General features: G+C 61.7%; 50 protein-coding genes (2 of these 50 only partly in view). 18 read left to right on the forward strand and 32 right to left on the reverse strand.

Features of this window, described 5'->3' with window-relative positions; genetic code table 11:
• Positions 1–63, reverse strand: partial view of a helix-turn-helix domain-containing protein gene (locus tag N8H74_RS06220; protein WP_262146605.1) — the 5' portion only. Its footprint begins 753 nt before the window's first position; 63 of the gene's 816 nt are visible here — the first part of the coding sequence; it begins with the start codon at positions 61–63; its stop codon lies beyond the left edge, outside the window.
• Between the two features lie 261 nt (positions 64–324).
• On the opposite strand from N8H74_RS06220, the gene N8H74_RS06225 reads away from it, so the two are divergent.
• Positions 325–597, forward strand: coding sequence for a DUF1652 domain-containing protein (locus N8H74_RS06225; protein ID WP_262146607.1), 273 nt, complete (start codon positions 325–327; stop codon positions 595–597).
• A gap of 58 nt (positions 598–655) precedes the next feature.
• Here N8H74_RS06225 and N8H74_RS06230 read toward each other — a convergent pair whose 3' ends face one another.
• Positions 656–3,130 (reverse strand): UvrD-helicase domain-containing protein, encoded by a 2,475-nt coding sequence (locus N8H74_RS06230; protein ID WP_262146608.1) that lies wholly within the window; start codon positions 3,128–3,130, stop codon positions 656–658.
• 276 nt (positions 3,131–3,406) lie between these two features.
• On the opposite strand from N8H74_RS06230, the gene N8H74_RS06235 reads away from it, so the two are divergent.
• On the forward strand, positions 3,407–4,102 hold the full coding sequence (locus N8H74_RS06235) for a pirin family protein (protein WP_262146609.1): 696 nt from the start codon (positions 3,407–3,409) through the stop codon (positions 4,100–4,102).
• A gap of 70 nt (positions 4,103–4,172) precedes the next feature.
• Here the strand turns inward: N8H74_RS06235 and pgm are convergent, their stop codons facing one another.
• From pgm to N8H74_RS06255, 4 genes are all read right to left on the reverse strand, one after another.
• The gene (gene pgm, locus N8H74_RS06240; RefSeq protein ID WP_262146610.1) at positions 4,173–5,819 is read right to left on the reverse strand and encodes a phosphoglucomutase (alpha-D-glucose-1,6-bisphosphate-dependent); all 1,647 of its coding nucleotides are present in this window, start codon (positions 5,817–5,819) and stop codon (positions 4,173–4,175) included.
• A 106-nt stretch (positions 5,820–5,925) separates the two neighbouring features.
• The gene (locus N8H74_RS06245) at positions 5,926–7,326 is read right to left on the reverse strand and encodes a PLP-dependent aminotransferase family protein (protein WP_262146611.1); all 1,401 of its coding nucleotides are present in this window, start codon (positions 7,324–7,326) and stop codon (positions 5,926–5,928) included.
• A 49-nt stretch (positions 7,327–7,375) separates the two neighbouring features.
• Positions 7,376–8,827, reverse strand: coding sequence for a hypothetical protein (locus N8H74_RS06250; RefSeq protein WP_262146613.1), 1,452 nt, complete (start codon positions 8,825–8,827; stop codon positions 7,376–7,378).
• 546 nt (positions 8,828–9,373) lie between these two features.
• Positions 9,374–10,396, reverse strand: coding sequence for a zinc-dependent alcohol dehydrogenase family protein (locus N8H74_RS06255; RefSeq protein WP_262146614.1), 1,023 nt, complete (start codon positions 10,394–10,396; stop codon positions 9,374–9,376).
• Between the two features lie 270 nt (positions 10,397–10,666).
• Here N8H74_RS06255 and N8H74_RS06260 point away from each other — a divergent pair, with 270 nt between their 5' ends.
• The 4 genes from N8H74_RS06260 (at position 10,667) to N8H74_RS06275 (ending at position 18,352) form a co-directional block, all read left to right on the forward strand.
• Entirely contained in the window at positions 10,667–11,581 is a 915-nt protein-coding gene (locus tag N8H74_RS06260) for a LysR family transcriptional regulator (RefSeq protein WP_225929965.1), read from the forward strand.
• Between the two features lie 90 nt (positions 11,582–11,671).
• Complete coding sequence (locus N8H74_RS06265) at positions 11,672–12,793, forward strand: hypothetical protein (RefSeq protein WP_262146617.1); 1,122 nt, start codon at positions 11,672–11,674, stop codon at positions 12,791–12,793.
• Positions 12,794–12,957: 164 nt separating this feature from the next.
• A complete protein-coding gene (locus tag N8H74_RS06270) occupies positions 12,958–14,367 on the forward strand; it encodes a hypothetical protein (RefSeq protein ID WP_262146618.1) in 1,410 nt (469 codons plus the stop codon).
• Between the two features lie 58 nt (positions 14,368–14,425).
• On the forward strand, positions 14,426–18,352 hold the full coding sequence (locus N8H74_RS06275; protein WP_262146619.1) for a patatin-like phospholipase family protein: 3,927 nt from the start codon (positions 14,426–14,428) through the stop codon (positions 18,350–18,352).
• Positions 18,353–18,358: 6 nt separating this feature from the next.
• Here the strand turns inward: N8H74_RS06275 and N8H74_RS06280 are convergent, their stop codons facing one another.
• Entirely contained in the window at positions 18,359–18,574 is a 216-nt protein-coding gene (locus N8H74_RS06280) for a DUF3079 domain-containing protein (RefSeq protein WP_262146621.1), read from the reverse strand.
• Between the two features lie 200 nt (positions 18,575–18,774).
• Between N8H74_RS06280 and N8H74_RS06285 the strand changes: the two genes are divergently transcribed.
• From N8H74_RS06285 to N8H74_RS06300, 4 genes are read left to right on the forward strand one after another with little or no spacing between them, the layout of a single operon-like run.
• A complete protein-coding gene (locus N8H74_RS06285; RefSeq protein WP_262146622.1) occupies positions 18,775–19,305 on the forward strand; it encodes an iron transporter in 531 nt (176 codons plus the stop codon).
• The gene (locus N8H74_RS06290) at positions 19,305–19,625 is read left to right on the forward strand and encodes a cupredoxin domain-containing protein (RefSeq protein WP_262146623.1); all 321 of its coding nucleotides are present in this window, start codon (positions 19,305–19,307) and stop codon (positions 19,623–19,625) included. Before N8H74_RS06285 ends, N8H74_RS06290 begins: the two co-directional genes overlap by 1 nt.
• Before the next feature lie 22 nt (positions 19,626–19,647).
• A complete protein-coding gene (locus N8H74_RS06295; protein WP_262146625.1) occupies positions 19,648–20,502 on the forward strand; it encodes an FTR1 family protein in 855 nt (284 codons plus the stop codon).
• Positions 20,490–21,848 carry a 4Fe-4S binding protein gene (locus tag N8H74_RS06300; protein WP_262146626.1) on the forward strand — a complete coding sequence of 453 codons (1,359 nt, stop codon included), beginning with the start codon at positions 20,490–20,492 and terminating at the stop codon, positions 21,846–21,848. The genes N8H74_RS06295 and N8H74_RS06300 overlap by 13 nt, the downstream gene beginning before the upstream one ends.
• A gap of 26 nt (positions 21,849–21,874) precedes the next feature.
• On the opposite strand, the gene N8H74_RS06305 is transcribed toward N8H74_RS06300, so the two are convergent.
• The 12 genes from N8H74_RS06305 to N8H74_RS06360 form a co-directional block, all read right to left on the reverse strand.
• On the reverse strand, positions 21,875–23,494 hold the full coding sequence (locus tag N8H74_RS06305) for a methyl-accepting chemotaxis protein (protein ID WP_262146627.1): 1,620 nt from the start codon (positions 23,492–23,494) through the stop codon (positions 21,875–21,877).
• Positions 23,495–23,587: 93 nt separating this feature from the next.
• Complete coding sequence (locus N8H74_RS06310) at positions 23,588–24,283, reverse strand: anaerobic ribonucleoside-triphosphate reductase activating protein (RefSeq protein ID WP_262146629.1); 696 nt, start codon at positions 24,281–24,283, stop codon at positions 23,588–23,590.
• Positions 24,280–24,447, reverse strand: a complete 168-nt coding sequence (nrdD, locus tag N8H74_RS06315) for an anaerobic ribonucleoside-triphosphate reductase (protein WP_217831236.1) — start codon at positions 24,445–24,447, stop codon at positions 24,280–24,282. The genes N8H74_RS06310 and nrdD overlap by 4 nt, the downstream gene beginning before the upstream one ends.
• Before the next feature lie 31 nt (positions 24,448–24,478).
• Positions 24,479–26,494 (reverse strand): ribonucleoside triphosphate reductase, encoded by a 2,016-nt coding sequence (locus tag N8H74_RS06320; protein ID WP_262146632.1) that lies wholly within the window; start codon positions 26,492–26,494, stop codon positions 24,479–24,481.
• Between the two features lie 148 nt (positions 26,495–26,642).
• A complete protein-coding gene (gene moaA, locus N8H74_RS06325) occupies positions 26,643–27,635 on the reverse strand; it encodes a GTP 3',8-cyclase MoaA (protein ID WP_262146633.1) in 993 nt (330 codons plus the stop codon).
• Positions 27,636–27,648: 13 nt separating this feature from the next.
• Positions 27,649–28,590 carry a peptidylprolyl isomerase gene (locus N8H74_RS06330; RefSeq protein ID WP_262146634.1) on the reverse strand — a complete coding sequence of 314 codons (942 nt, stop codon included), beginning with the start codon at positions 28,588–28,590 and terminating at the stop codon, positions 27,649–27,651.
• Between the two features lie 10 nt (positions 28,591–28,600).
• Positions 28,601–29,281 (reverse strand): respiratory nitrate reductase subunit gamma, encoded by a 681-nt coding sequence (narI, locus tag N8H74_RS06335; protein WP_217831240.1) that lies wholly within the window; start codon positions 29,279–29,281, stop codon positions 28,601–28,603.
• Complete coding sequence (gene narJ, locus N8H74_RS06340) at positions 29,274–30,029, reverse strand: nitrate reductase molybdenum cofactor assembly chaperone (protein WP_262146636.1); 756 nt, start codon at positions 30,027–30,029, stop codon at positions 29,274–29,276. Before narJ ends, narI begins: the two co-directional genes overlap by 8 nt.
• 2 nt (positions 30,030–30,031) lie before the next feature.
• Positions 30,032–31,570 (reverse strand): nitrate reductase subunit beta, encoded by a 1,539-nt coding sequence (narH, locus tag N8H74_RS06345; protein WP_262146637.1) that lies wholly within the window; start codon positions 31,568–31,570, stop codon positions 30,032–30,034.
• Between the two features lies 1 nt (position 31,571).
• Positions 31,572–35,345, reverse strand: a complete 3,774-nt coding sequence (locus tag N8H74_RS06350; protein ID WP_262146638.1) for a nitrate reductase subunit alpha — start codon at positions 35,343–35,345, stop codon at positions 31,572–31,574.
• 69 nt (positions 35,346–35,414) lie between these two features.
• The gene (locus N8H74_RS06355) at positions 35,415–36,812 is read right to left on the reverse strand and encodes a NarK family nitrate/nitrite MFS transporter (protein ID WP_217831244.1); all 1,398 of its coding nucleotides are present in this window, start codon (positions 36,810–36,812) and stop codon (positions 35,415–35,417) included.
• Entirely contained in the window at positions 36,790–38,082 is a 1,293-nt protein-coding gene (locus tag N8H74_RS06360; RefSeq protein ID WP_262146639.1) for a nitrate/nitrite transporter, read from the reverse strand. Before N8H74_RS06360 ends, N8H74_RS06355 begins: the two co-directional genes overlap by 23 nt.
• 300 nt (positions 38,083–38,382) lie before the next feature.
• Here N8H74_RS06360 and N8H74_RS06365 point away from each other — a divergent pair, with 300 nt between their 5' ends.
• From N8H74_RS06365 to N8H74_RS06375, 3 genes are all read left to right on the forward strand, one after another.
• Entirely contained in the window at positions 38,383–40,185 is a 1,803-nt protein-coding gene (locus tag N8H74_RS06365; RefSeq protein ID WP_217831246.1) for a HAMP domain-containing protein, read from the forward strand.
• Positions 40,182–40,829, forward strand: a complete 648-nt coding sequence (gene narL, locus N8H74_RS06370; RefSeq protein ID WP_217831247.1) for a two-component system response regulator NarL — start codon at positions 40,182–40,184, stop codon at positions 40,827–40,829. Before N8H74_RS06365 ends, narL begins: the two co-directional genes overlap by 4 nt.
• Before the next feature lie 86 nt (positions 40,830–40,915).
• Entirely contained in the window at positions 40,916–41,593 is a 678-nt protein-coding gene (locus N8H74_RS06375; RefSeq protein ID WP_262146640.1) for a Crp/Fnr family transcriptional regulator, read from the forward strand.
• A 27-nt stretch (positions 41,594–41,620) separates the two neighbouring features.
• Here the strand turns inward: N8H74_RS06375 and N8H74_RS06380 are convergent, their stop codons facing one another.
• Both N8H74_RS06380 and N8H74_RS06385 read right to left on the reverse strand, forming a co-directional pair.
• Positions 41,621–41,929 carry a cupredoxin domain-containing protein gene (locus N8H74_RS06380; RefSeq protein ID WP_262146641.1) on the reverse strand — a complete coding sequence of 103 codons (309 nt, stop codon included), beginning with the start codon at positions 41,927–41,929 and terminating at the stop codon, positions 41,621–41,623.
• A 14-nt stretch (positions 41,930–41,943) separates the two neighbouring features.
• On the reverse strand, positions 41,944–42,912 hold the full coding sequence (locus N8H74_RS06385) for a metallophosphoesterase (protein ID WP_262146642.1): 969 nt from the start codon (positions 42,910–42,912) through the stop codon (positions 41,944–41,946).
• A gap of 152 nt (positions 42,913–43,064) precedes the next feature.
• On the opposite strand from N8H74_RS06385, the gene N8H74_RS06390 reads away from it, so the two are divergent.
• Positions 43,065–43,577 (forward strand): sigma-70 family RNA polymerase sigma factor, encoded by a 513-nt coding sequence (locus N8H74_RS06390; protein ID WP_262146643.1) that lies wholly within the window; start codon positions 43,065–43,067, stop codon positions 43,575–43,577.
• Positions 43,570–44,313: an anti-sigma factor gene (locus N8H74_RS06395; RefSeq protein ID WP_262146644.1), complete on the forward strand. Its 744-nt coding sequence runs from the start codon at positions 43,570–43,572 to the stop codon at positions 44,311–44,313. The genes N8H74_RS06390 and N8H74_RS06395 overlap by 8 nt, the downstream gene beginning before the upstream one ends.
• Positions 44,314–44,319: 6 nt before the next feature.
• Here N8H74_RS06395 and N8H74_RS06400 read toward each other — a convergent pair whose 3' ends face one another.
• From N8H74_RS06400 to norR, 7 genes are all read right to left on the reverse strand, one after another.
• Positions 44,320–44,790: an SCP2 sterol-binding domain-containing protein gene (locus tag N8H74_RS06400; RefSeq protein ID WP_262146645.1), complete on the reverse strand. Its 471-nt coding sequence runs from the start codon at positions 44,788–44,790 to the stop codon at positions 44,320–44,322.
• Entirely contained in the window at positions 44,784–45,674 is an 891-nt protein-coding gene (locus N8H74_RS06405) for a U32 family peptidase (RefSeq protein ID WP_262146646.1), read from the reverse strand. The genes N8H74_RS06400 and N8H74_RS06405 overlap by 7 nt, the downstream gene beginning before the upstream one ends.
• Positions 45,675–45,684: 10 nt before the next feature.
• Entirely contained in the window at positions 45,685–46,680 is a 996-nt protein-coding gene (locus N8H74_RS06410) for a peptidase U32 family protein (protein ID WP_262146647.1), read from the reverse strand.
• A gap of 89 nt (positions 46,681–46,769) precedes the next feature.
• Complete coding sequence (gene glp / locus N8H74_RS06415; RefSeq protein WP_262146648.1) at positions 46,770–48,005, reverse strand: gephyrin-like molybdotransferase Glp; 1,236 nt, start codon at positions 48,003–48,005, stop codon at positions 46,770–46,772.
• Entirely contained in the window at positions 48,002–48,556 is a 555-nt protein-coding gene (gene moaB / locus N8H74_RS06420) for a molybdenum cofactor biosynthesis protein B (protein ID WP_217831257.1), read from the reverse strand. The genes glp and moaB overlap by 4 nt, the downstream gene beginning before the upstream one ends.
• Before the next feature lie 99 nt (positions 48,557–48,655).
• Positions 48,656–49,303, reverse strand: a complete 648-nt coding sequence (gene pdxH / locus N8H74_RS06425; protein WP_262146649.1) for a pyridoxamine 5'-phosphate oxidase — start codon at positions 49,301–49,303, stop codon at positions 48,656–48,658.
• A gap of 79 nt (positions 49,304–49,382) precedes the next feature.
• Positions 49,383–50,903 (reverse strand): nitric oxide reductase transcriptional regulator NorR, encoded by a 1,521-nt coding sequence (gene norR, locus N8H74_RS06430; RefSeq protein ID WP_262146650.1) that lies wholly within the window; start codon positions 50,901–50,903, stop codon positions 49,383–49,385.
• A 155-nt stretch (positions 50,904–51,058) separates the two neighbouring features.
• Here norR and ytfE point away from each other — a divergent pair, with 155 nt between their 5' ends.
• On the forward strand, positions 51,059–51,733 hold the full coding sequence (gene ytfE / locus N8H74_RS06435; RefSeq protein ID WP_262146651.1) for an iron-sulfur cluster repair protein YtfE: 675 nt from the start codon (positions 51,059–51,061) through the stop codon (positions 51,731–51,733).
• Positions 51,734–51,796: 63 nt separating this feature from the next.
• Here the strand turns inward: ytfE and N8H74_RS06440 are convergent, their stop codons facing one another.
• Both N8H74_RS06440 and N8H74_RS06445 read right to left on the reverse strand, forming a co-directional pair.
• Positions 51,797–52,234 (reverse strand): hypothetical protein, encoded by a 438-nt coding sequence (locus tag N8H74_RS06440; protein WP_262146652.1) that lies wholly within the window; start codon positions 52,232–52,234, stop codon positions 51,797–51,799.
• 20 nt (positions 52,235–52,254) lie between these two features.
• Complete coding sequence (locus tag N8H74_RS06445; RefSeq protein ID WP_262146653.1) at positions 52,255–53,445, reverse strand: NnrS family protein; 1,191 nt, start codon at positions 53,443–53,445, stop codon at positions 52,255–52,257.
• A 428-nt stretch (positions 53,446–53,873) separates the two neighbouring features.
• Between N8H74_RS06445 and N8H74_RS06450 the strand changes: the two genes are divergently transcribed.
• Together N8H74_RS06450 and N8H74_RS06455 are read left to right on the forward strand one after the other, a co-directional pair.
• Entirely contained in the window at positions 53,874–54,557 is a 684-nt protein-coding gene (locus tag N8H74_RS06450) for a Crp/Fnr family transcriptional regulator (RefSeq protein ID WP_262146654.1), read from the forward strand.
• Positions 54,554–54,754, forward strand: a complete 201-nt coding sequence (locus tag N8H74_RS06455) for a protein DnrP (RefSeq protein ID WP_262146655.1) — start codon at positions 54,554–54,556, stop codon at positions 54,752–54,754. The genes N8H74_RS06450 and N8H74_RS06455 overlap by 4 nt, the downstream gene beginning before the upstream one ends.
• 23 nt (positions 54,755–54,777) lie before the next feature.
• Here the strand turns inward: N8H74_RS06455 and N8H74_RS06460 are convergent, their stop codons facing one another.
• A complete protein-coding gene (locus N8H74_RS06460; protein ID WP_262146656.1) occupies positions 54,778–56,619 on the reverse strand; it encodes a VWA domain-containing protein in 1,842 nt (613 codons plus the stop codon).
• Positions 56,620–56,697: 78 nt separating this feature from the next.
• Positions 56,698–57,671, reverse strand: partial view of a cbb3-type cytochrome c oxidase subunit I gene (locus N8H74_RS06465; RefSeq protein ID WP_217831266.1) — the 3' portion only. It continues 448 nt past the right edge of the window; only the last 974 of its 1,422 coding nucleotides appear in the window; the start codon falls outside the window, past its right edge; its stop codon occupies positions 56,698–56,700.

Genomic DNA, 57,671 nt, shown 5'->3' on the forward strand with positions numbered 1-57,671 from the left:
ATAGCGCATGACCGTCTCGCCCGTGGCGCGGGTCTGCTGCGGGCCGTCATCATCAGCGTGCATAGAGGACTCGAAAAAAAGAACCGAGCTTGCCCAACTTCAGGCCGGCCAGCAATGACCAAGGCAGTGATAGCACTTTGACCAAAAGTCGCGTCAGCGTGACATACATCAAAAAAATCAGCGCAATCGCTAAATGAACTGAAAATTCTCACAGGATTTTCACAGGCGGATGCTACTTTTAATGGAGTCATCGGTTGAGCCAATGAAGGCTCTTCCCACCTACCTGAGCAAAAGGAAGCGCTCGATGAAGAAGGCGGGCTACACATGAATCAAGGGTCAAGCAAAGTCACGTTCCCCAATGCCTGCCAGCTGATGCGCTGGCATTTTCATCCCATGGGGTTTGAAGCGACCATGGACGCACCCGGCAGCATGATCGCGCGCCTGTTTGATCGCGCCAGTGGTGAAACCATGATTGCCATCGCCGGCATTCCCTGCGCGACGGTGATGAACGCCGCCGATGTCGAACGAATAATCGAAGCCGTAGAAGACGAACTGGAAGCTTTCATTCCTCCAGAGTCTCTTAAAAGTTACGCCTAAGCTTTTGCTTTAAAACAAAAAAGCCCGCTTGCTGCGGGCTTTTTTGTGGGCGCGGGAATCAGGCGCTTTTCTGTGGCGGACGGTGATCGACGAAAAACGCTTTGTCCTTGGCGACCCGGTCGGAGGCACGCGGCATGTTCACTGCCTGCGCGTCCTGCGGCTCGACATACCAGTAGCAATGGCTGACCGCACGGGTGATCCCGACATAGGCCAGGCGCAGGATTTCGTCCTTTTGCGCGCTGTCGTACGGCTCGCTATCGCCGGTCTTGCCCAATCCGGCCATGCGGTAAACCTGATTCTTGTAGGGCGAACTGGTCAGATGCTGGCAGTCACCGAGCAAAAACACCGCATCGGCCTGCAAGCCCTTGGCGCTGTGATAGGTCAGTTGTTTCAGGCGTCGGGACTCGTACGGCAAGCTCGAATCAACATTAACTACATGATGAATATGCTGCTCTATCAATGATTTATCGCTACTTTTTCGATAAAGCATGAGGATTGAATCACCCTTTCGATAGTGCTCGGCCAAGCGCTCGGCCAGGGCCTGATCGTCGCGTTCCAGCACATTGACCGGCTGCAGCGGCCTGTCCGCGCCGCTGGCCTTGGCCTTCTTGCCGGGAATCGCCGGCGCGGCGCGAACCACATGCTCCGCCGCATCGATGATGTGCTGGTGACTGCGGTAGTTGTCGCTGAGCATCACCCGGGTGGTGCTCGGCGAGGAAAACTCCTTGTTGAACTCCATGAAGTAACTAGGCGAACTGCCGCGCCAGCCGTAGATCGACTGCCAGTCATCCCCCACGCAGAGCAGCGACGAACGCTGAGCGCCGCGCCCGACGTGCATGGCCGGGCCACGACTGCGGATTTCCGCGAGACTGGCACGTATCCACGAAACGATTTGCGGCGAAACGTCCTGAAATTCGTCGATCATCAAGTGCGACATTGGCCTCAGCAGCTCATCGCCGAGCAGCTTGAGGTTTTCCGGCGAATGCTCGCTGAACAGCGCGAACATGCGGTTGTAAGTCATGACCGGCGGCTTCTGGTCGAGCAAATGATCTTCGAAGGCACGCCAGAACAGGCTCAGCGCCTCGAAGAAGAAACGGTCCGGATCATCCTTGGAAAAACTCATCCGGCCAACGGCATCCGGTACATCCAGCCCCAGGTTTTCGATGAAACCGGCGGCAGCGACAAAACAGTCGAGCAATGGCGCTGATGCCAGCTCGCCCTTTACCTTGTAATCGAAGCCCGGGCCGGCGCTGGCATCTCCGGCCAGACTCGCCAGAACCCGCTTTGACGATTCGTAACTATCTATCCATATCAATGGTTTACGACAGAAAGCTTGAAACAGGGTGCGCTTTACAGCCCATTCCGCGCGCACGCTTAACTTGGCGTTGGGACGGCAAACCTGCGGGTTTTCCCGAGGATCGAAACCCAGCACAACCCAGGCATCCAGACTCGGGATGTAGCCGTGGCTGTGGAAACGGGAGCCGTTGATTTCGAACACCTGACGGTTCGGCTCGATGCCCTTGATCGGCCAGGCGCCGGCGCGGAACCACAGATCCTCAATCACATCGCACAGCTCTTCGTCACGCTTGGCGGCCAGTTCGGTCACTGCCACGCGTTTCTGCACGTCCGGGTGATCGCGTTCCAGCTCCTTCAGTTGCAAGGCATGTCGCGACAGCGGCTGGATTAGCTCGCGGAAACGCTCATCCTCGGTGAACAACCGGTGGTAACAGGCGTTGAGCTGCTGGCGCTGGACATCGTTGATACGCAGATCGAACGGGTTACTGTCGACATCTTCATCGCCGCCCGGCGGTCGCTGGCTAAGGTTTTCGAACGCCTGCAGGCGCTCGAATCCCGGCAGGCTGCGCACCATCGGCAAAATGCGCGAGTGAAAGGTCCGCACCAGCTCCCGCGCCTGCTTCTGCCCCAACGCCCGTCCCCACAGCCCGAACAGCTCGATCAGTTTGTTGATGAAGTCCTTGCGCGATTCGCGGGTGAAGGTGACCACGGTCATCGAGTCCAGCTCGAAGCCCAAGTAATGCACCAGCAACAGGATGCGCAGCACCAGCGTGGTCGACTTGCCGGCTCCGGCGCCGGCAATCACCGAGGTGGACGGGGTATCACTGAAGATCATCTTCCATTGCGCCACGCTCGGCTGGGCGTGAGCCGGCAGCAAACTGGCGACATCAGCCTTCATGCGCTTCTTCAGCTCAGCGCTGAGCGGCAGACGCCAGTCGTCGAACAAATGATTGTCAACGCTCGGAGGGCGATGCTCGGTGCTGCGACTGTCGCGAATCAACAGCACCTGACGGCCTTCCTCCAGACCCTCGAGCTTGCCTTCCTTATAGCCGTAATCCACCCCGGCGGTGTGACCGCTGCGGAAGCCATCGGCCTGGCCATGCAGCCAGGACGCCCGATGCTGGGCGCGCAGTCGCGTCAGGCCGTGACCAAAAAAACGCGCGGCCAGGCGCTTGAACCAGGGCATCTCGCTCAGAGGACGAAGTTCGGGAGGAAGATCGGGGGTGTGCTGCGCCACGCTGACGGACTCCGGTGTGAGGCTGAGGGTGGGTATGGTGGCTGCATTTGCTTTTGAGTTCTAGCAATTGCTTGCAGGTCATTGGTTTAGGCGATGAATCGAAGGCTGAGTGAGAGTGTTTCGAGGCTCATTAATATCAATCTATTCGATCAGAATGCCGCAGTTTTTACGCTTTTTATCGATCATAGGTTGATAGATGATGCCGGTCATACACCACCGGTCTCGCATCGTGGCTCAGGCCCTGCCGCCCATGACGAACCTTTTGAGGAGACGAACATGCTTGAACTCAGACCTTTCAACTCCCTGGGCGGCGCCCACCACGGCTGGCTGGATGCCCATCACCATTTTTCGTTCGCCGAGTACTACGATCCGCAACGCATGAACTGGGGCAACCTGCGGGTGTGGAACGACGACATCATTGCCCCCGGCACCGGTTTCCCGACCCACCCGCACCGCGATATGGAAATCATCACCTACGTTCGTGAAGGTGCGATCTCCCACCAGGACAATCTGGGCAACAAGGGCCGTACCGAGGCTGGCGATGTGCAAGTCATGAGCGCCGGCACCGGGATTGCCCATAGCGAATACAACCTCGAGTCCACGGAAACGCGGATCTTCCAGATCTGGATTCTGCCGACCGAAACCGGCGCACCGCCGTCCTGGGGCGCCAAGCCGTTCCCCAAAGGCCAGCGCGAAGGTTTCGTAACGCTCGCCAGCGGCAAGGACGGTGATGACCAGAGCCTGCGTATTCGCGCCGATGCCCGTTTGGTCGCCGCCAATATCAAGGCCGGGGAAACCGCCGAATATCGCCTCGATGCCGGGCGCCGCGCTTACCTCGTACCCGCCACTGGCGTGATTGAAGTCAATGGCTTGCGGGCAAACGCTCGAGACGGCGTAGCCGTGGCCGATGAGCAAGTGCTGACGGTCACTGCGCTGGAAGACAGTGAAATCGTGTTGGTGGATCTGGCCTGATTGCAGTAAATCCCAGGCAAAAAAAAGGGGCGACCGTGATGGTCGCCCCTTTTTCATTGCTTTTGCACAATCACTTCGCGGAAATCGCGCCGTCCACGAGGGTCTGCGCTTCGGCCACCAGTTGCTTGAGGTGGTCGTCGCCGATAAAGCTTTCGGCGTAAATCTTGTAGATGTCTTCGGTGCCCGACGGACGCGCGGCGAACCAGCCGTTTTCGGTCATCACTTTCAAACCGCCAATGGCCTGGTCGTTGCCCGGCGCGTGGCTGAGGATGCTCTGGATCTTCTCCCCGGCCAGCTCGGTCGACGTGACCTGCTCCGGCGACAGCTTGCTCAGCAGCGCCTTTTGCTCAGGGTTGGCCTTGGCGTCCACGCGCACCGAGAACGGCTCACCCAGCTCATCGGTCAGCGCGCGATAGGCCTGGCTTGGATCGCGACCAGTGCGGGCGGTCATTTCTGCCGCCAGCAGTGCCGGGATCAAGCCGTCCTTGTCGGTACTCCAGACGCCGCCGTCCTTGCGCAGGAACGAGGCACCGGCGCTCTCTTCGCCGCCAAAACCCAGCGACCCATCGAACAGACCGTCGGCAAACCATTTGAAACCGACCGGCACTTCGTACAAGCGGCGACCCAGGCGCTTGGCAACGCGATCAATCAGACCGCTGCTGACCACGGTTTTGCCCACGGCGGCGTCGGCGCGCCATTGCGGACGGTTCTGGAACAGATAGTCGATAGCGACGGCCAGGTAGTTGTTCGGTGCCAGCAAACCACCGGACGGTGTCACGATGCCGTGACGGTCATGATCCGGGTCGCAGGCGAACGCAACATCGAAGCGTTCCTTGAGACCGATCAGGCCTTGCATCGCGTGACTGGAGGACGGGTCCATGCGGATCTGGCCATCCCAATCGACAGTCATGAAGCGGAAAGTCGAATCGACTTCTTTATTGACCACATCCAGATCGAGACGGTAGTGCTCGGCAATCGCCGACCAGTAGCGCACGCCGGCGCCGCCCAGCGGATCGACACCCAGACGCAGCTTGGCGCCACGAATGGCATCGAAATCGATGACATTGATCAGGTCCGCGACGTAGGTGTTCACATAGTCATGGCGATGGGTGGTGCTGGCTTTCAGCGCCTGCTCGTAGCTGATGCGCTTGACCCCGGCCAGTTTGTTGGCCAGCAGTTCGTTGGCCTTGGCTTCGATCCACTTGGTGATGTGGGTATCGGCCGGGCCACCGTTGGTAGGGTTGTATTTATAGCCACCGCTTTGTGGCGGGTTGTGCGAAGGCGTGATGACGATGCCATCGGCCAGGCCCGAAGTGCGGCCACGGTTGTAGCAGAGAATCGCGTGGGACACGGCAGGTGTCGGGGTGTATTCGTCACCCTCGGCGATCATCACGGTCACGCCGTTGGCCGCCAGCACCTCCAGGGCGCTGGCGCCGGCCGGGGTCGAGAGTGCGTGGGTGTCGATGCCGACAAACAGCGGCCCGGTGATACCCTGGGCTTCACGATACAGGCAGATCGCCTGGCTGATGGCCAGAACGTGCCATTCGTTGAAACTCAAGTCAAAGGAACTGCCCCGGTGCCCGGACGTGCCGAACGCTACGCGTTGAGTGGAAATCGAAGCATCGGGCTGGCCAGTGTAATAAGCCGTTACCAGTCGCGGGATGTCGACCAACAGTGCTGCCGGTGCCGGTTTGCCCGCAAAAGGACTGAGTGTCATGCAAAACCTCTGAGTCAGAGTGGTTCGAGAAATACCGCGCAGTTTACTGGCAGTTTGACCGCAGTGCGATGGGATCTATCCGAGGCACCCTGACAGTTTTTCCCAATCAGTCGCCCGGCGCCAGTCGCAAGGCGTCACCGAGCAGCCCGACAACGCCGGCGAGCTCATCGTCCGCATAGCCGATCGGACTCAGGCGCAGATGCTGCCCGTGCAATCCGTGCAGACTGAACAGCTCGCCCGGCGCGATAATCACATGCTGCGCAAGCAAGCGCTGGAACACCATCGTCATGTCCACCTGACGCGATGAACGCGCCCAGACCGTCGCCCCACCCTGCGGCTCGACGATGTGCAGCGACTCCCCCAGGCGTTCGCGCAACAGTTGAATCAACTGGATTCGGCGTTCCTTCAGCAGCCTGCGCAAGATGTGCAGGTGCTGGTCGATCCGCCCGCCGGTGTACAACCGGGCGATGGCTTTCTGGCGAACCGGCGACAGACGAAACGAGCGCAACAGAAAATGCCGCTGCAACTCGCGGCGCCACGCTCGAGACAGGACAAAACCATAAGCCGCTTCAACGCCCATGAATTTCTCGAAGGTCGAGAACACCAGCAGCCGATCGGGGTCCAGCAGATCGCGCAGACGCTGGCCTTCACCGTCATCATCCAGCTCGCTGTAGCAGTCGTTTTCCAGCACCCAGGTGCCATGGCCCGTCAGCAAATCAGCGATTACGCTGCGGTTATCCTCCGGAATCAGACTGCCACACGGCATGTTCAGCTTCGACGACAGCAGGATCAGCCGCACGGGTTCGATCTTCAGCAGATTTTCCAGGCGCTGCGGGTCAAGCGCTCCGCCCGCCTCCAGCGGCAGTTCGATGACCCGGACTTCGGCGCTCTTGAGCAATCGCAGGATCACCCAGTCACAGGGTGATTCGACCACGATAGTGGCATGGCGCAGCCCCAGCACGGCAATCAGGATCTCCAGCACGCCGCGCAGGTCGGCACCGATGTAGACGTCATCTGCATGCCAGCAATGCGCTGGCGATGTGGTGTAGCGCGCGGCCAGCAGCGTACGCAATTCCAGCTCGCCACAGGGCTGGCTGAGCCATTGCGGTTGTCGTGGATACTGGCGCAACAGCTCCCGCTCAAGCATCAGCAGCGGACTGTCCAACGGCTGCAGCGCTGCCGGATCATCGGTGCTCAACACGCGCATGCCAGGGCGCCGTGCGTTGACGTAGATTGTTTCGAGCAAGTCGTTACCGCTGCCGGGTATCGTGAGACTGACCACCGCCTGTGCGTAGTAGCCAGACTTGGCGACCGAATACACCCGCCCCTCCTTCTCCAGTAACGAATAGGCGTACTGGATGGTGGAGATCGAGACCCCCAGGCGTTCGGACAATTGCCGCAGTGACGGCAGGCGAACCGAGCCCTGATGCCCGGGTTCATTGATCAACTGATCCAGATAACGGTACACGGCCTGATAAGCGAAATCGGTTTCCCGCGTGATTTTCATGAGCCTGTATCCGTGGGACGCAACGCCCGCTCGGGCAGCTCATCCACGCTCAACCTTCCGCCGAGCAGTCGTCGGCAACGGCATCGGTCTCGCCCAATTCGCTCTCCAACGCGGGAGCGCTGATGCTTGGCGGGGTCATGGCATATAAACGCCCGATCAGCTTGACCGGCAGGCCACTGACGTCGGTCATCCAGTGCAGGACCTGCTCCGGCGCGTGCAGCCCTTGCATGGCGCGGTGCAGGTCAGGCATTGCGACCAACATGCCCGGGTGGCAATGGCGCAGGAATCGCTCGAGTCCCGCGCCATTGTCGACGAACGGCGCAAACATCAGGCAGACCATTTGCGCTTCGCTCAGGCCAAAGGTCTGTTGCAGGCATTGCGCCATTTGCCCGCGCGACTCTTCGTGATCGCGCAGTTGACCCAAGGTGTCCTGCAACCTTTCGCAGAGCGTCTCGGGAACCTGTTTGCGATGCAGCGTCGCCAGACAGCTCTGGAGATACTGCGAAACCCCGTCCTCATAGGCCCGGCCTTCGATCAGGCTTGCCTGCAAACCCCTTAGATGCGCAGTGAGCAGCGGATCGATGTATTCGTTTTCGCCCAGATGCAAGGCCATTTCCTCGGCGTGAAACCCAAGGAAATCCGTAAGCAGCGGCCAGCGTTCCTCGAGCTTGCCGACCACCATGTCGTGGATGTCGATGAAACTGGTGCGCCGGCAGGCCTCGAACTGCCCGGCGGGACGCCATGGCATCAACTCGCCGTCGGTGTAGAACTGGCGGTAAACGTCGCCGCCCAGCCCATCGAGGACGGGAAACAGATCGTCGAAGCTTGCAGCAGAGGGCGGCAACGTGCCAATTCCGGCCTTCTGCACGGCACGGTTCAGCCCATCGAGGAAATGCCGCTGGCGTTGCAACGGCTCGCTGGCGACCAGAGCATCGACGCCGTTGTTCCAGCGGGCGACCTGACCATAAAACTCGGCGGTGGAGAGATAGACGTCATCCCACAGTTCCAGGCCTTCGTTCCAGGCGCGACGGTGGCCCATCAGCAACTGGTTGACCCGATTGGCTTCGCGACCGTCGTCACTGAGCGGTGCCTGCTCATCGAACGGCAGCACCTCGCGATGATCGACCATCAGCAATTCGACCCGTGGGTCGTCGTAGAGGAACAGCGCACTGTAACTGCGGTGTATGTTGTGCATGGCCGGCGCACCGATGCCGGTGCGGCGCAGGGTGGCCACCCGCAACTGGAACGTGGCCGGCGCGCGCCCGGCGATGCTCAACTGCGCGGCGCGCATCAATGCCAGGGCATAGCAACTGTCACGGGTACCGGACTGCACCACCAGCACCTTGAAGGAACCGATGCGATCCATGCCACCGGCGGCGACCGCCAGCCGCTGAATCAGCAACTGCAATGCAGTGCGCTCGGCACGGGAGAAAAAACTCAGCAAGCGTTGCAACACTTGCTGATAAACGTAGTTCATTGCCTGATCATGGATTGTGCTCATCGGTACTTCACCCGGTATCAAAAGTTTCATATCACGCAGCCGATACGCGAGCTGCGCGATAACTCATTAATTATTAATAGACGCTCAAATGCTAACACTTAGTTTTTCGTAGTTATTTGAAACATTTGATCAGGACGCGAACTGAAAGCGCCATCATCTTGCGCGAAAGCCCCTGCCAGCGCTGGGCCTTGCGAACCGAGCCATCGTCCTAGGAAACTTCTTACATGCTCCCACGCACTATGAGCACATGAAAAAAAGAACGGATTACGCGATAGCCCTACAGTTATTAAACAAAACTTCGAAGAGTACCCGGAGATAACCGGGCGAGGATGGGCGAGACAAATAGAATGCACAGACATGGCTCATTCCTTGAGATGAAAGTAATCATTCAATTATCAGTACTTATGGGGCGATTAGAAGATACAGATCGACGGCAAAAACCAGTTCAGTTGCTGAACGGGCTCGGAGTGAAGGCCATGCAAGGTCGGCCTGGAGGGGGAATAAACGCAAAAGAGTCCGTGGGGCCACGGACTCTTTTCGACAGGGTTACGCGGGTTCGATCTGCAGCGCAACGCGCTCGCGGCATGGGCATTCGTCCATGTAGCGGTGAGCTTCGACGAACTCGTTGAACGGGAAAACCCGAGTCTTGAGCGGCAACAGCACGCGATCGGCGGTCAACTGGTTGATATCACGCAAGGCACGCTGCAACGCGACGTGATCCTGAACGATGCCCAGTTCCGGCTTGCCGGTGAAGTTGCCGATGCAGTGCACGAAAAACTGAATGTTCTTCTGGAACGCCGCGCAGGCCGGGAACGGTGTCTGGTTGCCGCCTTGCAGGCCATACAGCACCAGGCTGCCACGAGGGGCCAGGACATCGCCGAGCAAGGACATCTGCGGACCGCCAAGACCGTCGAACACCACGTTGACACCAACGTTGTCGGTAATCTTGTTGACCCGCATCAGCAGATCTTCTTCCTCGGTGACAATCACCTTCTCGGCCCCGAGCGAGAGCAGATAATCGCGCTCGTCCGCGGTTTTCGTCGCGGCAATCACCCGCACACCCAGCGCCTTGCCCAACTGCACAAAGGACGGGCCGGCACAGTGGCTGGCGTCGGTGATCAGGGCAAACTGGCCGGGCTTGACCCGCGCCAGATCGATATAGCCGAAATAGGCGATCAACAGCGGCGTGTAATGCACGCTGGCTTCGATCGGGCTGAGTACGTCCGGATACCGGGTCAGCGCGGTGCGCGGCAGAACGATCAGCTCGCCGTAGACCGGATAATCGTTGGGGCTCTCGGCGGGGAAGCTCGCCACCTTGTCGCCGACCGCCAGGTCTTCGACACCGTCACCCACAGCGGTGACCACGCCGGCCATTTCATGGCCAAGACCTGAAGGCAGGCGTGCCTGGGACGAGGCCAAATTCTGACGCCAGAGCGTGTCATACCAACTGATGCCGATCGCTTCGACGCGCACCTGCACTTCGCCAGGACCTGGCTGAGCGGCCGCATGCTCTTCGCACTTGAGCACCTCGGCCGGACCAAACTTGTGAAAACGAATCGTGCGGGACATCGCAAACCTCGTCAAAGTAACCTCTAATGCCATGAACTCTATCTGGGCTTTTCGACCAAGACCATCAGTGGCTATTAATAGTCGACATGCCTGTCATTGATTCCGCAGTATGGCCTGCATTGAGCAAATCCATGAAAAAACTGCCGAAACCTTCGCGCCAAAGCTGAATTTCCCGGTGCAGAGTACCAGCCTTTACCCGTAATATTCATGCCGGCCATTGTTCCCATATGGCTGCCCTCGTCAAGCTTGATGACTCTGCCAGGACTCCAGATGAATCGTAATGACCTGCGTCGTGTCGACCTGAACCTGTTGATCGTATTCGAAACATTGATGCACGAACGCAGCGTAACCCGCGCTGCGGAGAAGCTTTTCCTCGGCCAGCCGGCCATCAGCGCCGCGCTTTCGCGGCTGCGCGGGCTGTTCGACGATCCGCTGTTCGTGCGTACCGGGCGCAGCATGGAGCCGTCTGCCCGGGCGATGGAAATCTTCGCCCTGCTCTCGCCGGCCCTGGATTCGATTTCGACGGCGGTCAGCCGTGCTGCCGAATTCGATCCGGCCACCAGTACCTCGGTGTTTCGTATCGGCCTGTCGGACGACGTCGAATTCGCCCTGCTGCCCATGCTGCTCAAACGCCTGCGCGCCGAGGCACCGGGCATCGTGCTGGTGATTCGTCGCGTCAACTACATCCTGATGCCCAACCTGCTGGCCTCCGGCGAAATCTCCATCGGCGTCAGCTACACCACCGATCTGCCGGCCAACGCCAAGCGCAAGGTACTGCGTCGCAGCCAGCCGAAACTGCTGCGCGCCGACACCGTGCCCGGACCGTTGAGCCTGGACGACTACTGCGCCCGCCCCCACGCCTTGGTTTCGTTCGCCGGTGACCTCAGCGGCTTCATCGATGAGGAACTGGAGAAGCTGGGCCGCAAACGTCATGTAGTCCTCGCCGTGCCACAGTTCAACGGCCTGGGCACGCTGCTGTCAGGCACCGACATCGTCGCCACCGTTCCGGACTACACCGCCGACACACTCACAGCGGCCGGAGGCCTCAGGGCGGAAGATCCGCCATTGCCGACCCGCACGTTTGAACTGCATATGGCCTGGCGCGGATCGCAGGATAACGATCCGGGGGAGCGGTGGTTGAGGTCGCGGATTCAGATGTTCTTCGGAGATCCGGACAGCCTCTGAACCATTGCTACAATCACTTTCATACCTTGGCAGCTCAAACCTGCCCTAGGCCTCTGGCAACACTGAAAACCTCCATCCAGAGTAAATCCCATGCCCGCCGCGCTTTGGCTTGTCGTGCTCCTGATCTTCAGCACCTGCGCAGTGAGCGGGGAAGACGACAATCTGGATATGTGGTCGGCACAGAATCTCGCCGAACCAAAAATTCAGTTTCTGGGCGTAGGTGGCTGGCTCATCCACTGGCGCGGGGAAGGCCTGTTGCTTGCGCCATCATTCAGCAATCCAGCGTCTTTCATTCCGGATTTTCCACCGATTCTGGTCAAGGCTGACAAACGACGTATCGACACCTACATGCGTACACGCCCTGTAGACGACGTCACCCTGCTGCTGGTCGGACATGGGCATTACGATCATTTGCTGGATGTGCCCTGGGTGATGCGCAAGTACGCGCCCAAGGCGGTTGTGTACGGTTCGGATACCGTCGTACACATCCTGCATTCGATGAAGGATCCCGCCAGGACCGAAACCGAGGACTGGACCTGGGTCGACCCCGACCGGGTCAAAAGCGCGAGAGGCTACATGGCAACTGTCCCCGGTTGTGATGGCGCCCCCGGACCTGCCAAACCCGGATACTGGATCACCTCCACCGGCGGGGCCATCAGAGCCATGCCCATCCAGAGCATGCACGCACCGCACATTCTGGGTTACACCGTGGGCCATGGCAGTTACACCGAGGATCTGACCGAAGTTCCGACCTCCGTATTCGGATGGAAACAAGGCCAGTCAATGGCGTGGTTGATTGACTTGCTGGACGTCAAAGGAAAGCCGGAGTACCGCATTCACTTTCAGGACAGTGCCGCGCCCGCTCCCTGCGGCATCCCGCCTGCGTGGCCGGATCAAACACCGATCGATGTCGAGATACTCAGCGTCGGCTCCTGGACCAAGGCAGACCAGTACCCCGAGCAATTGCTGAAAGCGACCAAACCTCGGGTAGTGCTGCTGGGGCACTGGGAAAACTTCTTCGGCAACGATCCTTACAATCCTGAACCCCTGACCGGCAACCACGTCGCCAGAATGATGGAAAAGGTCAAGGCCGTGGTTAGCGAGCAGAAAACAGCCGCAACGGTGTACCTGCCCAAACCCTTCGCAGAGATTCCCCTGCCACCGACGCTCAACGGCCCTTCCTCAAATGAACTTCATCGTTCGGCCCCATAAATAAAGGGGTCCGAGTCGCTGCAGGCGTCTTGCTTTTTCGAATTCATTGGCTTGACTCAACTGGAAGTGGGCGGCCACGTCGCCCACGTCAATCCACTGAGCCCAGAGACGGGTCTCGACGACCCCAGGCAGTTCGATAGGCAGAACTTGTTTCAGGGAGATATATGTCCAGACATCCGTTCTCCACGGCGCCCGTCCTGTTGATTGTGTTCCTGCTGATATCAAGCTGCTCCCTCTACCATAAGGAGTTCGAGGCCCAAGACGACATTCAGACCAACTATGAACTGCGCGTCGTGCAAGTCGACGACTTTGGCTCATGGTGGAACCGAGGAAAAGCTCAGAACGCGATCGATGCGATCAAACAATCCGCATCCAAAACCAACACCTATGTCGTGCTGTTCATCCACGGCTGGCATCACAACGCCGATACCAAAACGGACGAAAATTATAAAAATTTCCAAGAGACACTGAAGGCTCTGGGCGACAAATTGGCGGCGCCCGAGTATGCCCAGGCGCGGGAAAGAATCACGGGCGACCCTGCGTTTAAACTGATGGGTGTCTATGTCGGCTGGCGAGGCAGGTCACTCCCCGGCTACCTCGACTACGCCACCATGTGGTGGCGTAAAGCGGCGGCCGAACGCGTGGGAGACGGTGATGTCAGCGAGTTCATCGAGCGCCTGCAGCGTATCTATCTGAGAACCAACGCGCTCAGTGTGCGCTCCGAGATTCCGCAGGCTGATACCAAAAAACCTTATATGGGGCTGGTGAGCATCGGGCACAGTTTCGGTGGTCAGGTCCTGATGAAATCGCTCGCCCGACCCATGGAGTATTACCTCACCGAACGCGCACCGCAGTTGGGCAACACTCTTGAGAAACCGACTACGACGATTGAGGCCGACCGGGAGGAGCAGAGAGTACCGATAGACAGCTTTGGCGATGTGAATATCCTGCTCAACCCTGCTCTCGAAGCCTATCAGTACGCCAAGATCGACAGCCTTTATCGCCAGATCCGGTTTTCCTACAAACAAGCACCGCAACTCGTTGTGTTTTCCGCCAACAACGATTCGGCCAGGCAATTTTTCTTCCCGATTGCACGGGGGCTGACTCGCCCATTCCGTCCTGGCTTCAGGAGCGACTATCAAGGCGATCTCTATGGTCAGGCACTGGGTGAATTCGAACCCCAGCGTACCCATACCCTTGAGTTGGCGCCTGGCACGGCTGATTCGCTGAAGGCTGCGGATTATGTGAACAAAGAAGTCATTTCTCACTTCGACTTCACTGGTGACGTGTCATTCAGTGGCTTGACCCTCAAGCCACTACCCGGCCCTCGGGTAGACAACAGCCCTGTCGCCGTCATTTATTCCAAGAACGAAATCATCGATGGCCACAATGGAATCTTCAAAACCCAGTTCGTCGATTTCCTCGTCAAATACGTGGACTTCATTGAGGGTAAGAACCTCGCACTAAGACAAGCGCGCTGGGAGGAACGACGTAAAGCGCAGGCTCAGTTAGCCGTCTCAACCGAGAAGAAGCATGCTGCCGCGTCACCCAGCGTCGAGACATCGGTTCCTTGAGCGCTCACGGCTTTTGCGGATTACAGCTTCGTAAGGACTTCGCATAGGGCAAGCAGCCATGACCGACAACAATCCCGCCGGACAAGCACCACAAGCCGCCGACCCTGACAAGCGGCCCGAGAACGACTCGAACGAGTTGATCGCCACCCGGCGCCACCAGCTCAAAAAAGATCAGGCCAGAATTGCCGGGCAGTTGCCTGAAGGCAGCAACGATATATGGGGCCTGGCGCTTTCCGGGGGCGGTATCCGCAGCGCGACTTTCAGCCTTGGTCTGCTGCGCGGACTGGCGAAAAAGAAACTGCTCAACCGCTTCGACGTCCTGTCGATGGTCTCCGGCGGCGGTTATATCGGCAGCCTGCTCGGCCGGCTCTATGATCGTGAGCGCCCGGATGCGCAGCAGATCGCCAAGGCATCGACCGCACCGGGCGCCACCGCCTCCGCGCCGAGCGCCAAGCCGTCTGCAAGTGCCGCCGCCGATCGAGTGGAAGACGCCATGGCCAATGCCGAGAACACTTGGTTCGGCTGGTGGTTGCGCTCCAACGGTCGCTACCTGGCCCCCGCAGGATTCTCCGACCGCTTGTTTGCCATCACCCTCTATCTGCGCAGCCTCCTGGCATTGCACTTTGAATTCGGACTGCTTGCCGTACTCGCAGGCTGCGTGCTGGCGGCGCTGGATCTTGGTGCATGGCAGATCCTCGCAGCGGCCGGTTTTCAGCCAGACACACCAGAGCTGTTCCATTGGCTGCTGTTCCTCAAACAATGGCTGCCAACTGCCTGGCTGCTACTGACGGTCATTTTGCCAATCGCCCTGCATCTGGTGTTCACGTATTGGGACACCCAATGGGTCGGCAGGCGGTTTGCCGGCTACTGCCTCGGCAAGGCAGTCATCTGCGTAATTCTGCTGGCGGCTGCAGCGAAGGTCGGGGCTTTGGCGCCGCCACCCGTAGCCAGGTCAGACACGGTGACGCTGGCCAATCTGTTGCCTGGGGTGGCGGCGCTGGTCGTACTGCTGCTGACCACCTCAGCAATCCATGCTGGCCTCGGCTGGCTCTACATGGTCGGCAAGAACGCGAAACTGGTCGCCCGGGGTGAGCCCGAGAAAGATGCTCTGTCGGAGATGCGCAACCAGCTGACGCGCCAGCTGATGTGGTTCGTGGGGCTCACCCTGCTTGTTCTGGCACTGGGTATCGCCGAGCGTCTTGCCTGGCTGCTGGCATTCCAGACACAGGTATTCGAGACGCTTGACCTCGGCATACTGCTGGCTGTCGTCTCCGGAGTCGCCCAAGCGCTGATGCTGAGTCTGCGGTCGGCCAAGGGTCGAACTCAGCAGCCCGACAATCCCGCCAACCGCATCGTACCCCACCTTCTTCAACTGACCGGCTACCTGCTCGCAGCCGCGCTGTTCGTCTGGTGGGTATCGCTGGTCTTGAAAATCAGCTTCGAGCCGGTGTTCCCGATTCTCATAAAATCCGACGGCACAGTCGTCGACGTGATCCTGCCGTTGTTCGACAAAGGCTGGCAGGCGTTGGCTTGCATCTTCGTGCCAACAGCGCTCTATGTGGCGGCCACCGGGTCCAATCTGGGTTTCCTCAACCTGTCTTCCTTGCATACGTTCTACAAGGCACGGCTGGTTCGCAGCTATCTGGGGGCGACCAACAATTGGCGCTTCAGTGGCGCCGGTGCGAACTCGCCGCTGGCAACGATCGAAGCCCATGAACTGACGACCAGCAAGGTTCGCAATGTCGGCAAGGTCGCGCCTGGAGATGACGTCGCGCTCGCCGATTACCAGCCGCACCTGGCGGGCGGCCCGGTTCATATCATCAACACGTGCGTCAATCAGACGGCCGATCCCAAGGGTCGATTGTTCAATCAGGATCGTAAAGGTTTGCTGCTGAGCGTGCGGGCCGGTGGCGACTCGCGCCTGAGCCAGGAAGGTTGGCGCAGTGAGTTCCAGGGGATCGGCAAACTGAGCGTGGGCGGCTGGATGGCGATCTCCGGTGCGGCAGCGGCGCCCGGCCTTGGCGCCCGCACGCAACGCGGACTGGCGGCGCTGCTGACCTTCGCCGGCGTGCGACTGGGGTACTGGCTTTCCCGTGACGAGCGAGGCGGACCGGACGCCAGGTGCTCCCTCCCTGGGCGGGTGCTGGCCGGCATGACCAGCAAATCGAAGGCGCTGTTGCGCGAGCTGTCCGCGACGTTCGGGGCTGGCCCCAAAGACAATTGGTACATCAGCGACGGCGGGTTCTTCGAAAACACCGGCGTCTACCCTCTGCTGCTCGAACGTGCCCGCGTGATCGTGCTGGCTGACTGCGGCGCCGACCCCGGCTACTCGTTCGAGGACGTCGAGAATCTGGTGCGCAAGGCCCGCATCGATCTGAATATCACCATCACCTTCCGCCAGCCCGTGGCCCTGGCCACGCTCGAATGGGCAATCGCTGAAGCACCGGCTGAAGAATGGTGCCCAAGCCTCAGCTACTTCGGCTCGCTGCAGGATCTTGCGAAAGATGACAACGAGAGTTGCCTGGCACTGGCCACGGTTCACTATCCGGACGACACACCCGATTCGAAACCGGCAATCCTCATTCTGGTGAAACCCAATACGTTCAGGTCGGTTTCGATGGACGTGGCGAACTACAAGCGCCAGAACCCCCTGTTCCCGCAGGAACCCACCGGCGATCAGTTCTTCAGCGAGAGCCAGTGGGAGTCTTACTTTTCGCTGGGCACGGACCTGGGCGAGTTGCTCTGCGACACGCTGATCGGCCAACTCAGGACGCACCTAGACTCGCTGTTCGAGGAGCGCTCTGCAGCAGCGCCCTCCTTGCCTGAAGCGGGCGATACCACGACGCTTGGCAAGCCTGTCGTTGCCCGCGTATCGAGAAGTGTCTGGGGGCGGCAGGTGGGTGCCGTGGGCGCAACTCTGGGGGCCGGGGCCGTTTTGTCACTGGGCGTGGCCGCGTGGCAATCCTTCGAGTCATACCGCACGGCGTTGAGTTCGCGGACGACTGGCGAGCGCACCGCTCTGCTGGAAATATCGAAACTGTGGGAAAAGCTGCCACCGGGAACACCGTCAGCCGATCCCGAAGGTGCCGCCAATCGACTTGCCGTAGCGCTGCTGCGCGCTGGAGATTCCTATTGCATGAAGGGTGAGGCCGGTTGGCTAATGAACTCCGACTTCGGCATGCGGGTGATTGCGGATGCCGCCAACTCTTGCGCAGCGCTCAAGGCAGACATGGGACGTGCCTGTCAGGTGCTGGTGGAAGCCAGAACCGGCCTCGTATCAATGTCTGCAGGGGCGTGCCTGGTGAAAACATCATCGCCTTCGCCAGCGGTCTATTGGGGCTACGACTACAGCGCGAGCGGAGCCTGGAATACGCTGCACCCATGCTCCACGCAGCGCGAAACACTGGTTGAACAATACGAGAACCTGTCTGAAAGCTACTCGATCAACGCCAGGGATGCGCGCAAGCGCAATGAACTGGAGGGCCTTCAGGAGGCATGTTCCAAACCCGCGAAGTCCCAGCCCCCTGCGACCCGGGCGCCAGCCTCCGTCAACCCTGAACCGCAACCCCTTCCTCGCGAACTGGACAATCCGGTCTGCAAAGGCAATACGATCTACATGCAGATCTATGGCCCGGAGATGCGTGACCAGGTGCGTGCATTCAGACCGTGGTGGCACACCAACTGGCACGCCAGCGTGCCGCCCATCGAGGATGTCGTCGCTACCGCCTTCCGCGCAGCCCGTCCGGCGCCAAAAGAGGTGCAAAAAACCACCTTGCGCTACCACGACAACCAGGGAAAAAGCTGCGCTGACGCTATTGTCGACGCGGTGAACACCGAGGTATCCGGCGCCGACTGGAAAAGCGAACCCCTCTCCCCTGCTTTCGTTGGCGCCAAGGGGGTCATAGAGGTCTGGTTCAGCAAGGGCGACAAGGTCAGCGAGGCACTGTTCAAAAGCGGCGCCGAGGCGAACGGAAAATCCCCGTAATTCAAGTTACGGGGCGCTTTTGTCGTCCGGCGTCTCTGTCACGCCAGACGCCTCAATCCCCCAATCCCCCGGCGAATCCCAATCTTCGCCAAAGATCTCCACCGGATGCATCGTGCGGTCGGAGCCGTTGCCGCAAGCCAGGGACTTCGCCGGGCAATAACGATCACAACCCCAGCAAATGCGTTCAGGATGGCTGGGGTTGGCAGGAAAGGGTTTGGCCATGCCGTTCTCCGATCATTGAGAGGCGTGAACCCAACCTACAACCTGCGCAGAAAACCGGCCTTGATGCATATCAAGAACCGATCCGCGCAACGACGGGCCACGACCTCGTTTTTAAATCCTCAAACTTGATAACAATCATTATTGTTCGCAGCGAAGCTTCCTAGACTCGGGCTCCCAACCTCAGTGCTCAGGAAGAAATCATGCGTAGCCCGTTTTCGCTGTCACTCGCCCTGCTCCTGCTGACGCCGCTGGCGCAGGCCAAGGAATACCCGATCGGCTCGCCACAGATGTGTGCGGGGCTGGAGGTCGGAGCGGTGTATTTGCAGCCGATCGAGATGGAACCTGCCGGGATGATGCGCGCCACCGCCGATTCCGATGTGCATCTGGAAGCCGATATTCGTGCCACCGCTGACAATCGCAATGGCTTTCAGGAAGGCAGTTTCGTGCCTTACCTCAATGTGTCCTTCTACCTGAAAAAACAGGGCAGCGAAGCGGAAATCAAGGGTGATTTCCACGCGATGGTCGCCAATGACGGGCCGCACTACGGGGATAACGTCAAGCTGCTCGGCCCCGGCAAGTATCAGTTGACCTTCACCGTCCTGCCGCCCGCCGGCCATGCGTCCCTGGGCCGCCACACCGACAAGGAAACCGGCGTCGCACCGTGGTTCGAGCGCTGCGAATTGCACTACGAATTCGTCTACGCGGGCATCGGCAAAAAAGGCGGCTATTGATGAAGCCCTGGCTGTTGTTTGCCGCTGCGCTGACGCCGCTTTCCGCCCTCGCAGAGCTACCCAGCTATGAACTCAGCCTGAACGACGGCCACTTCACCCCCACCGTGCTGGAGGTGCCGGCCGGCCAGCGTTTCAAGATCGTCCTGAAAAACGTCGGCCAAGGCCCGGCCGAATTCGAAAGTACACCGTTGCGGGTGGAGAAAGTCCTGTCGCCGGGAGTGACCACGTTCGTGGTCATCCACCCGCTCAAACCCGGGCACTACCCGTTCTTCGACGAGTTCAATCCGCAACTGCCCGAGGGCGGGATTCTGGCGCAATAGTCCGCTCACGCTGGGAGGTTCCATGAATCAATCGATGTTCATCGTCTGGCGCGAAAGCGTCGAGGCCCTGTTGGTGATCGGCATTCTCCAGGCCTGGATCAGCCAGCAAGGTCAGGACCGGCGTCTGATCAAATACCTGTGGGCCGGTGTGCTGCTGGGGCTAATACTTTCCGGGTCGCTCGCGGTGCTGATTCTGTTTGCCGGCGACGCCATGAGCGGAGCGGCCAGTGAATGGTTCCAGGCTTCACTCGCGCTGATTGCCAGCCTGTTGATCGTGCAAATGGTCGGCTGGATGCACCGTCACGGACGTACCCTCAAACAGGATCTGCAACGCCACGCCGACAGCCAGCTGGCCCGTCAGGGCGGCGTGGGACTGTTGGTGCTGGCCATGCTCGCGGTCAGCCGTGAGGGCAGCGAAACCGTGGTGTTCCTCTACGGCGCCGGTGCGCAACTGCGAGGTACTCAGCTCGGTTGGTTTGCCCTTGGCGGGGCGTTGGGGCTGGTGCTATCGGCACTGACCGTGACCCTGCTGCACAGCAGTCGACGGTTGATTTCCTGGCAACGGTTCTTTGCCCTCAGCGAAGCGATCCTGCTTCTGCTCGGTGCGGCGTTGCTGGTCAGCGCCGTCGAGCGAATCGGCGGCCAAGTGCTCGCCATGGATTTGCCCGAAGTGGTCTACAGCAGCGTCGGCGCAGCACTTTGGGACAGCAGCGCCTTGCTCAGCGACAGCCATGGCCTGGGTGGTTTTCTCGCCGGTTTCGCCGGTTATCGAGCAACGCCCAGCACCCTGACCTTGCTGGTGTGGATCGGTTACTGGCTGGTCGTGGTCGGCTGGCTACGGCAACAGCCAGTGGAAAACGCCCCATGCCTGAGCTGAATCGCTGGCTTCAACGGCTCGGCGATGGCATGCGCCGTCACGCTCGCGCCATTCGTGCCGTGCAATGGATCGTCGTGCTGTTTTACGCATTACTGCTGGTGGTTCCGGCGTTGCTGCCGCTGCCGGACAGTCAAGCGCGGCTCCTCGGCAACCTGACCCTGCTTGCGCAGTTTCTGTTCTGGGGGATCTGGTGGCCGTTCGTGCTGCTGTCGATCGTGCTGTTCGGCCGACTCTGGTGCGGCGTGTTGTGCCCGGAAGGCTCGCTCAGCGAATGGGCCAGCCAGTACGGCAAGGGCATGGGAGTGCCGCGCTGGTTGCGCTGGGGCGGCTGGCCGACCCTGGCGTTCTGCCTGACAACCCTCTACGGCCAATTGATCAGCGTCTACGACTACGCCCAGGCAGCGCTGCTGATTCTCGGCGGCTCGACCGTCGCGGCGGTGGTCATCGGATTGTTGTTCGCCCGGGGCAAACGGGTCTGGTGCCGCTACCTGTGCCCGGTCAGCGGGGTCTTCGCCCTGCTCGCCCGCCTGGCGTCGGTGCATTTTCGCGTCGATGAGCAACGCTGGGTGCAAAACGCCAGTGTACGCCTGCCACCGCCCAACTGCGCGCCGCTGCTCGACATCCGTCGCCTGCAAGGCGCCAGTGACTGCCATGCATGTGGACGTTGCAGCGGCCAACGCGGCGCCGTGCAACTGATCGCCCGCTCCGGCAATCAGGAAATCCTCCAGGCGACGTCGCGCACGCTCTCCCCCTGGGATGTGCGGCTGCTGCTGTTCGGGGTGATTGGCCTGGCGATGGGTGCATTTCAATGGACGGTCAGCCCCTGGTTCATCGCCCTCAAACAAACCCTCGCGCAATGGCTGGTCGAACACGATCAGTGGTGGGCGCTGGAGGACAACGCGCCGTGGTGGCTGCTCACCCATTACCCGCAGGTCAACGACAGTTTCAGTTGGCTCGACGGTTTCAGCATCGTCGTTTATCTGGGATTGAGTTCGCTGCTGCTTGGCACGGCGCTGATGGGTGCCCTGCGCCTGACGGCGGATCGTGAGCTGTATCGGCCCCTGGCACTGACCCTCACGCCCCTCGGGGGTGCCAGCCTGTTTCTCGGTCTGTCGGCAACCACGGTGAAATTGCTGCGCTATGAAGGTCTGCTGCTCGACTGGGTACAACCGGCCAGAACCGGCCTGTTGATTGCGGCGATGGGCTGGAGTCTGCTGCTCGGCTGGCAACGCCTGAGCCGCGAACGCCTGTCGCGGCCCAAACGAATAGCCGGCGCTGCCGGCCTGTTGCTCGCCAATGGCTTGATCGGGTTTGGCTGGTGGTTGCAATTCTGGGGCTGGGCCTGAGCGTCGCCACCACCTCGCCGCTTCAACTAGACCTTGAAACGTGCCACGGTCTGGTGCAACGCCCCCGCCATCTGCGCCAATACGTGGCCGGCGGTATCGGTATGCCGGGCACCGAGCAGCACCTGATCGGACAAGTTGCGGATCCCCACCAGATTGCGATCCACCTCCCGCGCGACCAGCGCCTGCTCTTCCGTGGCACTGGCGATCATCATGTTGCGTTCATTGATCTGCGAAATCGAACGGGTGATTTCATCCAGCGCCTCGCCCGAACGCTGCGCCACTTCCAGGGTCGCGCGCACCCGCTCGCTGCTGCTTTGCATGGCCGTGACCGCCAGGCCGGTGTCCTGGCGCACGTTATCGATCATCTGTTCGATTTCCTCGGTGGACTCCTGCGTGCGATGCGCCAGCGCCCGCACTTCATCGGCCACCACCGCAAAACCGCGCCCGGCATCCCCGGCCCGCGCCGCCTCGATCGCCGCATTGAGGGCCAACAGATTGGTCTGCTCGGCAATGCTGCGAATCACGTCCAGCACCTTGCTGATGTCCTGCACCCGGCCGGCCAGTTGCTCGATACGCTGAGACGTATCGGTCACCCCGTCGGCCAACTCGCCAATCGAGGCCACGGTTTCCTGGACCTGTTCACGGCCGCGTTGCGCCGTTTCCTCGGATTTTCGCGAGGCCTCGGACGTGCTGACCGCGTTGCGTGCCACTTCATCCACCGCTGCGGTCATCTGGTTCACCGCCGCAGCCGCCTGCTCGATCTCCAGCCCCTGCATTTGCAGGTTGCTGGCGGTCTGGCTGCTGACCGCGCTCAGTTCTTCGGAAGAGCTGGCGACCCGGTCAACCGAACCCGCGATGTGCTTGATCATGGCATTGAGGCTTTGCTGCATCTGCTGCATGTTGACCATCACGCTGCCGTCGGCGCTGGAGCTGACCGGCACCTCGATCGTCAGATCGCCCTGAGCGATCTGGCTCAAGACCCGCGCAGCATCGTCCGGCTCGCCACCCAACGGCCGGGTGACACTGCGGGTGACGATGACCGCCGCAGCAACGACCAGCGCCACGCAGAGCAGGAACAAGCCGAGCATGTTGCGCCGCGCATCGCTATACAGTTCCTGCGCCGACTGCTCACGGTCGGCGAAGATTTTCCCCTGCAACGCCATCAACTGATCCAGGCTGCGGTAGACCTCGGCCTCGGCCGGGACAACCTTCTGTTTCAACTGAGCCATGGCTTCGTCGGCCGCGCCCTGCCGAATCAGCGCCTGCACCTGGGTGAACGCGGCCACATAGGCTTCGCGGTTGGTTTTCAGGGCCGCATATGCGGCTTTGCCCTCAGGCAGATAGAACAACGGTTCCAGGGTTTCGAGTGCCTGGGTGATGCGTTTTTTGGTGGTGTCGATGGACTGCTGGACTGATTGATTGTCTTTGTTGATCAGCAAGTCCCGGGTGTTGCGGGCGTTATCACGGACGCCGGTGGCAATCACCATGATCGGCTCGATCTTCGGCCAATCCTGTTTGACGATCACCACCGCCTGTTCCTTGAGGGTTGCCAGATCGTGCAGCGCGTAAAACGCCAGGCTGATCAGTGCCAGTGGCGCAATTGCGAAGCCGATGACGATTCGTTGTGCAGTCGAAAATCTTGCCATATCAAATGCTCCCTGTTTGATACCTGCCCGATGGCAGCGCATTTGAAATTCATGGAGGGTGTGTAGTTACTGAAGGTTGTTGCGCCGTCTCGGTCAGCCGCGCAACACGAAGGCCGGGAACAACTCGCGCATCGCTGCCCAGAGATCGGGTAGCAAGGCTTGTGCCGAAATGCTCGGCAACAGCGGATCGAACATCCGCTCGGTGCGGACCAGTTGCACGGCGAAGCGCTTGACCCCGCGCTCGCTCAGACGCTGCGCCAGGGTCAACAGCCGTTCCGGTTGGAAAAGATGCCAATGCACCGTGGTGCGACATTCGTAATCGACACCGCTGGCCAGCAGGTGATCGAGGCTGCGCCAGTTGGCGCGGCCGCTGCCCTCGACCCGGGTGATGATCTGGCAATCCTCGGCCAGCGCCTTGACGTCGAAACCGACCCAGTCCGCGCCGCTCAAGGCCTTGGCGAAGGCTTTCGGCTTGATCCCGGCGCTGTGCAGGCCGATGCGAAAACCCATGGCGCGCACTTCATCCATGGCGCCAGGCAAACCATCCTGCAAGGTCGGTTCGCCACCACTGAACACCACGGCGTCGAGCAAGTCCTGGCGGCGTTGCAGAAACGCCAGCACCCGCCGCCAATCCACTTCCTCGGTGCCACGCGGCGGGATCAGTTGCGGGTTGTGGCAGTAACGGCAACGCCAGGCACAGCCCTGGCAGAACAGCACGCAGGCGAGCTGCCCCGGATAGTCGAGGGTGGTCAGGGGCACCATGCCCCCGACCCGCAGTGTTCGACTCATTGGCGCCCGGTCCACGCGGCGCCTTCAGTGAAATGCACCCGCTCGCGGTGCTCCGACTGTTTGCCGGGATTGAACGCCGACACCGGGCGGTGATAGCCCATCACCCGGGTCCAGACTTCGCAGCGTTGGCGTTGCAGCTGAGTGAGAGGTTGCGATGCTGTCATGGTGAAGCTCCTTGCGTTGAGTGGATCAAAATCAGTGAACGGTGCCGCCCAGCTGTTCTTGCAGCAGCAAAACCTCGTCGCATTTGGGGCAGAACTCGTGTTCGCCATCGAGGTAGCCATGGACCGGACAGATCGAGAACGTCGGGGTCACGGTCAGGTAGGGCAGCCGGAAGCGCCCAAGCGCCTTGCGCACCAGTTGCTTGCAAGCCTGGGTCGAGGAGATACGTTCGGCCATGTACAGGTGCAGGACCGTGCCGCCGGTGTATTTGCATTGCAGCTCGTCCTGTAGCTCCAAGGCTTCGAACGGGTCTTCGGTGTAGCCCACCGGCAGTTGCGAGGAATTGGTGTAGTACGGCGCCACGGGGCTGCCGGCCTGGAGAATGTCGGGGTAGCGCTTGAGGTCTTCCTTGGCGAAGCGGTAGGTGGTGCCCTCCGCCGGTGTGGCTTCGAGGTTGTAGAGGTGACCGGTTTCTTCCTGGAACCGCAGCAGCGTGGCGCGCACATGATCGAGCAGGTTCACCGCGAAGCGCCGGCCCGTCTCGGTGTGCATGCCCTCCTCGTCGCCGGTGAAGTTACGCAGCATTTCATGCAGGCCATTGAGGCCGATGGTCGAGAAGTGATTGCGCAAGGTGCCCAGATAGCGCTTGGTGTAGGGATACAAACCGGCATCCATGTGGTGCTGGATCACCTTGCGTTTGACCTCCAGGCTTTCCATCGCCAGCTCCATCAGCGCATCCAGGCGCTGCAACAAGCCGCTGGTGTTGCCCTTGAACACATAGCCCAGGCGCGCACAGTTGATGGTCACTACCCCGAGCGAACCGGTCTGCTCCGCCGAGCCGAACAACCCGCCACCGCGCTTGAGCAGTTCGCGCACGTCCAGTTGCAGGCGGCAGCACATCGAGCGCACCTGATTGGGCTGCATGTCCGAATTGAGGAAGTTCTGGAAATACGGCAACCCGTAACGCGCCGTCATTTCAAACAGTCGATCGGCGTTTTCACTGTCCCACGGAAAGTCGTGGGTGATGTTGTAGGTCGGGATCGGAAAGGTGAACACCCGCCCCTTCGCATCGCCGGCCTGCATTACTTCGATGTAGGCGCGGTTGAGCAGGTCCATTTCGGCTTGCAGGTCGCCATAGGCGAACGGCATTTCCTCACCGCCGATGACCGGGATCTGCTCACGCAGATCCTGCGGACAGACCCAGTCGAAGGTCAGGTTGGTGAACGGCGTCTGGGTGCCCCAGCGCGACGGCACGTTGAGGTTGTAGATGAACTCCTGAATGGCCTGGCGTATCTCGGGAAAACTCAGGCGATCCTTGCGCACGTAAGGCGCCAGGTAGGTATCGAAGGAGCTGAACGCCTGGGCGCCGGCCCATTCGTTTTGCAAGGTGCCGAGAAAATTGACCATTTGCCCCAGGGCACTGCTCAGGTGCTGCGGCGGGCCGGCCTCGACTCGCCCCGGCACACCGTTGAGGCCTTCGTGCAACAGGGTGCGCAGCGACCAGCCGGCGCAGTAGCCGGCGAGCATGTCCAGGTCATGGATATGCAGGTCGGCCTCGCGGTGAGCCTGACCGATCGCCTCGCTGTACACCTCGTCGAGCCAGTAGTTGGCAGTGACCTTGCCCGACACGTTCAGCACCAGCCCGCCGAGGGAATAACCCTGATTGGCGTTGGCCTGGACCCGCCAGTCTTCGCGGTCGAGATATTCGTTCATCGACGTTGCCACCTCGACCATCGTCCGACGGTCGCGGCGCAGGCGTCCATGCTGTTCGCGGTAAACGATGTAGGCGCGCATGGCGTGGAAAAATCCGGCGTCCATCAGCACTCGCTCGACCCGGTCCTGGATCTGCTCGACATGCAGCCGTGACATGCCCTCCAACCGGGCAAGCACCGCCGCCAGCAAACCCTCGACTTCAACCTCGGTGTACTCGCCCGTGGCCTTGCCGGCGGCGATCAGCGCCTGACGGATCTTGTCGGCATCAAAGGCAACCAGATCGCCATTGCGCTTGTGCAAGCGGTTACACCCTACTGAGATCAACGTGCTCTGCATTTGGCCTCCAAACACCACATATAGATTTCGAACAACTCAAAACCACAACATGCTGTGAAGACTACGGACAAAGCACGGCGCTGCAATTGATCGGCATCAAGTTTGGACGGTGAAAAAACGGCGAATCCAATCTAGGGACGGGGGGTCTTCAACCGCCGCTCATGTTCATAAACCGCACGATCTGCACCTCCCCTTGCGGGGTGAAGTCGTGGCGCAGCGGTTTACCGCGCAGGGCTTTCTGGATCGCGTGGATCAGCGGTTGATCATCCAGCGGATACCGTCGCAGCAATCCGCGCAGGTCCAGCGCATCGTCCTGGCCCAGACAGAGCAACAGCTTGCCTTCAACCGTCATCCGTACCCGGTTGCAGGTGCCGCAGAAGTTGTGGCTGTTGGGCGAGATGAAGCCGATCCGCGTATCCGGATGCTGCTCCAGACGCACATAGCGCGCCGGTCCGCCGCTGTTTTCGGTGCTGTCGAGCAGCCGATGCCGACTGGCAATCAGCGCCCGCACCTCATCGCTAGCGCAGAACGATTCGCCACGGGAACGCCCGACATCGCCCAAGGGCATCTCTTCGATGAAGCTGATGTCGATGCGCTGGTCGATGGCGTATTGCACCAGCGCCGGCACTTCATCGAAGTTGCGCCCCTTCATCACCACGCAATTGAGCTTGATCCGCTCAAACCCTGCATTCCGCGCGGTTTCGATACCATGCAGCACCTGATCCAGATCGCCGTTGCGGGTGATCGCGCGAAATCGCCGGGCATCCAGGCTGTCGAGGCTGATGTTCATCCGTTTCACCCCGGCGTCGACCAATGGCCGCGCCAGTCGCCCCAACTGCGAGCCGTTGCTGGTCATCACCAGTTCGCGCAAACCGGGCAACGCTGCGATGTTGCGGCACAAGTCGACGATCCCCGGACGGATCAACGGCTCGCCGCCGGTGAGGCGGATCTTGCGCACGCCCATGCCGACAAACAGCGTCGCCAGGCGTTGCAGTTCCTCCAGCGTGAGTACCTGCTGACGCGGCAGGAACGTCATGTTTTTCGCCATGCAATACACGCAGCGAAAATCACAGCGGTCCGTCACCGACATCCGCAGATAGTCGATCTGCCTCCCAAAACCATCCTGCATCACAGCGTTCATCACGTCCCCCGGCCTACTGCACCAACGGTGAATCGGCGCCCTGCAAACGAATGCCGCGAATATCCGCCGCGCCGATCAGGGTTTGCAGGTACTGCACCAGCGCCTTTTGCCACACGCCCTGCTGCAACTGGGTGCGAATCGCCGTCGCCACCGCTTCGTAAGGCAACTGCGCCCCTTCGACCCGCTGATCGACGCTGACCACATGCCAGCCATAACGGCTTTCCAGCGGCTTACCGGCCAGACCCGGCGCAAGAGTGAACAACTGGCGCTCCAGCTCCGGCACGGTCTGGCCCTTGCTGATCTGCCCCAGCGATCCGCCCTGAGCCTTGGACGGGCAGGCGGAATACTTCAGCGCCAGCTCGGCGAAACTGCCAGGGAACTCATCCAGCCGTTGCAGGAGGATTTCCGCCTGGACATGGGCCAGCGCCCGGGCCTCGGCATCGTCCGGCGCGCATTCGAGCAGGATGTGCCGCACCGCCAGCAGCGGCGCGCTGTGGAAGCGCCCGCGATTGCTTTCGTAGTAACGCCGCGTGGTGTCCTCATCGCACTCCGGCACCTGTACCTCACGCTCAAGCAACAGGCGCGTGGCCGCTTCCTCTTCGTTCTCCCCGGCGCCGATCTCCAGCGCCAGCCCGAGCTCGGCAATCCGCTGCTGCAACAACTCGCGGATCACCAGCGCCCGGGCGGCCAGGTAAACCGCCTCCTCGCGGTTTTCGGCCGGGTGATATTGCAGCTCCTGGGCCATCGCCTGCGGGGTGATCTCCACCTCGTTGACGCTGATGATCGGCCATTCCTGTTCACTGCTGGCGATCAACTGCGCCGGGGCTTCTTCCACCGCCAGTTCTTCAAACGGCGCCGGAGCGCTCTCTGGCACTGCCACTGCCTCCGCTTTGCTTGAAGAACCGCAGCCACCGCTGCCGCCATTGCCGCCACCACATCCGCATCCACCTGACATGACTGCCTCCTCAGAACTTCTGCCGAACGATTTGATAACGACGGCCCAGATACCAGACCGGCGCACTGACGATGTGTACGAGACGGGTGAACGGGAACAGCACAAACAGGGTCAGGCCGAGGAACACGTGCAGCTTGTAGGTCAGCCCGACCGGACTGATGGACTGCGCCGCTTCCATCGGCCGCAACATCACGATGTTCTGCGCCCAGTCGGCGAGCATCACCATCACCGAACCGTCCATGTGCGCGGTGGACGCGACGATGGTCAGCAGGCCGAGCAGCAGCTGCGCCAGCAAAACCAGCAGGATCAGGATGTCCGAGGTGCTGGAACTGGCACGTACCCGGGGGTCAGTCAGGCGCCGCTTGATCAGCATCAACAAGCCGATCAGGCACAGCAGGCCGAAGAACCCGCCGGACACCATCGCCAGCAACTGCTTGTGTTCGGTGCTGATGACGTGGTGATAGACCGACGCCGGGGTCAGCAGCCCGACAAAATGCCCGGCCAGCACAAACAGCACGCCGATGTGAAAGAAGTTGCTCGCCACGCGCATGCCGCGCGGGTTGAGCATCTGGCTCGAGCCAGCCTTCCAGGTGTACTGCGCCAGATCGAAGCGCGCCCAACTGCCAATCAGGCAGATCGCCAATGCGACGTAGGGATAGATCCCGAACGCCAACAGATTCCACTTAGACATTGCCTACCTCCCGGCCAGGCGCTGCGGCCTGCCCTTCATGCTGAAAATCCACCCAATGCAACGGCACCGCGCTCTCTTCCCGGGCCTTGCCCGGCGCGCTCGGTATTGCACTGCAACGGTCCTGTTGCTCGGCCTTGAGGAAATCCACGGCCTCTTCTTCCCAGATTTTGTCGAGGGCTTCGAGGGAGTCGTCGCGGGTTTCCGCCGCGACTTGCTCGCGCAGGTCCGCCACCGCCTGATGCGGCTCGGCCCCGGCAATCTGCAGCAAGGCGCGGAAGCAACTGGCGTAGGCGCTTTCACGCTCGTCCAGACGCGCTGCGAGCAACGCCAGCAGGTGCGCAACGTCAGCCAGGCCCTCGCGGGCTTCGAGGTCGTCGCGGGTGGAGAGAAACTCCAGGTACAGCGGGATGTAGTCCGGCAGCTCCTTGACGCCGATGTCGAATCCCGCCGCCTCGTACTGGGCGAGCATGTCGACCATGGCCTGGCCCCGGTCGCGGGACTCACCATGGACATGCTCGAACAACAGCAGCGACAGCGCCCTGCCCCGACCGAACAGCGCACCGTAGTGTTCCTGCCCGTCCATCAGGTCATCGCCGCAGATCAGTTCGAGCAATTCGAACAACGCGCCGCGCTGTTTCGGGCTGATTTCCCGCGCCTGATGGATGGCCTGCTCCAGCTCGTCACGGCCCTCGATCAGGGTTTCGCTCGGGTAATCGAGCAGCAGCGAAATCACTTTGAGAATTTGCATGCTCAGTCCTCCCACAACTGCACGGTTTTCAGGATGTCGCGGCGGTTGGCTTTCTTCGCCCCGAACAGGTTGGTGTCGGAACTGCCGCTACAGCCGCTGCCGAAACTGAAGCCGCACCCGGAACGCTCGGCAAAGGCGTCGCTCATGGCGTCTTCACGGTGGGCACTTGGCACTACAAAACGGTCTTCGTAATTGGCGATGGCCAGGTAGCGGTACATTTCCTCGACCTGGTCCACGCTCAAGCCGACATCCTTGAGCACTTGCAGATCCTTGAACCCCTCGACCTGCTCGGAACGCTTGTAGGCGCGCATCGCCAGCAAGCGTTTCAGCGCCCGTTTGACCGGACGGACATCACCAGCGGTGAGCAGGTTCGCCAGATAGCGCAGCGGAATCCGCAGGCTGTCGACATCCGGGATCACCCCGTTCATGCCCACGGTGCCGGCAGCGGCGGCGTTCTGGATCGGCGACAGCGGCGGCACGTACCAGACCATTGGCAAGGTGCGGTATTCCGGGTGCAGCGGCAGCGCGAGTTTCCAGTCCACGGCCATTTTGTAGACCGGCGAGCGCTGGGCCGAATCGATCACCGATTGCGGCACGCCGTCGGCCAGGGCCTGACGAATCACCGCCGGGTCATTCGGATCAAGGAAGATCTCCAGTTGTTTTTCGTACAGATCCTGCTCGTTGGCGGTGCCCGCCACTTCGCTGATGCGGTCGGCGTCGTACAGCAACACGCCGAGGTAGCGGATCCGCCCGACACAGGTTTCGGCGCACACGGTCGGCATCCCGGCCTCGATACGCGGGTAGCAGAAAATGCACTTCTCGGATTTGCCGCTTTTCCAGTTGAAGTAGATCTTCTTGTACGGGCAGCCGCTGATGCACATCCGCCAGCCCCGGCATTTTTCCTGGTCGATCAGGACGATGCCGTCTTCTTCACGCTTGTAGATCGCGCCGCTCGGGCACGACGCCGCGCACGCCGGGTTGAGGCAGTGCTCGCACAGGCGCGGCAGGTACATCATGAAAGTGTTTTCGTACTCGCCGTAGATGTCCGCCTGGACCTTGTCGAAGTTCTTGTCCTTGCGCCGCTTGGCGAACTCGGTGCCGAGGATTTCTTCCCAGTTCGGCCCCCACTCGATTTTCTCCATGCGCTTGCCGGAAAGCAGCGAACGCGGACGTGCGGTCGGCTGGTGCTCGCCCAGCGGCGCGGTGTGCAGGTGCTGGTAGTCGAAGTCGAACGGCTCGTAGTAGTCGTCGATGCTTGGCAGGTCCGGGTTGGCGAAGATGTTCGCCAGCACGCGGAATTTTCCGCCAATGCGCGGGTTGATCGAGCCGTTGGCATTGCGCACCCAACCGCCCTTCCACTTGTCCTGGTTTTCCCATTCTTTCGGATAGCCGATGCCGGGCTTGCTTTCGACGTTGTTGAACCAGGCGTATTCCATGCCTTCGCGGCTGGTCCAGACGTTTTTGCAGGTGATCGAGCAGGTGTGGCAGCCGATGCATTTGTCCAGGTTCAGCACCATGCCGATCTGTGAGCGAATCTTCATCTCAGTTCTCCTCGATATCGGTGGGCAGCGGACGCGGCAGGTCATCGCCACTGGAGCCATCGAGCCAGTCGACTCGGGACATCTTGCGCACCACGACGAACTCGTCGCGATTGCAACCGACGGTGCCGTAATAGTTGAAACCGTAAGCCTGCTGGGCATAACCGCCGATCATGTGGGTCGGCTTGAGCACCACGCGGGTGACCGAGTTGTGGTGGCCGCCACGGGTCTTGGTGGTCTGCGCGCCGGGCACGTTCACGATGCGTTCCTGGGCGTGGTACATCATCACCATGCCGTCCTTGATCCGCTGGCTGACCACCGCACGGGCGGTCAGTGCGCCGTTGGCGTTGAAGCACTCGATCCAGTCGTTGTCCTCGATGTTGGCGCGCCTGGCGTCGTTCTCCGAGAGCCAGACAATCGGCCCGCCCCGGCTGAGGGTGAGCATCAGCAGGTTGTCGCTGTAGGTGCTGTGAATGCCCCATTTCTGGTGCGGAGTGATCCAGTTCAGGACGATTTCGGTCTCGCCGTTGCTGCGTTTGCCCTTCACGCCTTCGATGGTGCGGGTGTTGACCGGCGGGCGATAACTCATCAGTTGCTCGCCGAACGCCTGCATCCACGGGTGATCCTGGTAGAACTGCTGGCGACCGGTGATGGTGCGCCACGGGATGTTCTCGTGAACGTTGGTGTAGCCGGCGTTGTAGCTGACGTGATCGTCTTCGAGACCCGACCAGGTCGGGCTGGAAATGATCTTCCGAGGCTGGGCCTGAATGTCGCGGAAGCGGATGGCTTCGTGCTCTTTGGGCAGCGCCAGATGGCTGTGATCCAGGCCGGTGAACTCCGACAGCGCCGCCCACGCCTTGACCGCCACGTGGCCGTTGGTTTCCGGGGCCAGGGACAGAATCACTTCAGCGGCGTCGATGGCCGTATCGATTTTCGGCCGGCCCTTGCTGATCCCCGCCTCGCGTTCGTGATGATTGAGTTCACCGAGGAATTTCACTTCGGCCTCGGTGTTCCAGTTGATGCCCTTGCCGCCGTTGCCCTGTTTCTCCAGCAACGGACCGAGGGAGGTGAACTGCTTGTAGATGTTCGGGTAATCACGCTCGACCACTTGCAGGTTCGGCGCGTTCTTGCCCGGTTGTGGCGCCACTCCGGCGCTTTTCCAGTCGGTACCGCCAAACGGCTGGGCCAGTTCGCCAACGCTGTCGTGCATCAGCGGCACAGTCACCAGATCCTTCTCGACGCCGAGGTGCCCTTCGGACATCGCCGAAAACGCCTTGGCGATGCCCTTGTAGATTTCCCAGTCGGAACGCGATTCCCAGGCAGGATCGATCGCCGCCGACAACGGGTGAATGAAGGGGTGCATGTCCGAGGTGTTCATGTCGTCCTTCTCGTACCAGGTCGCGGTCGGCAGGACGATGTCGGAATAGACGCAGGTCGAGGACATGCGGAAGTCCAGGGTGGTCACCAGATCGAGTTTGCCGATGGCACCCTGATCGACCCATTCGGCTTCTTCAGGCTTGCAGTCGCCGACCTGGCCGATGTCTTCGTTCATCACGCCGTTCTTGGTGCCGAGCAGGTACTTGAGCATGTACTCGTGGCCCTTGCCCGAGGAACCCAGCAGGTTGGAGCGCCAGATGAACATGTTGCGCGGGAAGTTGACCGGGCTGTCCGGCTGCTCGCAGGCAAAGCGCAACGAGCCTTCGTGCAGCGACTTGACCACGTAGTCCTTGGTGTCCATGCCCGCCGCAGCGGCATCGCGGCAGATGTGCAGCGGATTGGTGTTGAGTTGCGGCGCGCTCGGCAGCCAGCCGGCGCGTTCGGCGCGGATGTTGTAGTCCAGGGCGTGTTCGGGGAACTGCGACTTGTCGGCCAGCGGCGAGAGCACGTCGTGCATGTTCATCTTCTCGTGGCGCCACTGCGAACTGTGGGCGTAGAAGAAGCTGGTGCCGTTCATTTGCCGTGGCGGACGGCTCCAGTCCAGGCCGAATGCCAGCGGCAGCCAGCCGCATTGCGGACGCAGTTTTTCCTGGCCGACGTAGTGCGCCCAGCCGCCACCGGTCTGGCCGACACAACCGCAGAGCATGAGCATGTTGATCAGCCCACGGTAGTTCATGTCCATGTGATACCAGTGGTTCATCGCCGCGCCGACGATAATCATCGAGCGACCACGGGTCTTGTCGGCGTTGTCAGCGAACTCACGGGCAATCTGGATGGCTTTTTCACGGCTGACGCCGGTGATCTGCTCCTGCCAGGCCGGCGTACCGGGCACCGAGGCGTCGTTGTAGTCCTTGGCGACGTTGGCGCCGCCCAGGCCACGGTCGATTGCCAGATTGGCGGCCGACAGGTCGAACACTGTGGCGACCTTGGCCACGCTGCCATCGGCCAGGGTCAGGCTGTGTACCGGCACGCGACGGTATTGCACGGCATCGCCGGCCACATGCTCGAAATACTCGTGGGCCTCGCCAGCGAAATACGGGAACGCCACTTCGGCGACGTCATCACCGATCAGGCTCAGTTTCAGATCGATTTCACGGCCCTCGCCGCCTTCACGGGCGAGGATGTTCCACTTGCCCTTCTCGCCCCAGCGATAGCCGATCGAGCCTTGCGGGGAAACCAGTTCGCCGTTGGCATCCAGAGCGATGGTTTTCCATTCCGGGTTGTTGTCCTGGCCGAGGTTGTCGGTCAGGTCGCTGGCGCGCAGGAAGCGATCCGGCTGATAACCGGCGCCCGGCGCGGTGCCGAGCATCGGCTTGAGCAAGACCAGCACCGGCAAGTCGGTGTAGCGCTTGGCGTATTCGGTGAAATAGGCGCTCGGCTGGTCGAGGTGGAATTCCTTGAAGATCACATGATTGAAGGCCTGGGCCAGCGCGGCATCGGTGCCCTGCTTGGGGTTGAGCCACAGGTCGGTAAGTTTGGCGACTTCCGAGTAGTCCGGGGTGATCGCAACAGTCTTGGTGCCCTTGTAGCGGACTTCGGTGAAGAAATGCGCATCCGGGGTACGGGTCTGCGGAACGTTGGAGCCCCAGGCGATGATGTAGTTGGAGTTGTACCAGTCGGCCGATTCCGGCACGTCGGTCTGCTCGCCCCAGACCATCGGCGAGGCTGGCGGCAGGTCGCAATACCAGTCGTAGAAGCTCAGGCAGGCCCCGCCGATCAGCGACAGGTAACGCGCGCCGGCGGCGTAGCTGACCATCGACATCGCCGGGATCGGCGAGAAGCCCACCACCCGGTCCGGGCCGTACTGTTTGATGGTGTAGACGTTGGCGGCAGCAATGATCTCGTTGACCTCATCCCAACTGGAACGAATGAAGCCACCCATGCCGCGCTTGCTTTTGTAGGAGTCGGCCTTGGCCTTGTCCTCGACGATGCTCGCCCAGGCCTCGACCGGCGCCAGGGTCTGCCGCGCTTCGCGCCAGAGCTTGAGCAGCGGCTTGCGGATTTTCGGGTACTTGAGACGGTTGGCACTGTAGATGTACCAGCTGTAGCTGGCGCCACGCGGGCAGCCACGGGGCTCGTGGTTGGGCAGATCGTTGCGGGTGCGCGGGTAGTCGGTCTGCTGGGTTTCCCAGGTGATCAGGCCGTTCTTGACGTAGATTTTCCACGAGCACGAGCCGGTGCAGTTCACCCCGTGGGTGGAGCGCACGATCTTGTCGTACTGCCAGCGCGAACGGTAGACGTTCTCCCAGTCGCGAGACTCCTTGCGGGTCTCGCCATGACCGTCGGAAAACTCGTTTTGCTTGCGATTGAAGAACCGCAATTGATCCAGTAAATGACTCACGGTGTAGTCCTCTCAGGCTTGCTGCGGGGTTCTGCGCCCCGCCCACGCAATGGTTGGATTCGGGTCGTCTCAGCAGGGGGTCTCGGCGCCTTTGCGCGCGTACCACCACCAGGTCACGACGATGCAGCTCAGGTAAAAGCCGACGAACATGTAGAAGGCCATCTCCGGGCCGCCGGTCTGGGCCATCGAAGTGCCGAAGGATTTGGGAATGAAGAACGCACCGAAGGCGCCCATGGCCGAACTGAAACCGAGGACGGCGGCGGACTCCTTGCCGGCGTCCTTGAGCGCTTGCTCGCGCACCGCTGGCGCCTTGCCGGCCGAGGCTTTTTCATGCTGGGCGCGGAAGATCACCGGGATCATGCGGAAGGTGGAGCCGTTGCCGATGCCGGTGGTGATGAACAGCAGCATGAACAGGCCGAGGAAACCGTAGAAGTTGCCGCCGCTGCCGTTCTGCGGCAGGAAGTGCAGGACGCCGAAAACCATCACGATCATCAGGACGAAATTCCACAGGGTCACTTTCGCGCCGCCGAGCTTGTCCGCCAGCCAGCCGCCCAACGGACGCACCAGCGCACCGACCAGCGGGCCGAGGAAGGCAAACTTCAGGGCGATGACATCGGGGAACGCGGTCTTGATCAGCAAGGGAAACGCCGCCGAGAAGCCGATGAACGAGCCGAACGTTGCCAGGTACAGCCAGCACATCAGCCAGTTGTGCTTGCGCTTGAAGATCACCGCCTGCTCGCTGAACGAGGCCTTGGCGCTGGACAGATCGTTCATGCCGAACCAGGCCAGCACGGTCACCAGCACAATGAACGGCACCCACATGAACCCGGCGTTCTGCAGCCACAATTGCGTGCCGTCCGGCAGCACTTGCGCCTTGCCGCCGAGGAAGCCGAACACACCGAAGGTAATCACCAGCGGCACGCAGAACTGCATCACCGACACGCCGAGGTTACCCAGTCCGGCGTTCAGTCCCAGCGCCGTGCCCTGCTGCGACTTGGGATAGAAGAAGCTGATGTTGGACATGCTCGAAGCGAAGTTGCCGCCGCCAAAGCCACAGAGCAACGCGATCATCACGAACACGCTGTACGACGTACTGGTGTCCTGCACGGCGAAGCCCATCCAGATCGACGGAATCAGCAACGACGCGGTGCTCAGCGCGGTCCAGCGGCGGCCGCCGAAGATCGGCACCATGAACGAATAGAAGACCCGGAACGTCGCCCCGGACAACCCCGGCAACGCCGCCAGCCAGAACAACTGGTCGGTGCTGAAGGTGAAGCCGATGGCGTTCAGGCGCACGATCACCGTGCTCCAGACCATCCACACGGCGAAGGCCAGCAGCAGCGCGGGAATCGAGATCCACAGGTTGCGGGTGGCGGTCTGTTTGCCGCTACTGCCCCAGAACGCGGGGTCCTCGGGGCGCCAGTCATGAATGACCGGGCCTTGGTCAGGCTTTTGCAGAACGGACATGGTGTTCTCCTTGGGCAATGCTGGAATTCGGGGCCGGCGCTTTACCCAGCACCGGGCTTTTGCGGATCTCGCTGAAGTACATCCAGGCCAGGGACACCCAGACCACGCCGTACAGCAACATGAAGCAGGAGGAGCGCACGCCGGTCAGGTCGACCAGGGCGCCAAACAGGATCGGCAGGATGAAACCGCCCAGGCCACCGGCCAGGCCGACGATGCCCGACACCGCCCCCATGTTTTTCGGATAGTCATTGGCGATGTATTTGAAGACCGAGGCCTTGCCGAACGCGAAGGCGATGCCCATCACGAACAGCAGCACGGTGAACAGCGCAGGATTGAGGCCGATGTGGAAATCCACCGGGCCATTGATGGTCTGCACTTGCAGTTGGGTTTGCGGATACGAGAGCAGGAACAGACAGATCCAGCTGACCCACAGCACCCACCAGGTCACGCTCTGCGCGCCCCAGCGATCCGACATCCAGCCGCCCACCGCGCGCAGCACGCCACCGGGCAGGGAAAAACAGGCCGCCAGCAGCGCTGCGCTTTGCAGGCTGAAGCCGTATTCCTGCACGTAGTATTTGGTCATCCACAGCGCCAGGGCCACGTAGCCGCCGAAGACGATCGAGTAGTACTGGCAGTAGCGCCACACCGCCGGGTCTTTCAGCGAACGCAACTGCTCGCGCAGGCTGGCGCCCGAGGCGCTGCGGTGGGCCTGGTTGTCGGCGCTGAGAAACCAGAACAGCAATGCGGTGATGAACAGGATCGCACTGAAGACCTTGGGCACCAGTTGCCAGCTGCCGGCGGCAATCAGCGCCGGGGCGAGAAACTTGGTCACGGCCGAGCCGGCGTTACCGGCGCCAAACACGCCCATGGCGAAACCCTGGCTGTCCTTGTCGAACCACTTGGCAACGTAGGCGATCCCCACCGAAAACGAGCCACCGGCCAGCCCGACGAACAGGCCCAGTACAAGGAATTGCCAGTAGGCGGTGGCGTGGCTGATCAGATAAAGGGGCGCGACGCAGGACAGCATCAGCACGAAGAGCACGCTGCGACCGCCGAACCGGTCGGTCAGCAAACCCAGCGGCAGACGTGACAACGAGCCGGTCAACACCGGGGTGGCGGCCAGCAGGCCGAATTGGGTTTCGTTGAGCTGCAGCAGTTCCTTGATCGGCACGCCGAGCACCGCAAACATCATCCAGACCATGAAACAGACAGTGAAGGCCAGCGTGCTCATGCCCAGCACCAGGCCTTGGCGTACACGGGGTGTGGTCACAATGTTCTCCAGTCAGTTAGCCATGGCGGCAGACTAGAGAGAGCAACCGCGCAAAAACTTGATCCACATCAAAGAGGGCCAATGGGCCTCGGGCCTATGCTTGTGCTACCTACCTCCAAGGAGGTAGTCCGGAAAACCGCTGAAACCCTTTGTTTATCAGTGTTTTGGATTTTTCCGGCCAGTGTTCTGTCGACACGGAGCTGTCGGCAACTCTTTAGAGGTAGCGAGCCCGGGATAGGCCGTCATGCCGATCCTGGAGCCTTGCATGCCCGGTTTCCCTGTCTTTTGCGGAGCAGCCAGATGATTGGCTGGCTGCGCAGCTCCCTGCCCGCTCGCGCCGGGCTGGCGGTGATTCTGATCGCGATGCTGGCCCTCGCCAGTTCGCTGAGCGCCGGTCTGATCGCCTGGTTCAGTCAGGGCGATGCCGCTGCCATCAACACCGCAGGCTCGGTGCGCATGGAGACCTACCACCTGAGCTGGAGACTCGCCTCCGGCGCCGGCAACGAAGAAATCACAGAGATCGCCCACAGCCTGCAACGCCGCCTCGACAGCCAGTCCCTTAAAGCCGTGCTGGAGGATGGCCCGAGCGCCGCGCTGCAAGTCAGCTACGGGCAGATCCAGCAACAGTGGAGCGACGTCCTGCGTCCGGCACTGGAACGTGGCGATGCAACGGCGTTTCAGGCCCAGGCCCAGCCGTTCGTTGAGCAACTGAACCAGTTCGTCAGCCTGTTGCAGCGCCAGAGCGAACAAAAGCAAGGCTGGCAGCAAGTGATCCAGGGCCTGGCGCTGTTCACCACCATGATTGTCTTGCTGATTGGCTTGTACGAATTGCAGTACGGGGTCATTGCGCCGCTCAAGGAACTGGTGGAGGCGACCCAGCGTTTTCGCCGTGGTGATTTCCAGGCGCGGGTCAACCACCAGTCCCAGGACGAGTTGGGTCAGTTGGCGATGAGCTTCAACGCCATGGCCGAGACCATCGAAGAATCCCATCGCACCCTGGAAAGCCAGGTCCAGCAGAAAACCCTCAACCTGCAACAGGCCAACGCCGCGCTGGAGCTGCTGTATCAAAGCAGCCGCAGCCTCGCCACGCGTCTGGCCAACGCCGAAGGACTGGACAAGTTGATCCAGCGCTTCCAGCAGCGTCTACCCGGCTTGCGCCTGTCGCTGTGCCTGCAAGGTCAGTTGCAGGCACCCGCTCCCCAATTGCTCGCCCTGCACGGTGCCGACAGCCGCGATGTCTGTGCCAAAAGCGATTGCGCCAACTGCCAGCGGCATCACGGCAGCAGCTCGCAGTCGTTCAGCATCAGCAACCAGGGCAGCGAGCTGGGTGAACTCAAGGCGCACTTTGTCGATGGCCACCCGCCGCAAGCCTGGGAAACCCAATTGATCCAGGCCCTCGCCAACCTGATCGGCACCTCGCTCTCGCTCAAGCGCCAGCGCGAGCAGGACCATCGCCTACTGCTGCTCGAAGAGCGCGCGATCATCGCCCGCGAACTGCACGACTCGCTGGCCCAGGCGCTGTCCTACATGAAGCTGCAAGTCAGCCGCATGCAGACCCTGATGCGCCGGGGCGAACCGGTGCAGACCCTGGAATCGGTCACCGCCGAACTGCGCGAGGGCCTGAACAACGCCTACCGCCAGCTGCGCGAACTGCTGACCACCTTTCGCTTGCAGATTCACGATGCCGGCCTGGTGCAGGAACTCAAGGACACCGCCGCCGAGTTTTCCCGGCGCGGGGAGTTCCAGGTACACCTGCACGTCGACACCCTGGCCTTCGAGCTGTCGGCCAGCGAGCAGATCCACATTTTGCAGATCACCCGCGAAGCGCTCTCCAACTGCCTGCGCCACGCCCACGCGCAGAACGCCTGGCTGGAGCTGCGCCAGGACGGCGAGAACGTCCGGCTCACCGTCGAAGACGACGGGCGCGGTTTCAGCGGCAACGTCGATCAACGCGAACACCACGGCCTGAACATCATGGATGAACGGGCGCGCAGCCTGCGCGGCCAGTTGCAGATCGTTTCCCGGGAGCCCCAGGGCACCCTCGTCCACTTGCAATTCCACCCGGAATTTCTCGGGCGGCACACAGAAGGTAACGTCGCATGAACCCGTCCCCACAACATCGCATTTTGCTGGTCGACGACCATCCGATGATGCGGCGCGGCATCCGCCAGATGCTCGAACTCGAAGATGATTTTTTGATCGTCGGCGAAGCCAGTCACGGCGAAGAGGCCCTGAGCCTGATCGAACCGCTGCAACCGGACCTGCTGCTGCTCGACAACAACATGCCGCAGATGAACGGCATCGAAACCCTGCGTCGGCTGCGAGCCATGCACTTCACCGGCAAGGTATTGCTGTTCACCGTCTCGGACGCCGAAGACGATATTCGCGATGCCCTGCGCCTGGAGGCCGACGGCTATCTGCTCAAGGACATGGAGCCGGAACTGTTGATCCAGTACATCCGCGATGCCCTGAACGGTGCGCTGGTCATCAGCCCCGGCCTGACCCGCGTCATGGCCCAGGCGCTGCGCACTCCGCCGCGTCAGGCGGCCGTGGAACTGACCGAGCGCGAACGTCAGGTGCTCAAGACCATCGCCGCCGGCCTGAGCAACAAGGTCATCGGCCACAAACTGGGGATCACCGAAGGCACCGTCAAGGTTCACGTCAAGAACCTGCTGCACAAGCTCGGGCTGCGTTCGCGGGTCGAGGCGGCCGTGTGGGCCATGGAGCATCTGCGCAGCGCCGGCTGACACGCATGCCTCCTTGGAGGTAGGCCGGCAGAGGCATAGGTCTGGCCGCCCGCGCTCTTTACTATAAGCGTCAGCGGAGGTACGCCATGCTGACCCACCCTTCCATCGTTTTAACGTTGCGCCGTCATCACCTGTTCAGCCAGTTGCCGGAGAAGGTCTTCGAGGAAGTCTGTGCCCTGGCGGTGCTCAGGCGCCTGAGTTGTCACGGCACGCTGATGCATCAGGGCGATCCGGCCAAGCGCTTTTTCCTGCTGATCAGCGGCCAGATCAAGTTGTACCGGCTGACCGGCGAAGGCCAGGAAAACCTGGTGGAGATCATCCAGCCCGGCCAGACCTTCGCCGAAGCCCTGCTGTTCAGCCAGGCCCGGCTGTACCCGGTGACGGCCACGGCACTCAAGGACAGCGTGCTGGTCAGCATCGAGGGCCATCATTACCGCAATGCCCTGGAGGATCAGCCGAAAGTCTGCCTGGCGATCCTCGCGAGCATGAGCGTTCACCTGCACCTGCGCCTGCGCGACATCGACACCCTGACCATCGCCAGCGCGAGCCGGCGGGTGGTCAACTTCCTCCTGCAGGAACGCCATCCCGTGACCGGGCAAATCGTCCTGCAAGTGTCCAAACGGCTGGTGGCGTCGAAGCTGGGGATCCAGCCGGAGACCTTTTCGCGAATTCTGCATCGGCTGGTGGAGTGCGGGTTGATTGCGATGGAGCGGCGCAATATCCGCATCCTCGCCGACGAAGACGCGCTGGTGGCGTTTCAATAGACGAATGGGGCACAGGTCCGCGCAAAGCTATTGGGTCACCACGATCCTGCCGGTCATCTGCGGGTGCAGGACACAGAAATACTCGAACTCGCCGGGCTTATCGAATAACCAGGAAAAACTGTCATTCGTGTCTAATGCCCCGGAGCGAAACACCTTGCGGGTTTCCGCCACCGTATGCGGGATCTGATCGTCATTCACCCACGTCACTTTGGTGCCCACGGACACGTTCAGCACCACCGGCATGAACATGAACTCCTTGATGTTGATCTTCACCTCCTCGGCCCACACCGGCATCGACAACATCAGGCACAACAGCGCCAACAGTCGCGTTTTCATCTGCTCCCCCTCCCCTAGACCAATGTCGAATCAATCAGCGCCAGCGGGTGATCGCCCTGCGTCGCCCGCACATCGGTGATCCCCAGATAATTGCGCAACTGATCGGCCGCCACGGTCATCGGTCCCGGTGACGGTGCCGTGCCCGGCGCCGGTTGCGGATAGGCGGTGCCGCGTGCGGTGTGGAAGGTGATGTTGCCTTCGACCTTCTGGATGACCTGATGAATGTGCCCGTTCAGTACTGTCACCGAGCCGTACTTGCGCAGCATCGCAATGGCCTGGTCTCCATCCTCGGTGCCCCAGCCCCACGGCTGATAAATCGTCCACAGCGGAATGTGGGTGAACACGACAATCGGCGTACTGCTCGATACCGCCCGCAGGTCATCGGCCAGCCAGGCCAGTTGATCGGCGCCCAGACTGGCCTCATGGCCGGCCTGGAAGTTGAAGACATTGACCAGCGCGATGAAATGCACGCCGTGGTCATCGAAGCTGTACCAGCCGTTACCTCGGGTGCCCTTGCCATAACGTTCCAGGTAGAGCTTGCCGCCACCCTCATCGAGGGTGTCGTGCTCGCCCGGCACGTAATGCACGGTGGACGGCAGGCCCTTGAGCAACTGTGCCGCGGTGTCGAATTCTTCGGCCTTGGACAGGTGCGTGATGTCGCCGGTGTGCAGGATCAGCGATGGCCGTTGCGGCAGCGCGACGACCCTGTCGATCGCCACCTGCAGGGTTTTCACCGGTTCAGGGTTGGCTTCCTTGTTGAACCCGATGTGCGAGTCGCTGATCTGCACGAAATGAAAGCTGCTGGCCAATGCCCTGGGGTCGGCGACGTTGCCCGTCTCATCCAGGGCAAAGGCCCTGGGAATCCCGCCGCTCATGGCCCAGATCACCCCGGCCCCGGCCCACGCCGAGCACTTGAGCAGGGTCCGCCGATCAGGGTTGAGCAATTCGTCGGTGCGTTGCGGGCGTTTTGATCGAATGTCCATCGGTAGGTCCTCGCTGGCGAACTACAGTGATGTAGCGACACCAGGTAAACCTTGCGCGACGAGCGTTTATTCCGCGCCGCAAAATAAATTCTTTTCCGGGAATAAAACCGCACGTCTCGCAGTTACAGGAGTGTGACGCTGCGGAAATCACTATGAAGCGATTTGAGGAACTGATTGCGCCCCATCTGGACGCTGCCTACAACCTCGCGCGCTGGCTCACGGGCAATGACAGCGCCGCGCGCGACGTCGTGCAGGAAAGCGCCCTGCGCGCTTTCAGGTTCTTGCAGCGATTCGCCGACGGCAACCCCAGGGCCTGGTTCCTGACCATCGTGCGCAACGAAAGCTACACCTGGCTCAAAGCCTCGGTCGGACACCCTTGGGTGGCCATCGATGACGACATGGCTGATGACCACCCGACGCTGAGCCACAGCCAGACCCCGGAACTGCTGGCGATCCACACGGAAAACGCCGCGTTGCTCCAGCAAGCGCTGGGCGCCCTTCCCCCGGTGTTTCGGGAGGTGATCGTGCTCAAGGAACTCGAAGACATGCCGTACAAGGACATCGCCCTGGTGGTGGATATTCCCATTGGCACCGTGATGTCGAGGCTGGCCCGGGCGCGCACCATGCTCAGGCTCGAACTGATGAAGTTGCACGATCATGAATGAACTCGACTGCACGACTTGCCAGACCCGACTGCACGGTTACCTGGATCAGGAACTTGATCCAGCGATGGCGGCGGATGTCGCGGCGCATCTGAGCGCATGCGCCGAATGCGCACGCCTGCATGCCGAAATGACGTTACTCAAGGGCAGCGTAAAGCGCTTTGCGCCGTATTACCCGGCGCCGGCGTCACTGGCGGCCGGCGTGTTTGCCGATGCGGCGCCCCGGCCACGGGTCTTTGAGCGCTGGCGCGCGGTGTTCGCTCCAGCATTTTGTGCTGCGGCACTGGCCTTGTCGGTGGTGCTTTATGTCGCGACGCCCGGCAGCGAACAACCGTTGATGGACGAGGCGGTCTCCAGTCATGTGCGTTCGTTGATGGGCGAACACCTGAACGATGTGGTGTCCTCCGACCGCCATACCGTGAAACCCTGGTTCACCGGCAAACTCGACTTCTCGCCCCCCGTGCTCGACTACACGGCGCAGGGTTTTCCATTGCTCGGTGGACGGCTGGATTATCTGCAACATCAGACCACCGCAGCCCTGAGTTACGGCCGAGCCAAGCACATCATCAACGTGTTCATCCTGCCCGCCGCACAAAGCGACAAGCCGAAACAGAGCCAGACGATTCGCGGCTTCAATGTGGTGTCCTGGCAGGCCAACCACATGCTTTTCGTGCTGGTTTCCGATGTGGAGAAAAGTGAGCTGGAGGCGTTCAGTCAGTTGCTCATGCACGGCACCTGACACGGGCTATTGAGTTGCCAGCCCCTTGCCCGCGCGCTCCAGATTGCGCCACAGCCACACAGGCAGGACATCGGGGTCGAGGCTGTCGATCAGGTTTTTCAGGGCCAGGCCCAGTTCGGTGTCGCCTTCGATCACCAGGCGGCGGCGGAAGAACAGCGTATCGGGATCTTCCTGGCGACTGGCGAGCAGCACGAACTCGCGCCAGTTGCCGCTGATGGTCACGTGCGCCGTCTCGCGCTCGGCAATCCGCAGGCCCTCGCGGTTGAGGGTCAGGAACCACGACAACCGCAGATCCGGAATCCGCAGGCACAACCAGCGCCCGCGCAGCATTTCAAACTCGCCAGCGCGCAGCGGCTCGGCGAGGCAACGGTTCAGTGCCTGCTGCAGCGCCAGACGCTGCACGGCAAACGGCACGCGCCGCACCAGCGGCAGCAAGCGGTCCGCCCCTTTGAGCAACCATTTCTTTCGATTCAACACAAGCCAGCCTCCTCCACCCGCAGCATCCCGGCCTCGCCGTGCCAGTAGCCATTGCACCCTTCCACATACAGCGGCGGCGTTTCCCCCGAACGCACCCGTTGATAGGCGGCGATGACCTCGGCCATGCCCTGGGCACGCGGGCTCAGGCGCAGCAGATCGGCGCCACAGGCCACCAGTCCCGAGTAATCGGCGAGCAGATTGGTCACCTCGGCAGACATGGTCTGAATCCCGTTGAGGGTGAACAGCGGCTGCCCTTCCTGACTGGTCAGGGCCAGTCCATCGGGGTAGTTGATGCAGCAGAAGCGGCAATCGTCCTTCGGCCGGTTTTCCGCCCGCGCCGTGAAGCAGCGCGCGGAATACGCCAGCGGCAGATGGCCGTAGGCGAAGATTTCCACTTCCGGCACCTTGTGCCCCAGCGCTCGCACCTGCTCGATCACATCGCGGATCAGCGCTGCCGAACACTCCACCGGTGGCACCCAGCGGACCATGCCGCTGTCGAGCAACTGCGCCAGCGCATGGCCGTTGTACAGGTTCAGCGCCGGGCCGCCCACGAACGGCAACTTGCGTTCGGCCAGAAACTGCACCGCGCCCAGGTCATTGGCTTCCACCAGCAACTGGCCGTTGTCGCACAGGCGCTTGAGGCTGGAGAGTTCGGACGCCGCTTCGATCAGGGTCAGGCTGGAAATCACCAGTTGCGCCTGGCTGCATTGCTGCAACTCGCGGCCCAGCCCCAGCCATTGATCGAGGGAAAACGCCCGGCGTTTCGAACACACGGTTTCCCCGAGGTAAATCACATCCAGAGGCAACGCCGACATCTCGGCGTAAAAATTGCCAAGTTGCGCCTTGTCCCAATAAAACAGGACCGGTCCCAGGCTGAGCTTCATGTTCCGTCCCTCATTGCCACGATCGATGATAAGCACCCAGCGTGGTCTGGCTGCCCTCGGACAACCCGGCCAGCACCTGGCGCCATTCCTCCTTGACCCGAAAACTGCCCGGCGCGCCACGGTGGGCGTCCAGCGCCGCGCGCCAGACGCGAGTGACCTGTTCGACATACGCCGGGCTGCGTTGCCGGCCCTCGATCTTCACCGCTTCGACCCCCATGGCCGAAAGCTCCGGAAGCAAGTCCAGGGTGTCGAGGCTGGTGGGTTCTTCGAGGGCATGAAAGCGTTTGCCGTCGACCAGAAAACGGCCCTTGCACAACGTCGGATAACCGGCGGGTTCGTCAGGGGTGTAGCGATCAATCAGCACTTCGCTCAGGCGCGCGCTCAAGCCCTGGGCATCTTCGCTCCAGCGCACAGCCTTGGCCGGCGAACAGACCCCGCACAGGTTCGGCGACTCGCCGGTGATGTAGGAAGACAGATGGCAGCGCCCCTCGGCCATGATGCACAGGCTGCCGAAACCGAAGACTTCGATCGGCACCGGGCTGCTCGCGGCCACCTGGCGCACCTGGGCCAGCGACAACACCCGAGGCAGCACCGCGCGGCGAATGCCGTAGCGCTGCGCATAAAATTCCAGCGCGGCGGCATGAGTCGCCGAGCCTTGCACCGACAGGTGCAGCGCCAGTTGCGGATGACGCTGGCTGGCGTAATTGAGCACGCCCGGATCGGCGGCAATCAACGCATCCACGCCGAAATCGGCGGCGCGATCCACCGCCCGCTGCCAGCGCTCCCAGCCCTTGGGCTGCGGGTAAGTGTTGACCGCAACGTAGAGTTTTCGCAGGTGCTGACGGATGTGGGCGACGGCGGCGTCGAACTGTTTGTCGTCCATGTTCAGCCCGGCGAAATGCCGGGCATTGGTGTCATCGCGAAAACCGACATACACGGCATCGGCGCCTTGGCGCACCGCGGCTTTCAGCGCAGGCAGGTTCCCTGCCGGGCAGACCAGTTGCATGGTTGATCCTCATGAAAAAACGCCGTCCTGAAAGGCGCTGCCAGTCTAGCCAGACCGTCAGCCACAGCCTTGACGGCAATCAAGTGCCGTCACTGCATCAGGTCAGCGAAGGACAGGAACATCACGTTGTCGTGCCTGTGTACTTGCTGCTCACGCTCGACCACCGCCAATCCTTCGGCCCAACAGGCCGCCGTGAGCATCGCCGAGCTTTGCTGCGGGTGCAGTTCCACGCTCAACCGGCCGTCGACGGCGGCTGTCAACTTCGCCCGCAGATACTGGCGCCGCTTGTTGCGCTGCAACCAGTCGAACCCTGCCGGCACGGCCAATGGTTTCGGCAACACGTCGGTCATGCCTTGTGCCCGCAGCAGAAACGGCCGCACCACCACCAACGCGGTAATCAGGGCCGCCGAGGGATTGCCCGGCATGCCGATCCAGGGTTTGCCCAGCACTTCACCAAAGGCCAGTGGCTTGCCGGGCTGAATCGCCAGCCGCCAGAAATCCACGCTGCCCAGTTCCTCGATGGCCTGTTTGAGATGGTCTTCCTCGCCGACCGACACGCCGCCGGAGCTGAGCAGCAGATCGCACTCCGAAGACGCCAGGCTCAGGGCATGGCGGCTGGCCGCCAGCTCATCGGCCATGACCCCGTAGTCGTGGACTTCAACACCCCAGCCGCGCAACAACGCGGCGAGGCAATAGCGATTGCTGTTGTAGATCTGCCCCGGCGCCAACGGATCACCCGGCTCACGCAGCTCATTGCCGCTGCTGAGCAGGCACACGCGCAGCGGTCGGTAGACCTCGACGCGGGCCACGCCGGCACCGGCGAGCAGCCCGAGTTCCTGGGCACGCAGACGCTTGCCAGCCTTGAACAACAGATCACCCCGACGAACTTCTTCGCCTTCCTTGCGTACATGTTCGCCAAGACTCACGGGCGGAAACCAGACGCCCTCGCCCTCCACCCGGCAGCGCTCCTGCGGCACTACCGTGTCAGCGCCTTCGGGTAGCGGCGCGCCGGTAAAAATCTGTACCGCCTGCCCGGCGAGCAACGGCGGCCCTGGCTGATCCCCCGCCGCGATGCGCCCGCCGATCGGCAGGTAACCACCTTCCGGGGACAGGTCCGCGGCGCTCAGTGCATAGCCGTCCATGGCGCTGTTGTCCCAGGCCGGCAGGTTCACCGGGGAATGAATGTCCGCCGCCAACACGCAGCCCATGGCCTGATCCAGTGGAATCACCTGCGCCGCTGGCGGCGGCGGTGCCTGATCGAGCAAGCGGCCGATGGCCTCGTCCACGGGCATCAGGTTGCCCAGGTCGCACACCCGGCCGGTCATGACCGGGTCCCGCAGGCATCGATGATTCGTTGCGCCAGGGGTTTGAGATGCGGGGCAAAGTTGCACGGGCCGGTGCGGCTGTCCAACTGCTCGACGAGGATCCTGTTCCAGGCCGTGCGGCAGGCGCCCGGCGAACCGGGTACGCAGCACACCAGCACGCCGTTGCTCATCCCGGCCAGTGCCCGGGATTGCAGGCTGGACATGCCGATTTCCTCCAGCGACACCTGGCGGAACAACTCGCCGAAGCCTTCGACATGCTTGTCGAGCAACGGAATGACCGCTTGCGGCGTGTTGTCCCGCGCGGTGAAACCGGTGCCGCCGGTCATCAGCACCACTTGTACCGTCGGGTCGGCGATCCAGCGCGAGACGCTGGCGCGGATCTGGTAGATGTCGTCCTTGACCAGATCGCGGTCGATCAACACATGCCCGGCGGTCTGCAGCAGATCCGCCAGGGTCTGTCCCGAGGTGTCGGTGTCAAAGGTCCGCGTATCACTGATGGTCAGTACGGCAATGTTCAGGGGTTCAAACGTGCGTTGCGCCAGATGGGCCATATTCAAGCCTCCCGTAGCTGAGGGTATGCCCAAGCCTGAACCGGATTGACGACCCGGCCTATTCCTCCATGGAGGTATCTCCACCGGGTCAATGACGGCTCAAGGCGCCAGTCGGGTACGACACCAGAGACCGTTTTGCCGGCGGTAATCGAGGCGATCGTGCAAGCGGTCGCTACGGCCCTGCCAGAATTCCACACGCTCGGGATGCAGGCTGTAGCCGCCCCAATGTTCAGGGCGCACAACGTTCTGTTCGGCGAAATGTTCGGTGGCATCGGCCAGCCGCCACTCCAGTTCTTCACGGTTGGTCAGCGGACGACTTTGCGGTGACGCCCAGGCACCCAGTCGGCTGACGCGCGAGCGGGAATCGAAGTAGGCATCCGACAGGTGCGCATCGAGCTTCGATACCTGCCCTTCGATCCGCACCTGGCGCTCCAGTCCCGGCCAGAAAAACGTCATGGCCGCGTGAGGGTTGGCCGCCAGTTGCTGGCCCTTGTCGCTCTGGTAATTGCCGAAAAACGTGAAGCCGTCATCGCTCAAGCCCTTGAGCAACAGCACCCGGCAATGAGGCCGGCCGTCGCTGTCGACGGTCGCGAGCAGCATGCTGTTGGCCTCGACCGGCGCGCGCTCGGTTTCGCGGGCCTGTTGCAGCCAGTGACGGAACAGCGCCAGCGGATCGTCCGGCGCCTGAGTCTCTTGTAGGCCATCGAGGGTGTAGTTGCGGCGCATCTCAGCCAGGGAAAGCGGCATGACGGTGATCTCCTGTGGGTTTCAGCCAGTGTGCGAGGCCCCGCGCTCTGCCACCTTGATCGCCATCAACCCGCATCGCTTACTTGAGACGCAGACGCCGGGCCAGCTTGTGCAGGTTGCTCGGGTCGACCTGCAACAGCCGTGCGGCGCTGGCCCAGTTCTCCCCGCAAAGGCTCAGGGCCTGGACAATCCGTTGCCGCTGGCAATCGTCGACCGCGCTGCTCAGGGCCTGGAACGGTACGTCGGACGCTGCCTCCTGCGGTCGCTCGACGATCACCCCTTGCGTGCTGTCCAGATCCAGCACCTGCGGCTCCAGGGTGATGATCGACGCCCGATTCACGCCGCGACTCAGCGCCTTCAACGCAGCACGACTGATGACATGCTCCAGCTCACGCACATTGCCCGGCCAGGCATACGCCAACAGCGCCCGCTCAGCCGCCGGCGACAGACGCAAGCCACGCAGCCCGAGCCGCGCCCGATTCAGCTCAAGGAAATGCCCGGCCAGCAGCAATACGTCGTTGCCACGCTCACGCAGGGCCGGGATCGGCACCGGGTACACCGAGAGCCGGTGATACAGATCGGCGCGAAACAGGCCGTCGCGGATACTGTCCGGCAAGTGCCGGTTGGTGGCGGCGATGATCCGCACGTCGACGTGCAGCGGCTTGTCGGCACCCAGGCGCTGGATCTCACCGTTCTGCAAGGTGCGCAGCAGCTTCGCCTGCACGCTCAAGGGCAACTCGCCGACCTCATCGAGAAACAGCGTGCCGCCATTGGCCGCGTCAAAGCGCCCGGCGCGGTCACTGGTGGCGCCGGAAAACGCACCTTTGACATGCCCGAACAACTCGCTTTCCGCCAGCGACTCCGGCAACGCGGCGCAGTTGACCTGAATCAGCGGCTTGTGGCTGCGCCGCGACAGACGATGCAGACGCCGGGCGAACAGTTCCTTGCCGACGCCTGTCTCGCCGAGCAGCAACACCGGCAGGTCAGCGTCGGCCAGCACGTCCAGTTCGTTGAGCAAATGCTCCAGCACCTCACTCTGGCCGAGGATCTCGCCGTCCTCGAGCGGCCTGCGCAAATCCTGCGGATCGCTGCGCGACAGGCGCAGGCTGCGGTTTTCCTGCTCCAGACGGGTGACCCGCACAGCGGCTTCGATCTGCAAGGTGCAGCGCTTGAGTTCCTCCCGCGCGCGGCTGTCGAAGGTGCCGGCGCGCAGCGCATCGAGCGTGATCGCGCCCCAGACCCGCCCTTCCACGTACAGGCTCACGCCCATGCAGTCATGCACCGGCAGCGAGTCGCCGACGTGGTTGTCGAGCAAGCCGTCGTAAGGGTCCGGCAAACGGCTGTCGGGCTCGAACCAGGTCGGCTCCCGCGAGGCCATGATCGCCGCCAGACGCGGATGCTGCGCGATGACAAACCGGCGTCCCAGGGCTTCATGCACCAGGCCCACCGTCGCCACCGGTCTGAGGCTGTCTTCATCCAGACGCAGCAAACCCACGGCGCCGCTGTTGAAGTATTCGCGCAAGGTCTGAACCAGTCGTTGCAACCGCACGGCATTGGGCAACTCGACAATCAGGTCGGCCGCCAGGCTTTCACGCAACATGGTAGTTATCACCCTCCAGGGTTGAATTCACCCCGACATTTCAGGGTGGTTGTGACCACAAGCGACCAACAGTCCTTGTTTATCAGGCCCCGGGCGCTGGCATGGCGGATGCAATGAGCCAGGGGAACCGTTGTCATCCCAACAAGGAACCCCCGATGAGCCAGAACCTGCTGGAACAAAGCCTTGGCCAATTGGCCTGCGACATTCCCGGTGCCACCCGGATCTTTCACTCGTTCAAACTGGACTTCTGCTGTGGCGGGCACAAAAGCCTGCGCGACGCCGCCCTCGGCAAGGAGCTCGATCCGGTGCAGATCGCCGAGGCCCTGCACAGCCTGCAAGACAGTGGCGAAACCCAACCCGACTGGCGCAACGAACCGGCGCAACAATTGATCGCCCACCTGCTGACCCGCTACCACGCCCGTCACCGCGAGCAACTGCCGGAGCTGATCCGTCTGGCCCGGCGTGTCGAGCATGTCCACGGCGCGCGCAGCAGTTGCCCCAACGGCCTCGCCGATTTGCTGACCGACCTGCAACAGGAACTCGAAGGCCACATGCTCAAGGAAGAGCAAGTGCTGTTCCCGCTGCTGCAACACGGCGTCGGCCCACAGGCGGCGCCGCCGATCCAGGTGTTGCGTTTCGAGCACGATCAACACGGCGAAGCCCTGGAAAAACTGCTCGCTCTGACCAACCACATCACCCCGCCGGCCGACGCCTGTAATACCTGGCGCGCCCTGTATCGCGGGCTGCTGGAATTTCGCGACGACCTGATGCAGCACATCCATCTGGAGAACAACGTGCTGTTCATCAACGCCCTCAAACCCCGGCACTGATCGACGATCCGCCCGACAAAACCCGCCTCAGTGCGGGTTTTGTCGGTCAGTGCGTGTTCGCTTTCAAAACGACCAATAGAACATGGCCTTGGCGAGGATCACGATCAACAGCATGTGCCCGAGGATGCTGCGGCGAATCCAGCTCGCGCGGCGCTCGCTCAGACGACCGTGGGTCAGCCAATAGGCCAGTAACAGATAGTGGCCGATGATGCTCAGGGCCAGCAGGATCTTCAGACTCAGCAAGGTGCCGAAACTGCTGGCGAGCGGCTGACTCAAGGCGCCCCGATGCTGCCACGCCAGGCCGATGCCGGCGCCATAGAGCAACACCACCACGCCATGCAGCACCTTGCGCGAACGCCCGGCAATCGCCTGATCCGCACCCGATTGCGCGGTGTCCGGCAACTGCTGGCGGGCGCGATGCCAGATCACCACTTCGAAAAACAGCGTGCCGATAAAGGCGATGGCCGCCAGCAGATGGGTCACCAACAGAACGAGATACATCAACGATTACCTCCATGGACTCAGCCCGGATGACCATCCACCCGTGCCCGCAGCAGCATCGGGCCGTAGCGCCAGGCGTATAACCCGAAACCCAGCGCCCAGCACACACCGGCCAGCCACAACGCCGGCAACGGGAACAGCAGAATCAATCCGACGCGACTGAGACAGGCCAGATTGAGCAGAATGAACGCCAGGGTCATTCCCGCTGGCGGCTCCAGTGTCCGGCCGGTATGCCCGAGGCTGACCCGCGCGATCATCGCCAACACCAGGCCGCCCATGGCGCCGATAGTCAGGCAATGCACCGCCAGGCTCGGGTTGATCGACACACCGAAATGCCACAACGCCATGCCCAGGCACGCCAGCGCCAGCCAGCCGTAGGCCAGGTGCAGCGACCACAACAGCGGCACGCGCCACATGGCCCGGTCATGCCAGCGCAACAAGCGCACCAGATGCCCCGCGCCCAGCACCGTGAACAGCAGACCCACCCCGACATTCGGACTGAGCGCAGGCCCGATGGCGTACAACAGCGCCACCAGCGGCGAGCCGATCAACAGCAGCCAGTCCAGCCACGCCCATGGCGCGACGGCCTCTTTGCGCCCGAGGCCGCGCTGGGTAAAGAACGGAATCACCCGTCCACCGATCAGCCCCATCATCGCCGCCACCAGCCAGATACCACTCAACACACCCTGACGCTGCCAGCCTTCATGCCCTTCGAGCAGACCGTACAACGACAAACCGTCGGCGGCGGCCAGCAACAGCAGGACCACCACAATCGGGTAGTTACGCTTCTGCCGCACCTTCCACAGGGTAAAACCCATCAACCCCGCCACCGCCAGCGGGAACGCCAGTTCAAGTACCGCGAGCACCGGCCACGGCGCGTTGACCAGCCACGCCACCCGCGCCAACAACCACACCAGCGCCAGCGCGGCCAACGGTTTGCCACTGAGGCCGGGGCGACTGGTCCAGGTCTGCACAGCAGTCAGCAAAAAACCGGCGATGATCGCCAGACCGAAGCCGAACAGCAGTTCATGTCGATGCCAGCCCAGCCAGCCACCGGCCGGTTGCCAGTTGACCACCGCGCCGCTGAATGCCGTCAGCCACAGCGGGATCGCCACCACCGCCAACAGGCAGCCGACGAGGAAAAACGGCCGAAACGCCAGCCGCAACAGCGGCGGGATCGCCAACGCCTTACTGCGCTCAAGCACTTGCATGAAGCCACTCCTCTGCATTTGCGGGTTCGATCATCCGGTATCGGTGACCGAACGCCTTTGTCACAGATCAAGAGTGCAAGGGCCGTGCCTCCACGGCACGACCCGACGGCGCGTGGCTTGTGTGGAAAAGGCGTCGGGCTTATCAGGGTCAAAATGACCCTTTGTGGTCACTTTGACCCTTTATGGCGTGGTCATTTTAACCACGCAGATTGATGAAATCCGCGTAGACAAGGCCTTTGAGGCATGGCCCGCGTCTTGCTGAGCAGGCTCAGTCCTTGCCCCTTTTCGATTAGCGGAGTCGTCATGAAAAAAGTCATCCAGCCGTTGGCCTGGTTCGTGGTGTTGAGTTCGGTCGTGGCCGTGGCCAGCAGCCTCTCCCTGGGCCTGGTCTGACGGGTTCCTGATCAATTTTTTAAGGATGAATGTCCATGGTGCTGCATCGTGTCCACCACCAGATTCTGCGCAGTCATCATTTGTTCGAGCCACTGAACGACGAACAGATGGATGAACTGATGAGTACCAGCCACTTGTTGAGCATCGACAAGGGCGAACCGTTGTTCCGTCAGGGTGAGCCGGCGGATGCGTTCTATTTCGTCATCGCCGGGGCGGTGAAGATCTACCGGCTGACGCCCGACGGGCAGGAGAAAGTGTTCGAAGTCATCGGCGACCGGCAGACCTTCGCCGAAGCGATGATGCTGATGGACACCCCCAATTACGTGGCCTCGGCGGAAGCGGTCTGCCCGACGCAGCTCTATCGGCTGTCCAACCACACCTACATGCGCCTGCTGCAAAACAACAGCCGCCTGACCTTTGCCTTGCTCGCCAAGCTCAGTGTTCGTCTGCACCAGCGGGTCAACGAAATCGAAACCCTGTCGCTGAAAAACGCCACCCACCGCGTGGTGCGTTATCTGCTGACGCAACTGGTGCGCCAGCAAACCGTGGACAGCCAGTTCGAATTGCCCATGGCCAAACAACTGATTGCCGGGCACTTGTCGATCCAGCCAGAAACCTTCTCGCGGATCATCCGCCGCCTGATCGATGAAAACATCATCACCCAGGACGGCCGGCAGATCGCGATTCTCGATCGGCTGCGCCTGGAACAGTTCGAGTGAATGCCATGCCTATCTGCCTGTATTGCCAACATGCCAACCCGGATGACGAAACCGAATGCAGTCAATGCGGCATGCCCCTGCCCACGCTCGCTGCACGCGCCGGGGAACGGCGCCAGCGACGGTTCATGTGGTTCTGCCTGGGATTGACGCTGTTTTGCGTGGTCATGTTTTTCTGGCTGCCACGCGGCATCGTTTGATGCCACGTGGTGGGTGCCCGGCCTCAAGCCTGGGTCAACTGCCGGTATAGCTGCGGCAAGCGCAGCGGCAGTTGTTCGGGCTGGCGGATCAGGGTGTAGCCGTTGGCGCCGAACATGTATGGCAGATAAGCCCCGGCCTCGCGATCGATGGTGATGCAGAACGGCGTCAGGCCTTGCCGCCGTGCTTCGCGCACCGCTTCGCGGGTGTCTTCGACGCCGTAGCGCCCCTCGTACACATCCAGATCATTCGGTTTGCCATCGGTCAGCAGCAACAGCAATTTGCTGCGCCGTTTGCTCTGCCCGAGCAGTTGCGTGGCCTGGCGGATCGCGGCGCCCATGCGCGTGTAATAGCCGGGTTTGAGCCCCTGAATGCGGCCGCGTGTCTCATCGCCATAGCGCTGGGTGAACGCCTTGAGTTCCTGCATCCGCACCTGCTGGCGGCGCAACGACGAAAACCCGTAGAGGGCGAAATCATCCCCCAGCCCCGACAGGGTTTCGCCGAACAGCAGCAGGCTGTCGCGGATGACGTCGATCACCCGATGCTCATCGTTCAGGTGAGCATCGGTGGACATCGACACATCCGCCAGCAGCAGACACGCCAGGTCGCGGCGAGTCTGCCGCCGCTCCATGAACAGGCCTCGTTCGGCGCATTGCCCCTGTTCGCGTTCAACGTGAAAATCCAGCCAGGCCGACAGGTCCAGTTCCGAACCCTGGGGCTGCTGACGCAACCACTGCCGGTCATTGCGCAGATGCTCGAACTGACGCCGCAAACGCAGCGCGGAGGCCTTGAGTCGCACCGGCAGCGCCTGCGCCGCGCAGTCCCGCGGCAACATCATTTGCAGATTGACGAAACCGGCCTGCATTTGCTGTTTGCGGTAATCCCACTCCGGCAACTTGATCCCCTCGCCCAGCGGCACGTCATCGACATCCACCGGCGGCAGATCCAGATGCAATTTGAGACCGCCACCCTTGCGCAACCGGGTACGCGACAGGGTCAATTCGTCGAGATCGTCGGCCACTCGGGCGGCGTCCGGGTCTTCGCTGTCGTCCGACCAGCGATCCAGATCGACGTGTTCTGTCCAACTGAACAGATTCTCCAGACGCACCACCAACAGTCCGCCCTCGCGGGTGCTGTCATCGATACGCCGGGCACGCTTGCGCCCGGCCTTTTGCTCACCGGACGGCGTGGTCAGCGACTCTTCGGATTCATCGCCCAGATCCGCCGCCTGCGGACTGGCGAGGTTCTGCGGCGGGTACAACCACAGCGGCAACGGCCACGCCGCGCGCTCGCTACGGGGGAAATGCTCGACGCTGCCGGGTTCGCGCAGCGCCTGACACAACGCCCGCTCCAGCGCCGCTTCGCTGCGGCTCAACGCAGCCGGATCGGGGCGCAACGCCAGATGCGCCGCCACCAGCCGCTCATACCGGGCGCGCAACGCCGGATAGCGCTGCAGCAGTTGTTGCGTCCAGCGCTGATTGTCCCGTCCCCAGTGACGCATGCGCCCGGCCTGCGCCGCCAGCAGCGCGAGCCAGCGATAGAGTTCTTCATTCAGCGCAACCTCGGGAAACACCGCCAGGCTCGACGGCAGCCGCAGACTGGCCGCGTCACACCACGCCAACGGCACTTGCTTGCAGGTCCCGGCGATCTGTTGCAACACATTGCGCCGTAACAGCAAATCGCGGTCGCTGGCGGCTTCGACGCCGATGCCACTGGCGCCGCCCATGGCGCGGAACAGCAGCCCCAGCGAACGTTGCTGACGGGTCAGTTCGACCCGCGCCTCGGGGAAATCCGGACTGGCGCGGCGGGTGATGAAACGGTGCCAGGCACTGCCTACCCACTCTTCCAGTTCCACGGTGAAAGCCATGCAATCCACCCCTTTTTCAAAACAAAAAACGGCCCGCTGTCTCAGCCGGGCCGACCTTTTTCTAACCGTGACGCAGACTCACGAAGGCACCACCGGCGCCGGTGCGCGCAAAGCCGCGCGACCACGCTGACGGAAACTGAGCAAGTAGCAGAGCAGTCCGGCGAAGAAGCCCAGGCCGGCTCCCAGCCGCGCCCAGAACAGCACTTGCAGATGCTCGACCGTGCCCATGAACGGCAGTGGCTCGACCTGCCAGCGTTGCAGATAGACCTGCACCGCACCGGCGGCGGTGAGGAACAGCGTGATCGCCACCATCGACAGGGTCATCAGCCAGAAGCCCCAGATTTCCAGGCTCTGCGAGCGTTCGTCACCGGCCTCGCCCAGACCACGCAGACGCGGCATGGCGTAACTGATCAGTGTCATGACGATCATTGCGTAGGCGCCGTAGAACGCCAGGTGACCGTGGGCCGCCGTCAGTTGCGTGCCATGGGTGTAGAAGTTGACCGGAGCCAGCGTATGCAGGAACCCCCAGACGCCCGCACCGAAGAACGCGGTGACCGTGGTGCCCTTGGCCCACAGCGTGGCGGCACGGTTCGGGTGCTGGCGGCGACGCTTCTTCACCATGCTGAAGGCGAACATCACCATTGCCAGGAACGGCAGCGGCTCCATCGCCGAGAAGATCGAGCCGACCCACAGCCAGACCTCCGGCGCACCGATCCAGAAGAAGTGGTGACCGGTGCCGATGATCCCGGTAATCAGCGCCATGGCGATGATCACGTACAGCCACTTCTCCACCACTTCGCGGTCAACCCCGGTGATCTTGATCAGGACGAAGGCCAGCATCGAACCCATGATGAGTTCCCACACGCCTTCCACCCACAGATGCACCACCCACCACCAGTAGAACTTGTCGCGGGCCAGGTTGCCGGGGTTGTAGAAGGAGAACAGGAAGAACACCGCGAGGCCGATCAACCCGGTCATCATCACCATGCTGACCGTGGTCTTGCGCCCTTTGAGCAGGGTCATGCCGATGTTGTAGAGAAAACCCAGGCACA

The sequence above is a fragment of the Pseudomonas sp. B2M1-30 genome (assembly GCF_025447575.1).
Taxonomy (GTDB): domain Bacteria; phylum Pseudomonadota; class Gammaproteobacteria; order Pseudomonadales; family Pseudomonadaceae; genus Aquipseudomonas; species Aquipseudomonas botevensis.

Excerpts from the sequence above, each read along its gene's own strand:
- moaB (WP_217831257.1), bottom strand. The coding sequence starts at position 48,556 with ATGGCCCATCTGGCGCAACGCACGTTTGAACCCCTGAACATTGCCGTA.
- N8H74_RS06275 (WP_262146619.1), top strand. The coding sequence starts at position 14,426 with ATGACCGACAACAATCCCGCCGGACAAGCACCACAAGCCGCCGACCCT.
- N8H74_RS06380 (WP_262146641.1), bottom strand. The coding sequence starts at position 41,929 with ATGAAAACGCGACTGTTGGCGCTGTTGTGCCTGATGTTGTCGATGCCG.
- N8H74_RS06320 (WP_262146632.1), bottom strand. The coding sequence starts at position 26,494 with ATGCAGAGCACGTTGATCTCAGTAGGGTGTAACCGCTTGCACAAGCGC.
- N8H74_RS06245 (WP_262146611.1), bottom strand. The coding sequence starts at position 7,326 with ATGAAAATCACGCGGGAAACCGATTTCGCTTATCAGGCCGTGTACCGT.
- N8H74_RS06250 (WP_262146613.1), bottom strand. The coding sequence starts at position 8,827 with ATGAGCACAATCCATGATCAGGCAATGAACTACGTTTATCAGCAAGTG.
- N8H74_RS06365 (WP_217831246.1), top strand. The coding sequence starts at position 38,383 with ATGATTGGCTGGCTGCGCAGCTCCCTGCCCGCTCGCGCCGGGCTGGCG.
- N8H74_RS06410 (WP_262146647.1), bottom strand. The coding sequence starts at position 46,680 with ATGCAACTGGTCTGCCCGGCAGGGAACCTGCCTGCGCTGAAAGCCGCG.
- glp (WP_262146648.1), bottom strand. The coding sequence starts at position 48,005 with ATGACCGGCCGGGTGTGCGACCTGGGCAACCTGATGCCCGTGGACGAG.
- N8H74_RS06385 (WP_262146642.1), bottom strand. The coding sequence starts at position 42,912 with ATGGACATTCGATCAAAACGCCCGCAACGCACCGACGAATTGCTCAAC.
- N8H74_RS06285 (WP_262146622.1), top strand. The coding sequence starts at position 18,775 with ATGCGTAGCCCGTTTTCGCTGTCACTCGCCCTGCTCCTGCTGACGCCG.
- N8H74_RS06395 (WP_262146644.1), top strand. The coding sequence starts at position 43,570 with ATGAATGAACTCGACTGCACGACTTGCCAGACCCGACTGCACGGTTAC.
- N8H74_RS06225 (WP_262146607.1), top strand. The coding sequence starts at position 325 with ATGAATCAAGGGTCAAGCAAAGTCACGTTCCCCAATGCCTGCCAGCTG.
- norR (WP_262146650.1), bottom strand. The coding sequence starts at position 50,903 with ATGTTGCGTGAAAGCCTGGCGGCCGACCTGATTGTCGAGTTGCCCAAT.
- N8H74_RS06255 (WP_262146614.1), bottom strand. The coding sequence starts at position 10,396 with ATGTCCCGCACGATTCGTTTTCACAAGTTTGGTCCGGCCGAGGTGCTC.
- narJ (WP_262146636.1), bottom strand. The coding sequence starts at position 30,029 with ATGCAAATTCTCAAAGTGATTTCGCTGCTGCTCGATTACCCGAGCGAA.
- nrdD (WP_217831236.1), bottom strand. The coding sequence starts at position 24,447 with ATGACAGCATCGCAACCTCTCACTCAGCTGCAACGCCAACGCTGCGAA.
- ytfE (WP_262146651.1), top strand. The coding sequence starts at position 51,059 with ATGAGCCAGAACCTGCTGGAACAAAGCCTTGGCCAATTGGCCTGCGAC.
- moaA (WP_262146633.1), bottom strand. The coding sequence starts at position 27,635 with ATGAACGCTGTGATGCAGGATGGTTTTGGGAGGCAGATCGACTATCTG.
- N8H74_RS06375 (WP_262146640.1), top strand. The coding sequence starts at position 40,916 with ATGCTGACCCACCCTTCCATCGTTTTAACGTTGCGCCGTCATCACCTG.
- N8H74_RS06390 (WP_262146643.1), top strand. The coding sequence starts at position 43,065 with ATGAAGCGATTTGAGGAACTGATTGCGCCCCATCTGGACGCTGCCTAC.
- N8H74_RS06300 (WP_262146626.1), top strand. The coding sequence starts at position 20,490 with ATGCCTGAGCTGAATCGCTGGCTTCAACGGCTCGGCGATGGCATGCGC.
- narI (WP_217831240.1), bottom strand. The coding sequence starts at position 29,281 with ATGTCTAAGTGGAATCTGTTGGCGTTCGGGATCTATCCCTACGTCGCA.
- N8H74_RS06270 (WP_262146618.1), top strand. The coding sequence starts at position 12,958 with ATGTCCAGACATCCGTTCTCCACGGCGCCCGTCCTGTTGATTGTGTTC.
- N8H74_RS06305 (WP_262146627.1), bottom strand. The coding sequence starts at position 23,494 with ATGGCAAGATTTTCGACTGCACAACGAATCGTCATCGGCTTCGCAATT.
- N8H74_RS06405 (WP_262146646.1), bottom strand. The coding sequence starts at position 45,674 with ATGAAGCTCAGCCTGGGACCGGTCCTGTTTTATTGGGACAAGGCGCAA.
- N8H74_RS06445 (WP_262146653.1), bottom strand. The coding sequence starts at position 53,445 with ATGCAAGTGCTTGAGCGCAGTAAGGCGTTGGCGATCCCGCCGCTGTTG.
- N8H74_RS06440 (WP_262146652.1), bottom strand. The coding sequence starts at position 52,234 with ATGTATCTCGTTCTGTTGGTGACCCATCTGCTGGCGGCCATCGCCTTT.
- pdxH (WP_262146649.1), bottom strand. The coding sequence starts at position 49,303 with ATGCCGCTTTCCCTGGCTGAGATGCGCCGCAACTACACCCTCGATGGC.
- N8H74_RS06260 (WP_225929965.1), top strand. The coding sequence starts at position 10,667 with ATGAATCGTAATGACCTGCGTCGTGTCGACCTGAACCTGTTGATCGTA.
- N8H74_RS06355 (WP_217831244.1), bottom strand. The coding sequence starts at position 36,812 with ATGTCCGTTCTGCAAAAGCCTGACCAAGGCCCGGTCATTCATGACTGG.
- narL (WP_217831247.1), top strand. The coding sequence starts at position 40,182 with ATGAACCCGTCCCCACAACATCGCATTTTGCTGGTCGACGACCATCCG.
- N8H74_RS06310 (WP_262146629.1), bottom strand. The coding sequence starts at position 24,283 with ATGAGTCGAACACTGCGGGTCGGGGGCATGGTGCCCCTGACCACCCTC.
- N8H74_RS06235 (WP_262146609.1), top strand. The coding sequence starts at position 3,407 with ATGCTTGAACTCAGACCTTTCAACTCCCTGGGCGGCGCCCACCACGGC.
- N8H74_RS06290 (WP_262146623.1), top strand. The coding sequence starts at position 19,305 with ATGAAGCCCTGGCTGTTGTTTGCCGCTGCGCTGACGCCGCTTTCCGCC.
- N8H74_RS06330 (WP_262146634.1), bottom strand. The coding sequence starts at position 28,590 with ATGTCAGGTGGATGCGGATGTGGTGGCGGCAATGGCGGCAGCGGTGGC.
- N8H74_RS06265 (WP_262146617.1), top strand. The coding sequence starts at position 11,672 with ATGCCCGCCGCGCTTTGGCTTGTCGTGCTCCTGATCTTCAGCACCTGC.
- N8H74_RS06460 (WP_262146656.1), bottom strand. The coding sequence starts at position 56,619 with ATGGCTTTCACCGTGGAACTGGAAGAGTGGGTAGGCAGTGCCTGGCAC.
- narH (WP_262146637.1), bottom strand. The coding sequence starts at position 31,570 with ATGAAGATTCGCTCACAGATCGGCATGGTGCTGAACCTGGACAAATGC.
- N8H74_RS06450 (WP_262146654.1), top strand. The coding sequence starts at position 53,874 with ATGGTGCTGCATCGTGTCCACCACCAGATTCTGCGCAGTCATCATTTG.
- pgm (WP_262146610.1), bottom strand. The coding sequence starts at position 5,819 with ATGACACTCAGTCCTTTTGCGGGCAAACCGGCACCGGCAGCACTGTTG.
- N8H74_RS06295 (WP_262146625.1), top strand. The coding sequence starts at position 19,648 with ATGAATCAATCGATGTTCATCGTCTGGCGCGAAAGCGTCGAGGCCCTG.
- N8H74_RS06280 (WP_262146621.1), bottom strand. The coding sequence starts at position 18,574 with ATGGCCAAACCCTTTCCTGCCAACCCCAGCCATCCTGAACGCATTTGC.